Source organism: Gardnerella vaginalis (assembly GCF_001546455.1).
Lineage (GTDB): Bacteria > Actinomycetota > Actinomycetes > Actinomycetales > Bifidobacteriaceae > Bifidobacterium > Bifidobacterium vaginale_B.
In genome coordinates, this window is sequence record NZ_KQ956813.1 from 1 (window position 1) to 57,671 (window position 57,671).

Annotated in this window: 45 protein-coding genes and 1 tRNA gene (1 of these 46 running past the window's edge); 38 read left to right on the top strand and 8 right to left on the bottom strand. The window is 41.6% G+C overall.

Annotated features, from left to right (window positions below; genetic code table 11):
• Positions 1 to 937: hypothetical protein (locus HMPREF3216_RS01545; RefSeq protein WP_230953846.1), on the bottom strand; the 937-nt coding region annotated here is incomplete at its 3' end.
• A 179-nt stretch (positions 938 to 1,116) separates the two neighbouring features.
• A tRNA-Asn gene (locus tag HMPREF3216_RS01550) sits at positions 1,117 to 1,189 on the bottom strand.
• Between the two features lie 297 nt (positions 1,190 to 1,486).
• On the opposite strand from HMPREF3216_RS01550, the gene HMPREF3216_RS01555 reads away from it, so the two are divergent.
• Positions 1,487 to 2,239: a M23 family metallopeptidase gene (locus tag HMPREF3216_RS01555; RefSeq protein ID WP_060786629.1), complete on the top strand. Its 753-nt coding sequence runs from the start codon at positions 1,487 to 1,489 to the stop codon at positions 2,237 to 2,239.
• A gap of 88 nt (positions 2,240 to 2,327) precedes the next feature.
• Positions 2,328 to 4,151 carry an AMP-dependent synthetase/ligase gene (locus tag HMPREF3216_RS01560; RefSeq protein ID WP_155639665.1) on the top strand — a complete coding sequence of 608 codons (1,824 nt, stop codon included), beginning with the start codon at positions 2,328 to 2,330 and terminating at the stop codon, positions 4,149 to 4,151.
• A 66-nt stretch (positions 4,152 to 4,217) separates the two neighbouring features.
• Here HMPREF3216_RS01560 and HMPREF3216_RS01565 read toward each other — a convergent pair whose 3' ends face one another.
• The 3 genes from HMPREF3216_RS01565 to HMPREF3216_RS01575 form a co-directional block, all read right to left on the bottom strand.
• Positions 4,218 to 5,942: a substrate-binding domain-containing protein gene (locus tag HMPREF3216_RS01565; protein ID WP_060786631.1), complete on the bottom strand. Its 1,725-nt coding sequence runs from the start codon at positions 5,940 to 5,942 to the stop codon at positions 4,218 to 4,220.
• A 91-nt stretch (positions 5,943 to 6,033) separates the two neighbouring features.
• On the bottom strand, positions 6,034 to 6,840 hold the full coding sequence (locus tag HMPREF3216_RS01570) for a fructosamine kinase family protein (RefSeq protein ID WP_060786794.1): 807 nt from the start codon (positions 6,838 to 6,840) through the stop codon (positions 6,034 to 6,036).
• Between the two features lie 83 nt (positions 6,841 to 6,923).
• Entirely contained in the window at positions 6,924 to 7,352 is a 429-nt protein-coding gene (locus tag HMPREF3216_RS01575) for a hypothetical protein (protein WP_060786632.1), read from the bottom strand.
• Between the two features lie 205 nt (positions 7,353 to 7,557).
• Here HMPREF3216_RS01575 and leuS point away from each other — a divergent pair, with 205 nt between their 5' ends.
• The 19 genes from leuS (at position 7,558) to pyrE (ending at position 32,763) form a co-directional block, all read left to right on the top strand.
• On the top strand, positions 7,558 to 10,542 hold the full coding sequence (leuS, locus tag HMPREF3216_RS01580) for a leucine--tRNA ligase (protein ID WP_060786633.1): 2,985 nt from the start codon (positions 7,558 to 7,560) through the stop codon (positions 10,540 to 10,542).
• A 139-nt stretch (positions 10,543 to 10,681) separates the two neighbouring features.
• Positions 10,682 to 11,449, top strand: a complete 768-nt coding sequence (locus HMPREF3216_RS01585) for a ComEA family DNA-binding protein (protein WP_060786634.1) — start codon at positions 10,682 to 10,684, stop codon at positions 11,447 to 11,449.
• Positions 11,450 to 11,812: 363 nt separating this feature from the next.
• Positions 11,813 to 13,288, top strand: coding sequence for a ComEC/Rec2 family competence protein (locus HMPREF3216_RS01590; protein ID WP_230953847.1), 1,476 nt, complete (start codon positions 11,813 to 11,815; stop codon positions 13,286 to 13,288).
• Positions 13,289 to 13,428: 140 nt separating this feature from the next.
• A complete protein-coding gene (gene holA / locus HMPREF3216_RS01595; RefSeq protein WP_060786636.1) occupies positions 13,429 to 14,403 on the top strand; it encodes a DNA polymerase III subunit delta in 975 nt (324 codons plus the stop codon).
• A 70-nt stretch (positions 14,404 to 14,473) separates the two neighbouring features.
• The gene (gene tsaE, locus HMPREF3216_RS01600; protein WP_060786795.1) at positions 14,474 to 15,001 is read left to right on the top strand and encodes a tRNA (adenosine(37)-N6)-threonylcarbamoyltransferase complex ATPase subunit type 1 TsaE; all 528 of its coding nucleotides are present in this window, start codon (positions 14,474 to 14,476) and stop codon (positions 14,999 to 15,001) included.
• Positions 15,002 to 15,039: 38 nt separating this feature from the next.
• Complete coding sequence (gene tsaB / locus HMPREF3216_RS01605) at positions 15,040 to 15,834, top strand: tRNA (adenosine(37)-N6)-threonylcarbamoyltransferase complex dimerization subunit type 1 TsaB (protein WP_060786637.1); 795 nt, start codon at positions 15,040 to 15,042, stop codon at positions 15,832 to 15,834.
• Positions 15,835 to 15,854: 20 nt separating this feature from the next.
• Positions 15,855 to 16,472 carry a ribosomal protein S18-alanine N-acetyltransferase gene (rimI, locus tag HMPREF3216_RS01610; protein ID WP_060786638.1) on the top strand — a complete coding sequence of 206 codons (618 nt, stop codon included), beginning with the start codon at positions 15,855 to 15,857 and terminating at the stop codon, positions 16,470 to 16,472.
• The gene (gene tsaD / locus HMPREF3216_RS01615) at positions 16,453 to 17,517 is read left to right on the top strand and encodes a tRNA (adenosine(37)-N6)-threonylcarbamoyltransferase complex transferase subunit TsaD (RefSeq protein WP_060786639.1); all 1,065 of its coding nucleotides are present in this window, start codon (positions 16,453 to 16,455) and stop codon (positions 17,515 to 17,517) included. Before rimI ends, tsaD begins: the two co-directional genes overlap by 20 nt.
• 35 nt (positions 17,518 to 17,552) lie before the next feature.
• Positions 17,553 to 18,653 carry a tRNA (adenine-N1)-methyltransferase gene (locus HMPREF3216_RS01620; RefSeq protein ID WP_060786640.1) on the top strand — a complete coding sequence of 367 codons (1,101 nt, stop codon included), beginning with the start codon at positions 17,553 to 17,555 and terminating at the stop codon, positions 18,651 to 18,653.
• A 22-nt stretch (positions 18,654 to 18,675) separates the two neighbouring features.
• Positions 18,676 to 19,233, top strand: coding sequence for a SixA phosphatase family protein (locus HMPREF3216_RS01625; protein ID WP_060786641.1), 558 nt, complete (start codon positions 18,676 to 18,678; stop codon positions 19,231 to 19,233).
• A gap of 152 nt (positions 19,234 to 19,385) precedes the next feature.
• Positions 19,386 to 21,722 carry a 5-methyltetrahydropteroyltriglutamate--homocysteine S-methyltransferase gene (gene metE, locus HMPREF3216_RS01630; RefSeq protein ID WP_060786642.1) on the top strand — a complete coding sequence of 779 codons (2,337 nt, stop codon included), beginning with the start codon at positions 19,386 to 19,388 and terminating at the stop codon, positions 21,720 to 21,722.
• On the top strand, positions 21,719 to 22,573 hold the full coding sequence (metF, locus tag HMPREF3216_RS01635) for a methylenetetrahydrofolate reductase [NAD(P)H] (RefSeq protein ID WP_060786643.1): 855 nt from the start codon (positions 21,719 to 21,721) through the stop codon (positions 22,571 to 22,573). Before metE ends, metF begins: the two co-directional genes overlap by 4 nt.
• 60 nt (positions 22,574 to 22,633) lie before the next feature.
• On the top strand, positions 22,634 to 25,996 hold the full coding sequence (locus HMPREF3216_RS01640) for a bifunctional [glutamine synthetase] adenylyltransferase/[glutamine synthetase]-adenylyl-L-tyrosine phosphorylase (protein ID WP_419470997.1): 3,363 nt from the start codon (positions 22,634 to 22,636) through the stop codon (positions 25,994 to 25,996).
• Between the two features lie 184 nt (positions 25,997 to 26,180).
• Entirely contained in the window at positions 26,181 to 27,407 is a 1,227-nt protein-coding gene (gene pyrB, locus HMPREF3216_RS01645) for an aspartate carbamoyltransferase (RefSeq protein WP_060786645.1), read from the top strand.
• A gap of 75 nt (positions 27,408 to 27,482) precedes the next feature.
• Positions 27,483 to 28,895: a dihydroorotase gene (locus HMPREF3216_RS01650; RefSeq protein WP_060786646.1), complete on the top strand. Its 1,413-nt coding sequence runs from the start codon at positions 27,483 to 27,485 to the stop codon at positions 28,893 to 28,895.
• Between the two features lie 63 nt (positions 28,896 to 28,958).
• Positions 28,959 to 29,993, top strand: coding sequence for an orotidine-5'-phosphate decarboxylase (gene pyrF / locus HMPREF3216_RS01655; protein ID WP_060786647.1), 1,035 nt, complete (start codon positions 28,959 to 28,961; stop codon positions 29,991 to 29,993).
• 120 nt (positions 29,994 to 30,113) lie between these two features.
• Positions 30,114 to 30,998: a dihydroorotate dehydrogenase electron transfer subunit gene (locus tag HMPREF3216_RS01660; protein ID WP_060786648.1), complete on the top strand. Its 885-nt coding sequence runs from the start codon at positions 30,114 to 30,116 to the stop codon at positions 30,996 to 30,998.
• 10 nt (positions 30,999 to 31,008) lie between these two features.
• Positions 31,009 to 31,992 (top strand): dihydroorotate dehydrogenase, encoded by a 984-nt coding sequence (locus HMPREF3216_RS01665; protein ID WP_060786649.1) that lies wholly within the window; start codon positions 31,009 to 31,011, stop codon positions 31,990 to 31,992.
• Between the two features lie 78 nt (positions 31,993 to 32,070).
• A complete protein-coding gene (gene pyrE, locus HMPREF3216_RS01670; protein WP_060786650.1) occupies positions 32,071 to 32,763 on the top strand; it encodes an orotate phosphoribosyltransferase in 693 nt (230 codons plus the stop codon).
• Positions 32,764 to 32,858: 95 nt separating this feature from the next.
• Here the strand turns inward: pyrE and HMPREF3216_RS01675 are convergent, their stop codons facing one another.
• Positions 32,859 to 35,417: a BspA family leucine-rich repeat surface protein gene (locus HMPREF3216_RS01675; RefSeq protein WP_060786651.1), complete on the bottom strand. Its 2,559-nt coding sequence runs from the start codon at positions 35,415 to 35,417 to the stop codon at positions 32,859 to 32,861.
• 196 nt (positions 35,418 to 35,613) lie between these two features.
• Between HMPREF3216_RS01675 and HMPREF3216_RS01680 the strand changes: the two genes are divergently transcribed.
• The 17 genes from HMPREF3216_RS01680 to HMPREF3216_RS01765 all read left to right on the top strand — a co-directional run bounded on the left by HMPREF3216_RS01680 (position 35,614) and on the right by HMPREF3216_RS01765 (position 55,353).
• Positions 35,614 to 36,594 carry a hypothetical protein gene (locus HMPREF3216_RS01680; protein ID WP_060786652.1) on the top strand — a complete coding sequence of 327 codons (981 nt, stop codon included), beginning with the start codon at positions 35,614 to 35,616 and terminating at the stop codon, positions 36,592 to 36,594.
• Between the two features lie 120 nt (positions 36,595 to 36,714).
• Positions 36,715 to 37,278, top strand: a complete 564-nt coding sequence (gene efp / locus HMPREF3216_RS01685) for an elongation factor P (protein ID WP_004111770.1) — start codon at positions 36,715 to 36,717, stop codon at positions 37,276 to 37,278.
• 29 nt (positions 37,279 to 37,307) lie between these two features.
• Positions 37,308 to 37,802, top strand: coding sequence for a transcription antitermination factor NusB (gene nusB, locus HMPREF3216_RS01690; protein ID WP_060786653.1), 495 nt, complete (start codon positions 37,308 to 37,310; stop codon positions 37,800 to 37,802).
• A 160-nt stretch (positions 37,803 to 37,962) separates the two neighbouring features.
• A complete protein-coding gene (carA, locus tag HMPREF3216_RS01695) occupies positions 37,963 to 39,177 on the top strand; it encodes a glutamine-hydrolyzing carbamoyl-phosphate synthase small subunit (RefSeq protein WP_060786654.1) in 1,215 nt (404 codons plus the stop codon).
• Between the two features lie 29 nt (positions 39,178 to 39,206).
• The gene (gene carB, locus HMPREF3216_RS01700; RefSeq protein WP_060786655.1) at positions 39,207 to 42,602 is read left to right on the top strand and encodes a carbamoyl-phosphate synthase large subunit; all 3,396 of its coding nucleotides are present in this window, start codon (positions 39,207 to 39,209) and stop codon (positions 42,600 to 42,602) included.
• 3 nt (positions 42,603 to 42,605) lie between these two features.
• Complete coding sequence (pyrF, locus tag HMPREF3216_RS01705) at positions 42,606 to 43,505, top strand: orotidine-5'-phosphate decarboxylase (RefSeq protein ID WP_060786656.1); 900 nt, start codon at positions 42,606 to 42,608, stop codon at positions 43,503 to 43,505.
• A gap of 112 nt (positions 43,506 to 43,617) precedes the next feature.
• The gene (gene gmk, locus HMPREF3216_RS01710) at positions 43,618 to 44,232 is read left to right on the top strand and encodes a guanylate kinase (RefSeq protein WP_060786657.1); all 615 of its coding nucleotides are present in this window, start codon (positions 43,618 to 43,620) and stop codon (positions 44,230 to 44,232) included.
• 107 nt (positions 44,233 to 44,339) lie between these two features.
• A complete protein-coding gene (rpoZ, locus tag HMPREF3216_RS01715; RefSeq protein ID WP_060786658.1) occupies positions 44,340 to 44,624 on the top strand; it encodes a DNA-directed RNA polymerase subunit omega in 285 nt (94 codons plus the stop codon).
• 106 nt (positions 44,625 to 44,730) lie between these two features.
• The gene (metK, locus tag HMPREF3216_RS01720; RefSeq protein ID WP_060786659.1) at positions 44,731 to 45,957 is read left to right on the top strand and encodes a methionine adenosyltransferase; all 1,227 of its coding nucleotides are present in this window, start codon (positions 44,731 to 44,733) and stop codon (positions 45,955 to 45,957) included.
• Between the two features lie 16 nt (positions 45,958 to 45,973).
• Positions 45,974 to 48,430 carry a primosomal protein N' family DNA-binding protein gene (locus HMPREF3216_RS01725; RefSeq protein ID WP_060786660.1) on the top strand — a complete coding sequence of 819 codons (2,457 nt, stop codon included), beginning with the start codon at positions 45,974 to 45,976 and terminating at the stop codon, positions 48,428 to 48,430.
• 43 nt (positions 48,431 to 48,473) lie between these two features.
• On the top strand, positions 48,474 to 49,610 hold the full coding sequence (locus HMPREF3216_RS01730; RefSeq protein ID WP_060786661.1) for a shikimate dehydrogenase family protein: 1,137 nt from the start codon (positions 48,474 to 48,476) through the stop codon (positions 49,608 to 49,610).
• Between the two features lie 113 nt (positions 49,611 to 49,723).
• Positions 49,724 to 50,572 (top strand): RNase adapter RapZ, encoded by an 849-nt coding sequence (rapZ, locus tag HMPREF3216_RS01735; RefSeq protein ID WP_230953851.1) that lies wholly within the window; start codon positions 49,724 to 49,726, stop codon positions 50,570 to 50,572.
• Positions 50,573 to 50,757: 185 nt separating this feature from the next.
• Positions 50,758 to 51,696 (top strand): DNA-binding protein WhiA, encoded by a 939-nt coding sequence (whiA, locus tag HMPREF3216_RS01740; protein ID WP_060786662.1) that lies wholly within the window; start codon positions 50,758 to 50,760, stop codon positions 51,694 to 51,696.
• A 291-nt stretch (positions 51,697 to 51,987) separates the two neighbouring features.
• The gene (locus HMPREF3216_RS01750) at positions 51,988 to 53,193 is read left to right on the top strand and encodes a phosphoglycerate kinase (RefSeq protein ID WP_004133082.1); all 1,206 of its coding nucleotides are present in this window, start codon (positions 51,988 to 51,990) and stop codon (positions 53,191 to 53,193) included.
• 116 nt (positions 53,194 to 53,309) lie between these two features.
• Complete coding sequence (tpiA, locus tag HMPREF3216_RS01755; RefSeq protein WP_060786664.1) at positions 53,310 to 54,107, top strand: triose-phosphate isomerase; 798 nt, start codon at positions 53,310 to 53,312, stop codon at positions 54,105 to 54,107.
• Between the two features lie 73 nt (positions 54,108 to 54,180).
• On the top strand, positions 54,181 to 54,429 hold the full coding sequence (gene secG / locus HMPREF3216_RS01760) for a preprotein translocase subunit SecG (RefSeq protein WP_004115170.1): 249 nt from the start codon (positions 54,181 to 54,183) through the stop codon (positions 54,427 to 54,429).
• Positions 54,430 to 54,525: 96 nt separating this feature from the next.
• Complete coding sequence (locus tag HMPREF3216_RS01765) at positions 54,526 to 55,353, top strand: HAD hydrolase family protein (RefSeq protein ID WP_060786665.1); 828 nt, start codon at positions 54,526 to 54,528, stop codon at positions 55,351 to 55,353.
• A 113-nt stretch (positions 55,354 to 55,466) separates the two neighbouring features.
• Here the strand turns inward: HMPREF3216_RS01765 and tal are convergent, their stop codons facing one another.
• Together tal and tkt are read right to left on the bottom strand one after the other, a co-directional pair.
• Positions 55,467 to 56,570, bottom strand: a complete 1,104-nt coding sequence (tal, locus tag HMPREF3216_RS01770) for a transaldolase (RefSeq protein WP_016798447.1) — start codon at positions 56,568 to 56,570, stop codon at positions 55,467 to 55,469.
• A gap of 211 nt (positions 56,571 to 56,781) precedes the next feature.
• Positions 56,782 to 57,671, bottom strand: partial view of a transketolase gene (tkt, locus tag HMPREF3216_RS01775; RefSeq protein WP_060786666.1) — the end only. It continues 1,210 nt past the right edge of the window; only the last 890 of its 2,100 coding nucleotides appear in the window; the start codon falls outside the window, past its right edge — the gene reads right to left on this strand; it ends in the stop codon at positions 56,782 to 56,784.

Genomic DNA, 57,671 nt, shown 5'->3' on the forward strand with positions numbered 1-57,671 from the left:
TACCGCCGTTACCGCCGTTACCGCCGTTACCGACGTTGCCGACGTTGCCTTGACCGCCTGGGTTGCCGTTGCCGCCGTTACCGCCGTTGCCGCCGTTACCGCCGTTGCCTTGGCCGCCGTTGCCTTGGCCGCCTGGGTTGCCGTTTCCACCGTTTTGCTGATTCTGGTTCTTCTTTTTCTCCTCTTCTGCTCTCGCCTTCTCTAGCGCATCCTGAATCATTTTCTTGAGCTTTTTGTTTTGTTCCTCTTCTGCTTTCTTCTTTGCTTCATCGTCTGCTTTCTTCTTAGCAGCAGCGTCCTCTTCTGCTTTCTTCTTAGCAGCAGCGTCCTCTTGAGCCTTCTTCTTTGCTTTTTCTACATCGTCAGGAGGAATGTTAGGAATATTAAGCTTTGGCCTACGGTTTATTCTAGGAGCCTTACGAATAACAGGAGCAGTAATTTTTTGCAGCTGCTTTTGAGCTTCTTCGTCTTTCTTCTTTGCTTCTTGAGAAGCTTCATCGCTTGCAGCTTTGTCTATCATAATAGATGTTATGCTGCGAATGCGTTGAGCGTTATCGGAATACCATTGCGCAGCAGCAATAGCCTGAGCGCTTTGCGAACCTAAAGCTTCTGGAGAATTTGCATTGCAAACAACTGTTTCTGGTATGCGCAGCTTCATAAGCTTGCTCAACAACTTGCCGTTTTCGGAATCTTCTTTAGCAAAAGATACAAGCAGAGAATTTTTAATAAGCTTTTTCCAAGACTGGTTTGCTTTAGTTACTTGTGCAACCTGAACTTCGCACTGCTTGCGAGCCTCTTTTACGCGTGCATTATGCTGAATATTCCAACATACAGCGCCTACGCAAAGAACCAGCGCAAGAACTACAACGCCAGTTATAAGAATTATCATCTTCTTTTTGTTGCCATGGTTAATGGCTTTGGAGATGTTTTCTAACATATTCATCCTCTGTTTTTCAATATTTGCCAAGATTTGCTTTGTGCAAACGACACTTATAGTCTACGCCAAACTAAGTACGTAATGCCTTGGAACTTATAGGTTTTTGAGCGTTTGAGTTAGCTTTAACGCAAAACTTTTGTAAAACAAAAAACCACCAGGATTGCTGGTGGTTTATCTTGCTCCTGCGGCTGGGCTTGAACCAGCGACCATTCGATTAACAGTCGAACGCTCTGCCAACTGAGCTACGCAGGAATATTTTCCATGCTTGGCTTTGTGCCGTGCACAAGACATTTATATTACACGGAATTTGTGGATATGCAAATATGAGTCGATTTGGGCGTGTCGAAAATCGCTAACGCTGAAATATTGGGAAATATTGGGGAAATATCAGGGATTTATAGCCTTTAACCACATTGTTAAAAAAATCTTTACTAAAAAAGAATCGTGTGAAACACTTTTAAAAAAATAATAAATGGAAAGTAAATAAAATCAATAAAACCCTTGAAATACGCCATTTTTTAGGAATTCTAAACAAAAAGGAGAGCAGTAATGTGGAAAATATTTAACATAAAAGTTATTAATAAAAAACACGCAAAAATCAGAAAACAAATTAAAAAAATAAAAACATATGTTTTTAAGCATAAAATACTTTTTGCGTACTCATTAGCGTTTTTTGCGTTGATTGCGTTTGTTTCAATAATCCAGGTTCTAGAAAATTCAAATGTGACTAAAAAGCTTGAATACGAATATGTTCAATTAAATAAGCCAGATTCTTATAAGCAGCCCGCAAATATATGCACGAATAATAATAAAACGCTTATTTTAGCTGCAAGCAAAATCGAAGAGATAAAAGAGCTAGAGTATTGCAAATCTAGGATGATATATCCAGTAAAAGAAGCGAATATTATTAAAGATTTTGATAAAGATTTTGACGGCCCGACTAAGCCTTGGATTGCAGGACACAGAGGTGTTGATTTACAAGCTTTAGAAGGCACAGAGCTCCGCGCTCCAGCAGATGGGGTAATCGCCTTTGCGGGGCTGGTTGCTGGAAAATCTGTTGTAACAATAAGTCATGGTGTTTTAACATCTACTTTTGAGCCAGCGTATACGGATTTACCTGTTGGGTCAATTGTTAAAAAAGGGCAGAATTTTGCCTATGTAACAGTTGGATCGGATCATTGCGATAATCTTTGCGTTCAATGGGGATTAAAACGAAGAAACAAAACATACGCAAACCCTAGAAAGATGGTTCAAAAGCAAAAAATAGTTTTAAAACCAAAAGAAGATTTAAACGTAAAGTAGTAAAATGCGTATCGTATAGTGTATGTAGATTCTTGAATAAATAATAGAGTCATTAATTAAACGAGTATACGCACTTTAAGGAGCAATTATGCAAAAGTATTCTCGCAGTCTTAATGAGAAGATTGATTACGACGCAAATATTTTTTCGCTTCTTGAAAACCGCGTAGAGCGTAATCCTAATGGCTCTTTAATTGAGTATGCTTCGGGTAATGGAAAATGGGGCTCCTACAGCGCTAAAGAGTTTAGAGACTTAGTTATATCGGTTGCAAAAGGGTTTATAGCGCATGGAGTTATGCCAGGGGATTCAATATCTATAATTGCTCATACTTCTTGGCAGTGGACTTTACTAGACATGGCAATAATGTCTATTGGGGCTTTAACTGTTCCAATCTACGAAACAAGCTCGCTAAGCCAAATAGAAAACATTATTAACGATTCCAACGTAAGCATGATTTTTGTTGAAGACCAGGCAATGAAAGAAAACGCTCAGACTGCAAAAAAATCATGCAAAAGCCTTGAAGAGATTTTTGTATTAAATGCAGACGCAATCGAAGCGTTTATTGAATACGGAAAAACCGTTACAGATGCAGAATTCTACGAAAGAGAAAAAGCCGTTAGAGGCAAAGATTTGGCAACAATTGTTTATACTTCTGGATCTACTGGAGAGCCAAAGGGTATTGAGCTTTCGCACGGTAATTTTGTTTTTATAGCAAAATCTGGAATACTTTCTATGCCAGACATAGCATTAAGAAGCAAGAGTGGTACTCCAAAACTATTGTTATTCCTTCCACTAGCGCATGTTTTTGCGCGATACATGCAATTTTTCTGCTTTGCTGGAAACGTTACACTTGGATTATCGAGTAATCTTAAAACAATACTAAGTGATTTTGCTAGCTTTAAACCAACATTTGTGCTTGGTGTTCCTAGAATATTTGAAAAGATTTACAATGCGGCAAGTCAAAAGGCTGGTAGAGGGTTAAAAGGCGTTATATTTGCTTTAAGCGTAAAAGTTGCTAAGCAATGGTCAAAAGCGCAGCAAAGTGGTGCAATGGTTTCGCCAATGATTGCAATAAGCCATGAATTCTTTAAAAAAACCGTATACAAGTCGATTCTGCAAGTTTTTGGAGGAAATGTTGATTACGGCGTTTCGGGCGGAGCGCCTTTAGACACATCAATATCTCACTTCTTTAATGGAATTGGGCTTCCAATCCTCGAAGGCTACGGAATGACGGAAACATGCGCTCCATCAATGGTAAACCCTACAAAAGGGTACAGAATTGGAACAGTGGGGCTTCCTGTTAAAGGTGTGTCTGTAGCAATAGACAACGAGGGAGAACTTTGTATTAAAAGTCCTGCAGTATGCGTTGGATACCATAATCACCCAGAAATAACAGAAAAGCAAATAGTAAACGGCTGGCTTCACACGGGAGATTTTGCATTACTAGAGCCAGATGGATTTGTTAGGATTACAGGCCGAAAGAAAGATTTAATAATAACAGCAGGCGGTAAAAACGTTTCTCCAGGTATTCTAGAAGCGTGTGTTATGACATGCCCAATTGTTTCTCAATGTGTTGTTTTAGGAGATAGAAAGCCGTTTATCTCGGCAATTATTGCACTTGATTTGGCAGAAGTAAACTCTTGGCTTATATCTAGGGGAGCAGGGCCTGTGCGCTCGCTGGATGAAGCTAGAAAGAATTCAATTGTTAAGTCCGAGATTGAACAAAGTGTTGTAAAAGCAAATTCCAAGGTTTCTAGAGCGCAGTCGATTAGAAAGTTTGAGATTGTTCCAGATGCCTTTACTCAAGAAAACGGATTGGTTACCCCAAGTCTTAAAGCAAAGAGAAGCGTTGTTTTAGAGCGTTACAAAGATCTTATTGAAAATAAGATTTATGCTCCAAAATCTAAAAGATAATCGCATTAATCTCTAGCTATAAGGCGTTAGATTAAGGTGCAAAAGTAATGTGCTAGCCTAAGGCGATTAAAGCCCTGCGTCTGCAAGAGTAACGTAGCCTGGGTCTATTAAAAGCGCCTTAAGATTTGTTGCACTAACTGCAAGAATAGTTTCAGTTGCCACTGGCACGTCTTTTTGAGGCCCATTATTGTTTACAAAAATGGTTACATCTTCTAGCTGTGTAATCTTTCCAGAAGTGTTTAACGAATTGCATTGTTCTGCAACATCTACAGAAATCTTTTGAATGTTTTCTATAGAAGTCATCCATTGTTTTCCGTTTACAAGATTAGGCAATGCATCTTTATATGCTCCGTAGCCAGTAATAATAGGCCATTTTGAATCGTTTACAACAGAGATTGCAGATTCGCTTTGACTATTCTGGCTGTTATCTTTGTTGCTATCTTGATTATCTTTATTGTTTTTATTATTTTTACCGCTTTTGCCTGTTTTTTGGTTTGAAGAATTGTTATTTTTTGAATTAGAAGGAGCTGGAACTTTCTTTTTGCTTAAATTACGCTTTCCAATAAAGTTTCCAATAATGTCTGGAAGGGTAAACGAAGGATTAATATCTGCAGAACTTCCTTTGTAACCAAGCTCTTCTAAAGCATTTTCTGCTTGCATAACAACTTGATCTTCTAGAGCAATAATGCCATCTACGTGTTTTGTTGAAGTTGCTTGATTGCTATTTTTTTCAATAAGTCTAAATTCAAGTTCTGCTTTAACAGAATCAGAATTATCCGCATCTATAGCAACGTTTTTCCAATCGTTTTCGGTGGAATTTTTGTTAAGCTTTCCAGAAGGAGAAAACATTAGTCCAGATTCATAATATGGTTTTAAAACCTTCCAGATTCCTTCGAAGGCAAGTCTGGAAAATTCGTCATCAAAATCTGGAGTTTTGTACGAAGAATCTTCTGAATTTATTCCTCGTTTATTTATTCCAATGTGAAAATGAACATTTTGCTTTTGATTATGGCAAGGCAAAAGCACTTCTACACTTTTTGGATTATCTTTAGATGCTTGATTTAGAGCCAATTTTTGTACAAGAGTGTGAGCTTGAATCTCTCCGATTCTTTGAGCCGAAGAAAGGTTAAATAGAATATCTGGCTTAAATCCATTGCTTAATCTAGAAAGCATAATAACGTGCATTCCAGCTTTTTTGGCAAGTTCTAAAGCGTTTGAAAGCCTATTTTCTGCTTCTTCTTGATTCTTTAAATCATCGTTCGATTGATTGGTGTTTGAATCTGGCTGTGTTACATAATCGCCATAATTATTATGTCCGTTTTTATTGCTCCAAGGTGCAACAACAATCGTTGTTTTTGAAAGTTGTTTTTTTACGCTATTTTGAAGGTTTTTAACGTTCGTTTTTGCGTTTTTACTTTTGAGCGATTTAGCAGAGTTATTGGAGTTTAGTGAAGTAATAGTGTTTACAACATAGTCTTGAATATCTTGACTTTGATTGTACAAGCTGTTAGAAGACTTGGTTGTGATTGCGTTGCTAGAAAATCCTCGCTTTTTTAGCGATTTTACTATTTCTGGAACAAGATTATCCCATGTGCTTAATGGCGTTTTTCTACTTAAATTTAGCCCGTCGGAAGGTGTGAAAATTATAACGTTTCCGTGATTTACTTCAGACTTTGCGCTAGGCGACGCGTTTTGTACGCTAGATCCGCATGCGCAAATTGCAAAAAGCATTGTACTTGCTGCCAGAGCAGCAATAACTTTGCGCAAAATATGCTTATGCGTGCGAATCATAGTTAAAGCCTTTCGTAAATTTAGTTCTGTTTTTGCTTATTTGTTAAAAAGTATTTACTAAAAAGTATTTGTTAAATTATCTAATACAAATTCAGCGATTAAGCAAATCTAAGCACATGTCTCTATACTCGCTAACGTAGCCTCCACCAAAGAAAACACAATGGCCAGCAATAGGGTAGAGTTGCCAAATTGTCATGCGATTTTCAAAACCAGATTTTAGTGGATGAACAGACTGGTAGCCGTCTAGAATCTGCTTAAAATAGCTGATTCCAAATAGGTGAAGCATTGATAAATCTTCTTCGCGGTGACCGCCGTGAGCTGCAGGGTCAATTAAAACAGCTTCTGTGTGTTCGCCATCTTCGCTTTTAGTCCAGAGTACGTTCCCGCTCCATAAGTCTCCGTGAACGCGCGCTGGTTTATCTTCAGCGGCTTTTCCAAGTAAATTTGGTAGAGCATCAATAACTTTATTTGTAAGATCTAAATCGCTTTTTGTAAGGCTTCCCCTAGAAATACCAAGGTTTACCATTGGCAAAAGTCTGCCTTCTGCCAAATAGTCAATAACGTTGTTCCAATCGCCGCAATCCATTTTTACTGGGTCACTTAGGGGGCCAAAATAGCATGTTCCATCATAGTCTGCTGGTGGTTCGCCAAAATATTTAGCGCCAAAATCGTGCATATGAGCCAAAGATGCTCCAAATTCAAACGCTGCTAGAGGAGTAGGGCTTGTAGTTTCAATGCGCTCAATGTTTAAATAGTCTTTTCCCCAGTCAAAGACCTTAGCAACTTTAGGCCCGCCGCAAGTATAAGCTTCACTAAGCCAATTAAGACCACGCCCCTCGCATTCAAAGAAGCGGTCTGGCGCATATGACCTGCTTTTTTTGTACACGTTATTACTCATAGCAACCTCTGTGCTTGTATTTATACCAATCACATTATTTTACTTAAGACTTTGCACAATAATCATTTTTGTGTCTGATTTTTTTATTTTTTATTTTTAACTGTGCAAAGATTTTTAACAAACTGATATCCAAAAAGTAATCCTGCTAATGCTAGTGCGGAGCCTAATCCAGTATAAAACACTGCAATAAAGCGTTCTGGAGCAAGATTTGTTGCACGAATAGTAATGCCAAAAGTAATCATAAAAGCCATGATTATAAATGATTTAACGTCAAAGAATTTAAGGAAAAATTGCTTGTTTTCTTTGTATGAGTTAATTCTGGCGGTATGTTTTTTTACGAGTTTTCCAAAAATAAACACTTGAAATATTGCAAAAACAACTAATGATAAAACAAAATTAATAGCAGATAAAAAGTTTGAGTATGCAATAATGCCAATGCGAAGAATATTGAATCCAGCGAATCCCCATACAAGGCATGCAATTAGCAAAAGCGTGTTCTTTGATACTTTCATAACTCAACCTCTTTAAATCGTTATTTTTTAATCAATTCTTGTGTTGAATGCGTAAAATAATTGTACTAATCATTTTTTAGCAAAACGCTAAATAATAGTATTTTGTGAATTATGCATTAAAACTTTCAGAAAATCTTTAAAATATACAAAAAAAGTTGTAAAAAGTGTTGCAAATTGACGATATGAGTCGCTATAGTGCTTGTTTATGGAAGACAACGATCAACAATATTCAACAGCTGACAATAATGCTACAATCGCTGAGCCAGCTTTTCGTTACAATGCGCAACTCGCACAAGATATTGAGCAGCGCTGGCAAAAAACTTGGGACGAGCAAGGCACGTTCTGGGCGGCAAATGTTAAGGGCAATTTAAAGGATGGAGACGGTAAGCTTGCAAATGGCCGCCCTTCTTTCTTTGCAATGGATATGTTCCCGTATCCTTCTGGCAAAGGCTTGCATGTTGGGCATCCTCTTGGATATTTGGCAACAGATGTTGTAAGCCGTTATCACCGCATGAAGGGCGAGAATGTTCTGCATGCTATGGGTTACGACGCTTTTGGACTTCCAGCAGAACAGTATGCTGTGCAAACTGGCCAGCATCCACGCATTACTACCGAGGCGAATATTGCAAATATGCGTAGGCAGTTGCATCGCATGGGCTTGAGTTTTGATGATCGTAGGTCTTTTGCAACTATTGATACAAATTACGTTCGTTGGACACAATGGATTTTCTCAAAGCTTTACGACGCTTGGTACAACCCTGATTTTGTGCGTAAAGATGGCGGCAAAGGTTCTGCTCGACCAATCTGCGAGCTGGTTGATGAGTTTAAGAGCGGCAAACGCGAAATCCCAGGTTTTGCAGGTAAAAAGTGGGAAGATCTTAACAAGGTAGAGCAAGCGGATGTATTAAACGATTTCCGTATTGCATATATTTCTAAGTCTCCTGTAAATTGGTGCCCAGGATTGGGAACTGTGCTTGCAAACGAGGAAGTTACTGCAGAAGGCAAGTCTGAGCGTGGAAACTTCCCAGTATTCCAGCGCAATCTTCGTCAGTGGTCAATGCGAATCACCGCTTACGGTCACCGATTGGTTGAAGATTTAAATACTATTGATTGGCCAGAAAAAGTTAAGCTTATGCAGCGAAACTGGATTGGCGAATCTCACGGTGCTTCTGTTCATTTTGATGTGCCATGTGCAGATGGTAAAACGCGTGATTTGGAAGTATACACAACTCGTCCAGATACGCTTTTTGGCGCTACTTTTGCGGTTGTTTCCGTTGATCACCCAATTCTTGAGCATGTTCCAGAAGCCTGGGATTCTAACGTTCCAGAAAGTTGGAAGGGTGGCTACGCAAGTCTTAAAGAAGGCTTAGCTAAGTATCAAGCTCAAGCTAGAGCAAAGACTGCAAAAGATCGCACAGAAGACGCAGGAGCTAAAACTGGTTTGTTTACTGGTCTTTATGCAATTAACCCTGTAACTGGAGCGAAGCTTCCTCTGTTTACTGCAGACTATGTGCTTATGGATTACGGCACGGGCGCAATTATGGCAGTTCCAGGCGGCGACCAGCGCGATTACGATTTTGCTAAGGCGTTTGGTTTGCCAGTAATCTACACGGTTGAACCACTTGCTGAATCTGGCGAAAAGTTGGCAGATTACGAAGGTAATGCTCCGTTTGTTTCGCATGACGGAATTGTTATTAACTCTTCTGTAGAAAAGACTTACAAGGGTGGCAATGCCTTATCTATCAACGGTTTGCGCGTAGATGAAGCTATTAAAAAAGTTACAACTTGGCTTGAAGCAGCTGGTGTAGGCAAAGGTAGAGTTTCTTACAGACTTCGCGACTGGCTGTTTTCTAGGCAGCGCTACTGGGGAGAGCCTTTCCCAATTGTTTACGATGAGGATGGTGTTGCTCACTTAGTTCCAGATAGTGAGCTTCCGATTGCTTTGCCAGATGTTCCAGACTACCAGCCAAAGACTTATGCTCCAGATGACGCAAATTCCGAGCCAGAAGCGCCATTGAGTAGAAATGAGGATTGGGTTAAAGTTCAGCTTGATCTTGGAGATGGCGTAAAAACCTACTATCGAGATACAAACACTATGCCAAACTGGGCTGGATCTTGCTGGTACTACATGCGCTACTTGGATCCAAACGACGCTGAGCACATGGTTGACAGCGACGAATATGACTACTGGATGGGCACTAACCGTCCAGGTAAAGAGCATGTTTCTGGCGGTGTTGACCTTTATGTTGGTGGTGTAGAGCATGCAGTTTTGCATTTGCTTTACTCCAGGTTCTGGCACAAAGCGCTTTATGACTTGGGTTACGTGGATTCTGCTGAGCCATTCCATCGCCTATTTAACCAGGGCATGATTCAGGCTTATGCGTACACGGACGAGCGTGGACAGTATGTTCCAGCAGACGAAGTTGAAGAAGGCGCTAATAGCGGCGCTGGCGAGCCAACATTTACTTGGCATGGCGAGCCTGTTAATCGCGAGTTTGGCAAGATGGGCAAGAGCCTAAAGAATATTGTGACTCCAGACTACATGTACGAAAACTACGGTGCAGATACATTCCGCCTGTACGAAATGAGCATGGGTCCGCTTTCTGAATCTCGCCCTTGGAATACGCGTAATGTTGTTGGCGGCATGCGATTCTTGCAGCGCTTGTGGCGTAACGTTGTTAACGAGGAAACTGGAGCTTGTGTAGTAACAGAAGATGCGTTGGACGAGAAGACGTTAAAGCTTCTTAACAATACAATTGCAGAAGTGACTGTAGAGATGGAAGCAATGCGACCAAACACTGCAATCGCTAAGCTGATTGTGTTAAACAACCACTTGACTTCTCTGCCACACGTACCTCGCGCTGCAGTTGAGCCGCTGGTTCTTATGCTTTCTCCTATTGCTCCGCATATTTGCGAAGAGATGTGGAGCAAGCTTGGGCATACTAAGTCGATTGCTCATGCAGATTGGCCAGTTGCAGATTCTCGCTACGTTGGCGCAGATACTGTTACGGCTGTTGTGCAAATCAAGGGCAAAGTTCGTGCAAAGCTTGAAGTTGATCCAAATATTGAGGCTAGCGAGCTAGAAAAACTCGCGTTGGAAGCTGTAGCTGATCGCTTGGGTGGTAAAGCTCCGCGCAAGGTGATTGTTAAGGCTCCAAAGATTGTGTCTATTGTGCCAGACGAAAGCTGAAATCTAATGTTTTCTAGGCAAAATAGCCTTTAACCACATTGGTTAATTTTACTTGAAAGATGCTTATCTTCATTTAATAGTGGAGGTAAGCATCTTTTTTATTAATGATTATTTAAACAATAAAAGGGGGTGATTAAAGATGCATAAAACTAGTCGTAGCGTTCTAAGCAGGTTTGAAGCGATTGATGGATTGAGTCATAAAATTAACCAAGAAATTAAAGAGAATGCGTTGGATTTTAATAATCTTGCCACTAATGCCAATAAATCTTCACTAGATTTTAATGATTTTAATAAACGAAACGAAGCGAGAATAAAAAATAGCATAAGACTGGCTATAAAACCTGTTCATATTCTTGCAATAATGCTGATTTTGGTTGTTTGCTTAGCTTGTAGTTTAACAATGCTAATAGGTCAATATGCAACGTATAGCAAGTTTTATGCTTATAACGCTAGTAAAGTCGCAAGCAAAACTGGCAGTAAATCTGTTAGCAAAATCGACGATAAAGTCGAAAATAAATCCTCCAAAATTCAATCTTCTAGCAAGAATTTTAAAGAGAGCAGTGTGAATGGCAAAAATAGCTCTAATGCGATTATTAAAGATAATGAGGGCAATGATTATAAAAAGCGCGATTCTAAAAGTGCTAATTCTAACAAAGATTATGCAGCGAACAGCGAGAACAAAGATTTTGCTAATAATGCTTTAAATAAAAAAACTTGCATAAACATAAACACGGCTGGGGTAGAAGAATTACAAGAAATAAAAGGCGTGGGGCCAAAAATGGCTCAAAGAATATTAGATATGCGTAAAAAAGTTCGTGTTTTTAAACGCGTTGAAGATTTGTTGCAAGTTAATGGGATTGGCCCTAAAACCTTTGCAAAAATTAAACCAATGACTTGTGTTGGCTAAAAATCGCCTATTTATAGGTTTGTTTTATAACTTTGTTCTTTAAGGTTTAAGATGGAAGAATTTTATTGGAATTGTGAAACTGGTAACAAGGATTTTAGACTTGTTCCAATTGCTTTTGCAGTGTGGTTTGGCTGCTTATATGCAAGATTTGTATGCGAAGTAAATCATATTTTAGTGCATACAATAATTGCCACTTTTGCTTTTGCTTTTATATGTTTTTGCTGTGTATTTGCTAATGGCATGTTTAAAGTTAAATGTTTAGAACGATTGAAAATAATCAAATATAAACAAACTTTTTACGCGATTGTATGTGCGTTTTTAGCTTCCTTTATTATTTGCTCAATTACGCAATGTTTAGAAGGGATGGATCCTGTTTTTTCTGTTATTAAAAGCAATGGCGTTAAAAATGAGCAAAATCATAATGTAAATAATGGCGCTAAAAATGGCGATTTTAAAAACGTTAAAGTGGTTATGAAAATAACATCTCCTTTAAGAACGTCTCCTTCTTTTAGAGGAGATTGTGTATCTAGCGTTAGAGTTAAAAGTGTTGAGGCAAAAGATAAAAACAATGCTGTGCAAAAATATGCGAGTTTTGTAGATGCAAAACTTTACGCTTTTAATCCAGTTTGCAAAGCAATAAATTATGGGTATACGATTAGCAGTTTTGCGAGGATTGGTATTTCTAAATTCGGCGCAAATGCTGTAGAAATCCAAATCCCTAAAGTTGGTAAAGAAGATAAATCTGGTAAAAATCAAGTTCAATCGTTAAAAGTGATTGAAAAAGCTGGGTTTTTAGCAAGTGCTTTAAATAATCTTTATAAAGAATTTTACAATGTTACAAGCAATTTGAGCGAGCAAGGTAAAATGCTAGTTCCTGGTCTTACTGTAGGACTTTTAGGTCAAGAGCGTTTAAGTGATGATAGTGAAAATAAAAGTAGTCAAATTGACAGCACGTACGCAAATACAATGAAGCAAAGATTTAAGATTTCGGGAATAATGCATTTAATGGCAGTATCTGGAGGCCACTTTTTGCTTATTGCTGCAATGATTCGTAAAGTTTGCTTATATTTTCTTGCTCCAAAATGGCTATGTGCTGTTCTTGAAACAGTTGGAAATATTTCTTTGGCGCTTATTGTTTACCCGTCGGCGTCTGTTTTGAGAGCGCTTATAATGGGCATTATTTGCTCAATTGCGTTTTTGCTTTCTAGAGCATATCAGTCTGCTAGTGCATTGAGTTTAACTGTTATAGGCGTTCTTTTTGTTTGCCCAAAATACGCATGGGATTATGCTTTTGCTCTTTCGGTTTGTGCAACTTTTGGAATAATCGTTTGCGCAATGCCGTTGAAAAGAATCTTTTTAAGATACATGCCATCTTGTATTGCGAGCGCATTAAGTATTACATTGTGTGCGCAATGTTTTACACTTCCTGTTCAAATATTAATGCAACCTCAAGTGTCTTTTATATCTATTTTAACTAATTTGATTGTTACTCCTTTTGTTGACTTTGCAACGATTTTTGGACTTTTATCTCTTGTTTTTGCGTGTTGGAATTATTCGATTTCGTTGTTTTTTGCTAGTTTTTCTTCGATTGGAACAAACATTATGGCATTTTGCGCTTGGAACCTTGGAGACTTGCAAATTGGCGTTTTTCCTTGGATTGCGGGGCCATTAGGTGCTTGGTTGGCGTGCATTGCTGAATTTAGTGTATTTTTCGCTATTCTTTTTGCAAATAAGTATCTTAAAAATAAAGAGTTTTACAACACGTTTAAGATTTATGCTCAAGCAAAGTCAAATCGTTTTAAGCATCTTATAGACGATTCAGTTAAGCTTTTTGAATAATTTGTCTAATTTTTTATCTAGGAATGTTTTAAGTTTTGCATAGTTTGTACAATTAATAAGGTGTTAAAAAGCTAAAATTAATCCTATTAATAGTAAATTCGATTGGTTAAGTTACAAAACATTGGCATTAAGGGGTACGCATGCAAACGTTAAAAAACTTTGCGCCAGTTACGATTGTGGTTGGCGGGGATGCGTATTTAAATGATTTAAACGCTCGCGATTTAAAAGCGCGCATAATAAGCGCGTATCCAGATGCGGATGTTGTAAATTTAGATGCTTTGATTGCCGATAAATACGCTTTTATAACAGCTACAGGCCCGTCTTTGTTCTCTAGCGGAACGATTGTTGTTATTAGCAATCTTGAGCAGGCAGATGAAGACTTTGTGCAAGCGCTAGTTGATTTTTGTGCTAATAATTCCAAGTCTAATGGCACTGATTGCTGGGTTATTGCCCGCCACGAAGGTGGTGTTAAAGGAAAATCAATAGTTACCAAGCTTGAAAAAGCTGGAGCAAACAAAATAACTGTTCCAGATCTTAAAAAAGACGATGCAAGGCTGAATTTTGTTATAAGTCTTTTTGAAAGACAAAATCGCAGCATAGAGCCTATGGCAGCTGGGCGTATTGTAGAAGTCTTAGGTGGAAAGACCGATCAGTTGGCGGCACTGTGCTCTCAGCTGTGTTTTGATTTTGACAATAATCCAATCACTTTAAAAATAGTTGACCAATATTTAACATCGGATCCTCAAGTTACTGGATTTTTTGTGGCAGATAAAGCTGCACAAGGAAATGCGCCTCAAGCTATTCTTGCGGCAAGAACTGCGATTTTGCAAGGCGTTGATCCTATAGCATTAATTGGCGCACTGGCTGTAAAAATGCGCATAATTACAAAGGCTATAGCAGTTAAAAACGGTCAGATTTCCACTCCTCAAGCAAAAGTGAACCCTTGGGCACTAAAAATGGCTATGAGAGATTTAGGTGGATGGAATGAAAATGGAATTCGTAGGTGTTTTAAGTGTTTAGCATGGGCAGACGAACAGTGTAAAGGTGGAGCAAGCAACGCTGATTATGCTTTAGAAAAATGTATTAGCATGATTGCTTGCCGTGGACGTTATTAAATTAAGACGAAAGTGTGTGATTTTGGAAAATCAGAATAGCAAAAAGCTTGTAATTCCAACGGATTTGTGCATGCAGGAGCTTGGAAAATCCATTGCAAAAATAGTGCGTGAAACAGACGTTATTTTGCTTTCTGGCCCTCTTGGTGCTGGAAAAACAACGTTTGCAAAAGGATTTGGGCAAGGTCTAGGAATAAAAGAGCCGATTGTTTCCCCAACCTTTACTATTGCAAGAGAACTTAAAGGCACGTTTTCTAACGGAAAAGCGGCAAATCTAATTCACGTAGACGCATACAGGCTTGGTGGAAAAGATTACGCTCCAGGCCAAGATACGGTTTCTAGGCTTCTAGACGAGCTTGAATCGCTTGGATTAGATGAGGCTTTGGAAGAACCAGGTGATGGAACTGTTGTGCTTATGGAGTGGGGAGAGCAGATGGCGGGCGTTCTTGCGGATGTTCGTCTTGAAGTTCATATTGATAGGCCGATTGAACAGTCTGGCAAAGATTCTAATTCAAACCAGCTAACAAGCGAAGGGAATCGCGTTGTAACACTTGTTCCAGTTGGAGGAGATTGGTGCGATCGACTAAAAATTCTTGATTAAGAGTAAGCTAAGTTGGTTGGTTAATTTAAGGAACAAAAATGAGCAATACGCTGATTATAGATACGTCATACGGTTCAACAGTTGGAGTTGTAGGCTATAAGCCAATAGTGGAAACGGATTCGCGTACGCATGTTGAAAAGCTGCAAGTAAACATTGATTCTGCAGTAAAAAATGCTGGTCTAGAGCTTAATCAAATAGACGAAATCGTAGTTGGAGTAGGCCCTGCTCCTTTTACAGGTTTACGAGCTGGATTAGTGGCAGCTAAGGCGATTGCTTTTGCAAATAACGCTAAGATTTTAGGTTGCAACAGTTTGATTGCGCAAAGCCTAATGATTCGTTCTGGAGCTTTTGAAGAATCGCTTGAAAATGGCGTTATTTCTAAAGATTTAATAGTCGAAAATAATGAATCCTGCAATACTGAACGCAAATATGTTCTTTCGCTTAATGACGCTAGAAGACGCCAAGTTTATATGAGTTTATACGACGATAGTGGTTGCGAAGTAATAAAAATGGATATTGATTATCCTGCAAATATTGTTGAAAGAGTTAACCAATATTTTGAATCAAATAAAATTTGCGACTACTGTGTTTGTGTTGCGGGTCATGGCGCTAAAAAATATGTTGAAGATTGGAAGAAAATCAAAAGCATACGCTTAATTGCCGAAGTGAGCGCTCTTGATTTAGGCGTAAAAGGATTAGAAATATTTAAGCTTTGCGCAAGTCAAAAAGATGTTATTGAACCGCTTTATTTAAGAAGACCAGATGTATCGGTTCCAAATCCGTTGAAGTACGTTTTGGGTTCTGGGGCTGCTACAAAAGTGGCGGAAAAATAGGATTCAAGTAAAGTACGCATATGATTGTAGACATAACTTGCTCAAAATATCCAGCTTGTGCATCAAATAGTAAAAGCTGCGCTATAGAGAAAATTGATTATTCAAAATGCGAAGCAATAGTTTCTCAAATTGCAAAAATCGAAGCAGACTTGTTTGGACCAGGCTGTTGGAACAAGAACATGATTTTGCAGGAATTGCAAGCGCCAATGCGTGCATATTATGCAGATATTGATTTAAACACAAATACGGTAGTAGGGTATGCAGGATTTTGGTTTGATGGCGATGATGCGCAAATAATGACAATAGGCGTTGCAAAAGAATATCAAAAGCAAGGAATTGCAAGCAATCTTCTAAAGACAATGATTGAAAATGCAAAATCAATAGGCGCAAAACGAATGCTTTTAGAAGTTAGGGTAAACAACAATCCTGCGCTAAAACTGTATGAAAAATTCGGTTTTACAAAAATGGGATTACGAAAAAGATACTACATGCCAGAAGGAATAGACGCATATACAATGTGCGCGCAAATAGAAGACTTAGAAGGCATAGAAGGCATAGAAAACTTAGAAGAATCTAGCGAAGCTTATAACAGTAACAGTGCTAAAAGTGAGGATAACAATGAGCGAAACAATGAATAAAACAAGCGAGCCAATAGTTTTAGGCATTGAATCAACTTGCGACGAAACAGCAGCAGCAATCGTTAAGGGAAGAACATTAGTTTCTAACGTTGTAGCATCCTCAATGCAAGAACACGCGCGCTACGGTGGTGTTATACCAGAAATCGCCTCGCGCGCACACGCAGAAGCATTCGTGCCAGTGGTTTCAAAAGCGTTAGCAGATGCAAATATGGATTTAAGCGATATTGACGCTATAGCAGTGAGCGCAGGTCCAGGCTTAGCGGGTTGCTTAGCTGTTGGCGTATCTGGAGCTAAAGCACTAGCAAGTGCTGCAAAAAAGCCGATTTATGGAATAAATCACGTTATTGGCCACATTGCTGTAACGCAATTGCAATTTGGCGATGTGCCTAAAGACGTTTTAGCGCTTATAGTTTCTGGAGGTCACACTTCTCTTTTACACGTTAACAACATTGCGCGCAGCATAGACGTTGTTGGAACAACATTAGACGATGCTGCTGGCGAATGCTTTGACAAAGTAGCTAGATTGCTGGGATTCCCTTACCCAGGAGGTCCGCATATTGATAGGCATGGGCGCCTTGGAGATCCAAATACGTTGAAAGTTCCACAAGGACTTACGCAAGGCAGATCTGGCAAAGAGCACCCTTACGACTTTAGTTTTTCGGGAGTAAAAACAGCTGTTGCGCGTTGGGTAGAAGCTCGCCAAGCACAAGGCTTAGAAGTACCAGTTGACGATGTTTGCGCATCTTTAGCAAACTCGGTTGCAGATGTTCTTTCGCGCAAAGCCATGATGGGCTGCGAACAGTATGGTTCTAAAACGCTGCTGATTGGTGGCGGATTCTCTGCAAACTCGCAACTTAGAGAGCATCTTTTAGAGCAAGGCAAAGAGCATGGAATCGAAGTTCGTTTGCCGGAATTGAAGCTTTGCACAGATAATGGAGCAATGGTGGCAATGCTTGGTGTGAATTTGGTGGAAGCAGGCGTTCGTCCATCTGCTCCAGATTTTGCAATCGATTCAGCAATGCCACTTACAACCGTTAGCTTATAATATAAAAGTCATATTAAAAACAAGCGAGGTGTTTTGTGTACGAAAGCTATACGCGTAGAGGAGCTTTGCAAGTTGGTGAAAAAATCCAATTCACCGATAGAAAAGGCAAGCGAATCACAGCGCAGCTTACTAAAGGCGGAGTTACACAAACCGAGCATGGCATTATTTTGCACGATGATGTTATTGGCAAAACTCAAGGCATTGTAGTAACAACAGTTAGCACAAAACGAGATTTTGAGCAGAGCAATAAGCCAGTTGATGCATCTAAAGAATCAAACAAGCCATGGATGGCAGCGCGCGCAATAGGCGGATGGGATTATGTAGTTATGCGTCCGCGATTGACGGATTACGTTTTATCCATGCCAAGAGGCGCTCAAATCATGTATCCAAAAGATATTGCACAAGTGATTTCTTTAGGAGATATTCGCTCTGGAATGCGCGTTTTAGAGTCGGGAGCAGGCTCTGGGGCAATGAGCTTAAGTCTTTTAGATGCGGTTGGGCAAAGTGGTGAGCTTACAACAATAGAGCTTAGGCCTGATTTTGCCAGAATTGCGCAGCTAAACGCAACGATTTACTATGGTGAAAAACCAAAATGGTGGAATCTTTTAACTGGAGATTTTGATTCAGTGGCAAAATCTCTTCCAGAAGGCTATTTTGACCGCATTATGTTAGATATGCTTGATCCTTGGAACAGGCTTGAACAAGCTTATAGAGTTATTGCTCCAGGTGGCGTATTGGTTGCGTACGTAACAACTACAACGCAAATGTCTAGAATGGCACAAAGTTTGCGTGCTTCGGGAGTTTGGACGGAGCCAGAGATTCAAGAAACGTTAGAAAGAACTTGGAAAGCTCAAGATTTAGCAGTTAGACCAGATCATGCAATGATAGGTCATACTGGTTTTTTGGTTATTTCGCGCGCAATGGCACAAGGATTTAATGCGCTAAAAAAGCGCGAGCGTGCTACAAAAGATACTGTTAGCGATATTGATGCTTTAACACCCGAAGAGCGCGCAGAACAGTTAGAAGACTTATCTCTTAGAGATATATCCGATAGAAAACTTAGAAAAGTTTTAAAAGATTTAGACTCGCAAATAGCACAGTTACCTAACCAAAATCCAAAGTCCAACAAGGCTTAACCGAAGACTGTAGGAGATTAAAATGGCGGCGTCAATCAAGAAAATTGCTAAAAAAGTAAAGCACGCAAAATATGTGTTGTTACTAATGCGCCACGCAAAAGCACATCCGCCAACAATGGGAGACGATTGGGGAAGAGACCTTAGCGATAAAGGCTTAAAACAAGCAAAAATAATGGCAAAAGGCTTGCAATCTTTAAAGCTTGTTCCAAATTATATTGTTTGTTCAAGCGCGAATCGCAGCGAACAAACAATGCAAAAAATGCTTAAAAAATTTGGAGATTCGCCAATAGTTGCATCAAGAAAAAGCTTATATGATGGCGGAATGCAATCCGTAATGGATGAGCTTTGTGCTATTAGGAGTGAATCTAGAATAACAATGATTATAGGCCATGAGCCAACAATGTCGATGGCTGCACAATGGCTTTCTTCCGCCGATTCAGACCCAGATGTTTTAGGAACAATGCGACTTGGACTTTCCAATGCTTCGATTGTTGTTCTAGTATCTGAAACGCCTTTTACAACCTGCGGACTTCGAGGAGCAAAAGCCCTGGGCGTTATAAGTCCAAAAGATTTTGAGTAAAATACGCGGAAATCTGTATAAAATCTGCATAAAATCCGCATAAAATACGCATATAAATTCAGGTTATAACGACACCCCCAAATAGTTGATGACCCCATTAGGCCAAATGTTTGCTAGGCTGAATCAGGTTATTGATTTTTTTTGGAGGATATATGCATACCGTTCTAACGTCCGTACAGGGTTTCCCAAGGATTGGCGCCAATCGCGAGCTTAAAAAAGTTATTGAACGCTATTGGAAAAAAGACGCAACGCTAGAAGAAGTAAGACAAGTTGCAAAAGACTTGCGCAAAAAGCATTGGAAGATTCAGGCAGAAGCTGGAATAGAACTCATACCAAGCAATGATTTTAGCTACTACGATCAAATGTTAGATACGGCAATCCTGCTTGGCGCAGTGCCAGAAAGGTACAAAAAGCTAGAGTTTGAAAATGCAGAAGATACACTGTTTGCAATAGCGCGCGGATATCAAGGGAGCTTTGGAGACGTTACGGCTCTTCCAATGAAGAAGTGGTTTACAACCAACTATCACTACATTGTTCCAGAAGTTGAAAATCCACAAGATTTGCGTTTAGTTGGTACAAAGCCATTTGACGAGTTTAATGAAGCAAAAGATCTTGGAATTGAAACAAAGCCAGTGTTGATTGGCCCATACACCTTCTTAAAGCTTGCTCGCAATCCACAGGCTCAGGAATTAGAGCCAAACAAAGAAACGATTGAAGCATTAGCAGAAGCATATTGCAATATTGTAAAACGATTTGCAAGTCTTGGAGCAAAGTGGTTGCAATTTGACGAACCATACTTGTGCTTAGATAAAGAAGATGGCGATTTAAAGATTTTTAGCGATTTATATAAGCCGATTCTAGAAAGCAGGCTTGAAAACGCTGAAAACGCAAGCAGCGTTAAGATTTTGCTTAATACATACTTTGGCAATATTCTAGACTCCTATAAAACTGTAAACGATTTAGCGTTTGACGCAATTGGCTTGGATTTTGTAGAAGGCAAAGAGGAAAACCTTGAAGCTTTGCAAGAATATGGAGTAAACGAGAAAACCACTATTTTTGCAGGAATTGTTAATGGTAGAAACATTTGGAAAAATGATTACGCACAAAGTCTTGGCTTATTAGACGCTTTGCAAAAAAATGTTACTAATCGCATAGCTGTTTCTACTGCATGCTCTCTTTTGCACGTTCCATTTAGCACGAATGGAGAAGAGCTTGGTGAAGACGTATTAAAGCATTTTGCGTTTGCTGTAGAAAAATTGAAGGAAGTAAGCGAAATTGCTAAACTTTGCGTTTTGAATGATGATGAGCTTAAAAATAGCGAGGAATTAGCGCAAAATCAAGCATTATTCGACGGATCTAGAGTAAAGACAGACGAAAGTGTTAAAGCGCGAATCTCAAGCCTTAAGCCAGAAGATTTTGAGCGAAAGCCAGCTCGCGCTGAGCGTCAAAAATTGCAAAAAGAAGCATTGGGATTGCCTGATTTGCCTACAACAACTATCGGATCCTTCCCTCAAACAAAAGAGATAAGGTCGATTCGAGCGCTTTTTAGAAAAGGCGAAATTAGTAAAGAAGAATACAACGCATTTATTGGCAAGCAAATAGACGAGTGCATAGAACACCAGGAGAGCATTGGCCTAGACGTTCTTGTGCATGGCGAATTTGAGCGAAACGACATGGTGGAATACTTTGGCCAGCATTTGCACGGATTTAAGTTTACCAAGAATGCTTGGGTGCAGTCTTATGGAACTCGCTGCGTAAAGCCTCCAATTGTTTGGAGTGATGTTTCTAGAGCACAGCCAATCACGGTAGAGTGGAGCGCGTATGCCCAAAGCCGCACAAATCATGTTATGAAAGGCATGCTAACGGGGCCTGTAACAATTCTTAACTGGTCTTGGCCTCGCGAAGATATTACCCACGAGCAGCAAACGCAGCAGCTGGCTCTTGCTATACGAGATGAAGTTTTAGACTTAGAGCGTGCTGGAATTCGCGTAATTCAAATCGATGAGGCTGCTTTGCGTGAAAAGTTGCCGCTTAGGCGTTCGGATTGGCATAAGAAGTATTTGGACTGGGCTATTGCGGCTTTCCGTCTTGTACATTCTGCTGTGGCTGCTACTACGCAGATTCACACACATATGTGCTATTCGGAGTTTAACGACATTATTCAAGATATTGACGCAATGGACGCAGACGTAATATCGTTTGAGGCTTCGCGTGGAGATTTAGTTGTTTTGGACGCTATTCATGACGCAAACTTTGAAACAGAAGCTGGCCCTGGTGTTTACGACATTCACTCTCCTCGTGTTCCTAGCGAAGAGGAGATTGTTAACAGAATTCACGAGATTTTGCGCAAAATGCCAGCCAATAAACTGTGGATTAACCCAGATTGCGGCTTGAAAACACGAGGCAATGCAGAAACATGGGTTAGCTTGCAAAATCTGGTTTCTGCAGCCAAAAAGGTTAGAAGCGAATTGGGTGGCGGTTTGAAATGACCTATAAACCAAAGTTTTCACTAGAAGTGTTTCCACCTAAAAGAACATCTCCAATAGGTACGATTTACGACACTTTAGATGGCTTAAGGGGATTGGATCCAGATTTTATATCTGTAACTTATGGAACTGGAAAATCTTCGGATCGAACTGCTACTGCTAGAATTGCCAACACAATTCAATCGGAATACGGTATTAAAGCTGTTGCACATTTAACAGCAAGATACCTAAATTATGATGATGTTGACGAAGCATTAGAGTTGTTCGACAAGGCAGGTGTTAGTGGCATTTTGGCTTTGCGTGGAGACGTTATTGAAGGTCAGGATGCTGCTGGCGTGTTTAACCATGCCAGCGATTTAGTTGCTTATATTCGCACGCAGCGCCCTGATTTGCCTATTTTTGGCGCATGCTACCCCGAAAAGCACCCCGAATCTGCTACTTTGCAAGAAGACATCGATAATCTAAAGAAAAAAGTTGATGCAGGAGTCACTCATTTGATTTCGCAACTTTTTTACAATAACGATGACTTCTTGCGATTTAGGGATTTAGCTAGAAAATCTGGAATTAACGTTCCGATTGAAGCTGGAGTAATGCCTGTTGTAAACGCAAATCAGGTTAAGAGAATGACAAAAATGTGTTCTTCTGCAATAACCGAGCCTGTTTTAGCAATGATGGAACGCTGGGGAAGCAACCCAGAAGTTTTGCAAGACGCTGGAAGCATATTTGCGTCTCAGCAGATTAACGATTTAGTTGCGCAAGGAGTAGACGGAATACACTTGTATACAATGAATCGTCCTGGTGTTACTAGAAGCATTTGGTCAAACGTTAAGCCGCTTTTTACCAAAATTGTGTAATTTGTGCGTGTGGTGCTGTGCAAAATCTTATTGGACGGCACCACAATGTACAGTGGCGTTATGAGCAATCAAACGGGCAATAGTGGCGCTGTGAGTGGAAACTTGATTGGTAGGTTTTCTGGCGCTTTAGCTGGCGATTCTACACAAAGTGAAAATCAAGATTCTAGTGACGATAAAAACTGCGATTTATCGTATAGAAGTTTAGTTAAAGCTGGATTTGCGCGCCCAGAATCTGCTCGTAAAACTATAGAAGATGTTTGCAAAAATTGTGAAGACGACTCGCTAAATGCTCTAAAAATTTTAGAAAGCATAAAAAGAGTAGAAGATCCAGATTATGCAATTTTGGCTTTTAAAGACATTTGCCAAGACCAGCAAAAAGTTGTTCAAAAAATTGCTCAAAGCTCTAATAATTCGCTAATAACAAGCCCGCTTGCGTCTTTAATGCAGGTTATTGGAGCGTCTAAAGCATTTGCAATGCTAATGCGAACGCATCCTTGCTTAATAAACGCGGCAGCAAACGATCCAAATCATCTATTGCACATGACTTTAGAAGAGCGTGTTTTAGATTTGTTAGAGGCTATTCAAGCTTATAGGGCAACTGTTGTTAGTGCTAAAGATGCCGATATTAAAGTAGCTGAATCTAAGGGGAATGATACAGCTAGTGGGAAGGCTACAGCTAATGAGGAAGATGCTGTAGAAAATGCTGATAAAAGCGGTGACTCGTGCAGTGTTCCTATAAGCTCAATGGGATTTGCGCAGGCAGTTTATGCTCTTAGAGAAAGATATCGTCAGCATGTTGCTGCGATTATGGCATACGATTTAGCGAGCGCAGATCCTGTAGAATTGCAGCCAGATATAAGTCGCAAGCTGTCCGATGCGGCTGATGCTGCTTTAGAGGCAGCGCTTGCTATTGCGCGCGGGCAGGTTTCGGGATCGTGTTGCTGCAGATTTGCAATAATCGCAATGGGAAAATTGGGAGCGCAAGAAATAAACTACGTTTCCGATATTGATCTAATTTACGTTGCTGAGCCATCTAAAGGTGTTAGTCAAGATGAGGCTATTAGAACAGCCTGCTCGATTGCAATGGTTCTACAAAAAGTTTGCCAATCTATTGTTATTGGTTGCACGGAGCCGCCATTGTGGCAGATTGATACTGCACTTAGGCCAGAAGGCAAAGATGGCCCGCTTGTTAGGCGGTTAGAATCTCATAGAGAATACTACGAAAAGTGGGCAAGTAGCTGGGAGTTTCAGGCACTTTTAAAATCAAGACCAGCGGCTGGAGATGTGCAACTTGGAAACGAATACAGAAAAATGGCGGATTCTTTTATTTGGAAGGCGTCTGGCCGCGAACATTTTGTTGCAGATTGCCAGCATATGCGTCAGCGTGTAGAATCCTTGATTCCAGCATCGCAGCGAGACCTGGATATGAAGCTTGGGCGAGGTGGCTTGCGCGATGTTGAATTTACTGTGCAAATGCTGCAACTTGTGCATGGAAGTGAAGACCAGTCTCTTCGAGTTAAAGATACGCTTAGTGCGCTTAATGCTTTGTCTGCTGGAGGATACGTTTCTAGATCGCAAGCTGCAATTTTGGCAGAACATTACCGTTTTGAGCGTGTACTAGAACACCGCCAGCAAATGTGGAATATGCAGCGAACACATTTATTCCCCGATTTAGGCGCTCATGGCAATGGTGGTTTAGACCGCGCAAGAAGTATTAGTGCAGAAGAACTTAACGATAATAGTCAAATAAGGCGTCTTGCTAGAGCCGTTAGGCTTACGCCAGAAGAGCTTGTTGCGCGATTTGACAAAGCGCGCAGGGAAATTAGGCACTTGCATAAAGATATTTACTACCGTCCAATGCTGCCTATTAATGCACAAACAGATGCGGATCCTATTGTTCTTTCTGCAAATGCTGCTAGAGCGCGTTTTGCGTCAATCGGTTTTGCAGACTCAAAGGCTGCACAAATGCATGTTGAGGCACTTACCGAAGGGCTTTCGCGTGCGGCTAAAATTCACAGGATTCTTCTTCCAGCAGTCTTAAAATGGCTTGGAGAGGGCCAAAACCCAGATATGGGTTTGCTTGCTTTTAGGCGACTTTCCGAACGTTTTGGTGGAAAAAACACGTATTTGGGATTTTTACGTGATTCTCCTAGTGCAGCTCGTAGGCTTTGCCACGTTTTGTCTGATTCGCGTTATTTAGGCGACGCAATGATGCAATCAATGCAGTCGATTACGTGGCTTGGAGACGATTCTGCGCTTTCTGCACGAGATAGAGAAAGCTTAGATATGCAAACGCACGCAATGGTTGCAAGATATTCAAGCAGTATTGCGGATTTTGCTCAGTCTCTGCGCGCTTTAAGACGGCAAGAAATCGAGCGAGTAGCTCTTGCTTGGATGTGTGGGCTTATTGATGATGATACTTCGATGCAAGCAATGAGTGATGTGTTTGATGCCGTGCTCGATGCTGCTTTGCAGTGGTCTATGAAAGATTCTGCTCACAAAATGGGCTTAGGTAGCAGTAAAGCTTCGATTGCAATTATTGCTTTGGGTCGTTACGGGGGCAGAGAAGTGAACTTCTGTTCGGACGCAGACATGATGGTTGTTTATAAGCCTACAGAAGATGATTGCAGTAGCGAAGTTGCCTCTGATTCTAGTTCTGATTTGTCTCATCGTTTTGCGCAGACAACCGTAGATGTATTGCGAAATATTTTGCAAGGTCCTCTTACTTTAGAGCCAAAAATCATGGTTGATCTAGATTTGCGCCCAGAAGGCAAAGATGGACCTCTTGTGCGCTCGCTAGAATCTTGCGAGCATTATTACAAAAAGTGGGCTAGTACGTGGGAGAATCAAGCGCTTTTACGTGCGCGTTTTGCTGCAGGATCCAAAGAGTTGGCGGATGCTTTGCTAAGTGGAGTGGTAAACGATTTGCGTTATTCGGCAGAGCCGCTTAGTGAATCGCAATTGGCGGAAATTCGTAAGCTTAAAGCTCGTATGGAAGCAGAGCGTTTGCCAAGAGGTGTTAGTAGAGATAGGCATTTAAAGCTTGGCCGCGGCGGTTTAAGCGATGTTGAGTGGACTGTTCAGCTTTTGCAATTGCAATATGCTGGAAAATACGAGTCTTTGCGTACAGTTGGCACAATGCAAGCGTTGAAAGCGCTTAAAGAATCACATTTGATTGATTTAGAAGATGCAAATGTGCTGGAACGCTGCTGGCATATGTGTTCTGCGGTGCGAAATGCAAACTTCTTGTGGTCTGGTTCCTTAGAGCGCGCGGATATTATTCCAACGGACTCGTATTCTTTGGGTGGAATCGCCACTTATCTTGGCTACGATCCAAACCAGGGTAGGGTATTTGAAAACGATTTAATGGCGGTTATGCGTCAATGCCGAGATGTAATGTCTCGTATTTTCTATGGCCGATGAATAAAATGATTTTTAATTTGATTTACTAATTTTTTGTTCAATTTTTGCATCTTATTGCTGCATTTTGTGGTAACAAATATACGCCACTCCGAATCGCATATTCGTCAATGATAATCAGTAAAATCGTGGAGGTCGCGCACAATCGCGGCCGTTTGCCAACTAGCGAAAGGTAAGCGGTTTTATTATGACGAACGCATTTTCTGATTCTTCCAATCAAGTTTTTTCTCGTTGCGCAATTGCTCAATCGTTAGCAGGCAAAAGCGTGGTTACTTTAGATGATATTTCCACGGCACAGATACGAATGCTTTTAGATAAAGCGCGATACATTGATTCGCACAGAAAAGAAGTGGCCCACACTTGCGATGGCAGAGTGTTGGCCACTCTTTTTTATGAGCCGAGTACGCGCACGCGATTAAGCTTTGAAACAGCAATGCTTCGCTTAGGCGGCAAGGTGATTGGTTTTGCAGGCGCTCAGCTTTCTAGCGCAAGCAAGGGAGAAACAGTTAGCGACACGTTAAGAGTGGTGTCAAACTATGTAGACGTTGTAGCAATGCGTCACCCTAAGGAAGGCGCCGCTTTTGTAGCAACGCAAGCTGTGAGCACGCCAGTAATTAATGCTGGAGACGGCGGCCACATGCATCCTACACAAACCCTTGCAGATTTGGCAACTATTCTTGCGCGATTTGGCAGGCTTAACAATTTAACAGTTGGGCTTTGCGGAGACTTAACGTACGGCCGCACAGTTCACTCGCTTATTGAAACTTTGTGCCGTTTTGGAAACGTTCATTTTGTGCTGATTAGTCCAGACGAGCTTAAAACTCCGCAATATGTTATTGATCGCATAAATGCAACCGAATCGTGCTCTTACGAGGAAACTCGCGACTTAATGGAAGTGATTGGCAGCTTGGACGTGCTTTACATGACTCGCGTGCAAGAAGAGCGTTTTACAGACAGAGATCAATATTTGCGACTTAGAGATACTTACATTTTGACGGAAGAAAAATTGCAGAAAGCAAAGCCTAATACGGCTGTTCTTCACCCACTTCCTAGAATTAATGAGATTGCGGTTGACGTTGACGCGGATCCTCGTGCGGCATACTTTGAGCAGGTTAAAAATGGTATGCTTATGCGAATGGCGTTAGAAAGCTCGGTTCTTGGAGATGAGCTTTTGGGCTATGAGCCAACAGATTTTGTGAACGTTCCTAAAGACGAATCGCAAGCTTACGATGCCAGTGGAATTTCGCTGGCTAATCCTCGTGTTCATAAAGAAGATAAGAATGCGCCTAAAGATCTTAAATGCCCTAATATTCGTTGCATAACAAATAGCGAATTAACATTAGTCAAAAAGTTCTATAAGGATGATTCTGGCTCAAATGTGTATCGCTGCTTGTATTGTGACGAAGCGGCATAAGCTGATTAGAATTTGGCATAAAATAATCTAAAATAATTTAAAATAACTTAAAACCTTGAGCGAACTAGGAGTAACATGAATAACTCTCGAACCTTAACTTTGCAAAATATTGCAGTTTGGGATACTAGCGAGCGCATCGATTTAATCGTAGATGGTGTGCGTCAAGATGCTTTAATAGAGCCAAATGCGCGGATTGATGGCGAAATTGATGCAAGCGATTGGATTGTTGCTCCTGGTTTTGCCGATCCACACGTGCATTTTAGGGATCCTGGGCAAACAGATAAGGAGACGATGACAACTGGCGGCAATGCGGCTGCTGCAGGTGGCTACACGCAGGTTTTGATTATGCCAAATACGATTCCTGCAGTTGACGGCGAGCCTTGGAATGATGCTCCTTTTGATGTAGAAAATGTGATTGATTACTTGCAAAGATACGGTTGTATCTACGGCGTAAAACTGCCAGTTCGCTACGATTTAAGCGTTTGCGCATCTGTTGGCAGAAGTGGACTTGAGCCTAGCAATGTTAATCTGTGGAAAAAGTATGTTCCTGGAGTCGAAGATAGTCAAAAAACGTCTCCAATGAAGAAGCATCCTGTAACTGCTATTAGCGACGATGGTGCTGCGGTTCCAGAGCCGATTTTGCAAGACGTTCTAAAAATCGCAAAGCAAACGGGCTTGCCTTTTGTTGAACATTGCGAGCATCATGATTCTGGTTCTGTAAACGAAGGGCCAGTGGCTAAAATTTTAGGCGTTGGCGGAATTCCTGCTTCTACGGAACTTGCGATTGTTAAGCGAGATATTGATGCTGCAAGAGTTAGCGGCGTTCATGTTCACTTCCAGCATGTGAGTACTGCGGCTGCGTTTGAGGCAATTCGCAAAGCAAAGAAGGAAGGTTTGCCCATTACTTGCGAAACAGCTCCGCACTATGTTGCTCTTTGTGATGAAGATGTTTTAAAGTATGGCGCTAATGCAAAGATGAATCCTCCGCTTAGATCTAAAGCAGATAGGCAGGCGACTCTTGCTGCAATCGCAGATGGAACTATAGACATGATTGCAACGGATCATGCTCCGCACACAGCTGCAGATAAGGCTGGCGATTTTGCGAGCGCACCTAATGGCATTATTGGCCTAGAATGTGCTTATGCGGTTTGTAGAAAAGTTCTTGTGGATGCAGGTTATACAGACGATAAGCATTTAATTGAACTCATGTCTGTTAATCCTAGACAATTAATGAGTAGGCGTTCTACAGATATTTCGGCTTTGCTAAATGTGTCTTCAAAATGCGCGCTTCGTCGCACGTTGCGATTAAGCAACACGGAACACCCAGAAAACGTTGACTTAGTGCTGATTAACATGAGTGAAAAGTGGAGTGTAGATTCGAACTTGTTCCATTCGAAAGCTAGAAATACGCCATTTGACGGCTGGCAATTAAAGGGCAGGCCAGTGGCAACTATTATTGGATCGCAAATTGCGTTTTCTAGAATGTAGTTGCGCATTTAATCAAGCATATTCGTAAGTTGTAGTTGTAAAAATATAGAAAATGGGAGCAAAATGGACGAGTTAGTAGAAGCGATTGCAGCCAAGCAAAATCCTACGGTTGTTGGCTTAGACCCAAAGCTTGGTATTTTGCCTGCACAAATTTTAAGCGGCTTAGCGGATGAAGTTTTGCAAGAGGTGGAAAGTGAAGAGGCTTTGCCAACTTTGCTTGCTGCCGCCTATTTTGAGTTTAATCGTGCAATTATTGATGCGATTTGCGATATTGTTCCAGCTGTTAAGCCACAAATTGCAATGTACGAGGCGCTTGGCCCTGCTGGAATCGACACATACACAATGACTTGCGATTACGCTAAATCCAAAGGTTTAATCGTTATTGGAGATGCAAAGCGTGGAGATATTGGCTCTACTGCAGGCCAATACGCGGCACATTTGCGAGGTTTTGCTAATCTTGACTCGTATTTTAAAGATGATTCTTATAATTTTGACGAGTCTTTGGTTAATCTTCTTAAAACTGCTAGCGCCAAGGATTTTTGGCATGAGGATTCGCTTACCGTAAATCCATATATGGGTTCGGATGGCGTTGAGCCTTTTATAAACGAAGCAATTGCGCGCAATAAAAGCATTTTTGTGCTTTTGCGCACATCTAATCCTTCTAGCAAAGAGTTGCAAGAGCTTGTTGTGGAAGACAATAGGCCACTTTACGAGCATGTTGCTGAGTTGATTGAAAACTGGGGTGCTTCAAACGTTGGAAATCACGGATATTCTAGAGTTGGGGCAGTGGTCGGAGCAACGCATCCGCAAGAAGGCCAGCATTTGCGCGAAATTATGCCACATACTTTCTTTTTGGTCCCAGGCTACGGAGCGCAAGGCGGAACAGCTCAAGATGTTGCTGGAATGTTTGATAAAGATGGAAGTGGTGCTATAGTAAACTCTTCTCGCGGGATTATTGGCTCTTGGAAGAATTGTGAATCGTATAAAAAGCATGAATCTTCGATTTCTTTAGATGACATTCTAGATATTGTTGCAGATTCTTCTGCTCGCGCGGCTATTAATATGCGAGATGATTTACGTCAGGCGGTTTATAGGTGAATATAGCTAAATAAATGTGAATATAATCTATAAATAATAACAAGTTACAAATTACAAGCGAAAATACATAAATAAAGCTAAACAAATAAAGTTACACACTAAACAAGATAGGGCAAATACATGAGAGATGGCATGTTTATTCAAACTCAAAAATCTTCCAGAAGCGTTACAACTACGCTGAGTGAAAGCTCTTTTGACTATTCGAATGAGGAGTCCAGCAAGCCCAAATATAGCCGTCTTTTAGGAAGGCGCCCAATAGAAGTGCTTGATAATCAAAAGCTTGACGAAGGTGTGTACCGCTTAGTTTTACGCGATGATGCTATTGCTAAAACGGCAACTCCTGCGCAATTTGTTAACTTGTATTCCCCAGATTCTACAACTATGCTTCCTCGGCCATTTGGCGTTGCAAGCGTTGATGGAGATACATTTACTCTTATTTTTGCTGTGATTGGTAAGGGCACTGCCGAGTTTGCGCAGCTTAAAGCAGGAGATACTGTAGACGCTTTAGGACCATTAGGATTGGGCTTTGATATTTCTAAGCCGGCTCACTATGTTCTTGTAAGCGGAGGATTAGGTGTTCCTCCTTTGATTTGCGCGGCGCAGGCTATTTCAAAGAATAAGAATTGCAAGGTTACGGCAGTTCTTGGATACAGAGATAATCATTTTGCTGACTCATTTATGAAGGAATACGTTGATAACGTTTATAGCATTAGCAATACGCAAGGTACGGTTATTACTTTGCTTAATGAGCTAGAGCAAGAAAATCATTTTGATTTTAATGGCGATTTGCCTACTGTTATTCTTTCTTGCGGGCCAATGCCAATGATGAAAGCTGTAGCTCATTGGGCACATGAGCGTAATGTTAAATGTCAGCTAAGCTTAGAAGCCAGAATGGGTTGCGGATATGGCACTTGTGTTGCTTGTGTTGTAGACACATTAGAAGGAAGACTTAAGGTTTGCAACGAAGGCCCAGTATTTGACTCACAGAGATTGGGATGGGAATAAAGGAAAGAATATGAGCAACGAAACAAATAACGCTTTAGAAAACGCGAAAAATAATGCGCAAAATCTTGGATTTGACACAAGCCACGTTTGGAAGCATTCAACTAAAGTTGCAGGCGTTGAGTGGAAAAATATGGTTGGAACAGCGTCTGGAACGTTCCAGCTTGCAGCTTGCGCGCACTTTTACGATGTAAGCCAGCTTGGAGCAATTTGCACTAAGGGAGTTTCTCCAGTTCCATGGCAAGGAAATCCTGCTCCGCGCACTGCGGAATCGCCTTCTGGAATGGTAAATGCTGTTGGCTTGCAAAATCCTGGAGTTGACCACTATTTAGTAGACGAGCTTCCAAAGTTAAAAAAGCTGGGAGCGCTTGTGATTACTAACGTTGCAGGCCACAGTGACGATGATTATGCTCAAGTTGTTGAAAAGCTTGCGGATTCCTCGGCAGACATGCTGGAGATTAATGTTAGCTGCCCGAATGTAACTCATGGTGGCATGAGTGTGGGAACAGACCCTGTGGCTCTTCATCGCTTAATTAAGCGACTTCGCGCAATGACAAACAAGCCAATGATTGTAAAAATGACGCCAAATGTTACAGATATTGTATCGATTTGCAAGGCTGCTGTTGACGCTGGAGCGGATGCTTTAAGTATGATTAATACGCTGGTTGGTTTGCGTATTGATATTAAAACGGGCGAGCCGATTATTGCAAACCGAACGGGCGGTGTTTCTGGCCCTGCAATCTTCCCAATTGGGCTTGGATTTGTTTGGCGAGTTCGTCAAGCTATGCCAGATATTCCAATCATTGGTATTGGAGGCATTGATTCTGGAGAGAAAGCTTTGGAATACTTGTATGCTGGCGCTAATGCTGTAGAAGTAGGGGCTGCGGCTCTTGTGGATCCTACTGCTCCAATTCGCATTGCGCGCGAGTTGGATGATTTGCTTGATTCTAGGCCAAAGCTTGCGTCTTTGCTTAAAGAAGGCAAAACTTGGCGCTAATAACTTGGCGCTAATAAGTAAAAATAAGTAAATAGGATTTGCTAATAAGGTTTTACTAAATTTAATAAGGAGAATATTATGGCACAATTACACGAGGATTTTACAAAGTTTTTGCTTGATTCAGGCGCACTTAAATTTGGTGATTTTACGCTTAAGTCTGGTCGCCAATCGCCTTACTTTATTAACGCTGGAGCTTTTGATGACGGCAGTAAAATCGCTTCTCTTGGCGATTATTACGCTCAAAGAATTGTTGCTGCAATCAAAGATGGTGTTCTTTCTAGCAATATCGATACGGTTTTTGGTCCTGCATATAAAGGCATTCCTTTGGCTGTTTCTACGTCTATTGCTTTAACTAATAATTACAATATGCCAGTTGGTTTTACTTTTGACAGAAAAGAAAGAAAAGACCATGGCGATGGCGGAATGATGGTTGGAAAGCCGCTAAAAGACGGTATGAAAGTGCTGCTAGTTGACGACGTTATGACTGCTGGAACCGCAGTTCGAGAAGTCTTGCCAAAGCTTAAAGCAGAAGCAGATGTGGAAGTTGTTGGCTTGATTTTGGCAGTGGATAGAATGGAGCGCACTAAAGATAGTGAGCTTTCTGCAGTAAAAGCAGTAGAGCAAGAGTTTGGATTCCCAGTGCTTCCAATTGCAAACGTTCGTGAGATTTTTGATGCTGCTAAGAGCATTAGTAATGCAAACGGCGAAGCTGTAATGAATCAGCAGTTGGCAGATCGCGCTGCTAAATATCTTCTTCAATATGGCGCTTAAGTATGGCGCTTAATAAAAAATCTTAAAATTTTCCGCAAAATGTTGCAAAACACGGTGTGTAGTACAACATTTTGCGGAAAATTATTGCAAATGTTTTAGTTTTTCTTTAAAACAAAGGTTGCAATTCCAGCAATTGCAACAACAAATACAGCTAATGCACCAATCATTAGTACATTCGTATTCTTATTTGAAGAAGCTGGTTTTGCACTAGAGCTGTTATTTTTTAGTGCGCTCTTCTTTTTGTTTACGCTTTTGCTTGAATCTTCATCTTTAGAATTGTCTTCCTTAGAATAATTTTCTTTAGAATCATTGCTTTGCAAATCTTTGGAATCAGCCTTATTGCTGCTTGAGTTGCTGCTTGGCTCGGTTTGCTTCTTATTTTCTGCAGTTTTATTGGCGATTTCTGCTTTGTAAGAAGTATCCTGATTTTCTTGTTGCGATTGAGCTGATTCTTCAGTCTTAGCTTCTACAGTCTTAGCTTCTGCAACTTTAGAAGGCTCTGCAGCATATGCCTTTGCAGCGTATGTTTTTGCAGCAGCACTAGCTTGATAATAACTGCTATAACTGTAGTCATTTTGATTGAACGCAGCTAATAATCTATATAACCTGAGCAAACTGTAACCAGAATCAGAATCCAAATTAGATTCAGAATCCGAATTAGAGTCCAAAGATTCATCTGCACTAGGCTCAACAACGTTTGAACTTTCCGTTTGAGTGCTTTGAGTTTTAACAGTTGTTTTAACAGTCAAATTAAAATCTTTATTTAAATCAAGACCTGTTAAATCTGAGTTAAAAGCAGATTCACCATTGTTCCAAGCTGTAACTATTTCATCTTGTAAGCCAAGTAGTGTAGCTAATTTTTTGTTTGCATTTTCTTTATCTAGATTTCGGAAGTCAACTATTTTGCTGTCTTTATCTTGGCAATTAACAATTGCATCAACAAAATTATTCTTTCCATTTGTATTAACCAAGCAACTAATACTAGCCTCGCCGTGCTTTATTGCAGCCATAAAGTATCCGCGTAAGAATCTTCTCGGGGCATTACTTTCGCTTGGGTTTGCGTTATTTTTTATTAATTCTTCTGCACTATTTGAGAATCCATCTTTTTTGATACGAAGATTTCCATCTTGTGCGCTTGCTTCTTTCCAAATATCAGTAAGTGCAGAAAGATTTGTTTGCGTAAGGTCAACTCCAGATGGAATAGTAATATCATCGATTTTGCTGCCGCCAAACATGTTCCTAACGCCGTTATTTGATGAACCAGTTTGACCATTAAGAGCCTGCGTTAAATCCCACTTAGAAATATCTAGCGAAGTTACCGAAGAGTTTGCAAACATATCGTTCATATCTGTTGCGCTAGAAGTGTTCCATTTTTCGATTCCTGGTATTTGCGTTAAATTAGTAGTATTTGAAAATGCTTTTCCCATATTCCAAACATTTTTTGTATCCCAATTTTCTAAGCCAGTTATCTTTTTAACGCCACTGTTTTCAAAAAGGCCAACAATGTTTCCAACGTAGGAAGTTTTCCATTTTCCAAGATTAGCTTCTTTAAGTGAGGTTGTTCCAGTAAACATTCTGCCAATGTCGTTAGTGTTGCTAATATCCCAATTTTCAAGCGCTTTAATGTCTTCTAGCTTGTTGGCGTTCATAAACATTCTTCCCATTGAAGCAAGATGGTCGTTTGTAAACACTTCTAGGCCTTCGGTAGTTGTTAATCCGCTTTCTGCAAACATTCCAGTTGCTTCATCGCAGTAGGTGTTGTCCCAAGTAATTCCCTTAACGTTTGAAAGATTCTTTGCTTGGTAGAACATGTTGCTCATATGATGAACATTGCGAGTTTTAAAGTTTCTAATGCCGTCTGCAGATTCAATTGCGCCGCCTTCAAACATGCTAGTCATGTCTGTAACGTTGCTAGTGTTCCACTTTTCGTCTAATCCGTGAACTGTGCGCAAATTTTTTGTGTTTCTAAACATTAGTTGCATGTTTTCAACGTTGCTAACATCCCAGTTAGATATTGGATTTATGCTGCTTATTCCGCTATCTTCAAACAGGCTGCTCATATCTGTTACGCGGCTTGTATCCCAGTCTTTAGTTCCATTAATATTTTTTAACTTAGGATTTGAAGAAAACATTCCAGACATATCTTCTACATTAGAAGTGTCAAATAAATCCAAATTATTTATTGTTTCTAGATTTGCAAAGTTTGAAAACAGTTTGCTAGCACCGTTTCCTAGTTGGATTTTTCCAGCATTTTCAGTTTGATCGCCTGATTGAACAATATTTATGACTTTGACTTTAGATGTATCAAGATTTACGCCATCTGGATTGTTATTATTAGACGAAATAATCTTTTCAATTGAGTTAGATGCAAAATCTGTTCCGTTAATTTTTGATATTTCAAGAGTATTGGTGGATTCGTCAAACTTCCACTTTAGCCCAGTAGGAGTTGGGTCAAAGAATCCCCGATATTTTGCTTCATGCCAAGTGTTTAGTGTATCGTCTTTGTTTTCTTTGTTTTCTGGATTAGTCGCAACAGATTCCTTTTGCTGCGTTGACCCTGTGTTTAATTCTTCGCTAGCAATGGCTTGCTGAGTTGGTATTAATGAGCAAATCATTGCTGCACATGCGCAAGATGCGAATATATGTTTCTTCATGGTTTTCCTCTGGGTTAATCATGTGTATGTTCGTTCTTGTTCGAACGTGTTCAGCATATCAACGCATATGAACAAAGAAAAGAAGTTATGTTAATTTATGTTCTTTTTTTGTAAATATAATTATAAATTGATGTTTTGTAATTATGCTTTTATATGTAACTAAAAAATATCAAAAGTTTGTAATAATCTTCATAATATGGAAGACAATGATGATAGATATCAAACGACTAGCGATTTGGATTCTTTTAGCAATCCTACGCAATACGAGCAAGAAAATATTTTTGGATCGTCTGACAATGATTTAAATAGCTCGTTGCTAAGTGATAAAAAAGCTATTGTTGCTATTATCTGCGCATCTCTTATATCAATTGGGGTTATTGTTGGATTATGGTTCTTTTTATTTGCAAACAACGCTAAACCTAAGCTGAGCATAAGTGAGCCATCTAAAAATTGTGTGCAATTGCGCAAAAAAGTAATCTCCGCCAAAGAAAGTCTTAAAAAAGTTATATCTAGCCAAATTGTTAAAAACGCTTCCAACATAAAATCTTCCGACTTTGACGACGATTTTGACATTGCCAAAGATGCGGTAGACGATTTTGAGTCTTCGCTAAATTACGCAAATGACGACTTAAATGAAGATATTCCACAATGCCCAGTTGGTGCGGATTCTTACGATTCTCCAACTGTTGAAAATAAGCTTTCAGACAAATTGGATTCCTTGCGTAAAGATTCTAAATCTGTTAAGCAATCTGCCGAACATTTGATAAAAACTAGTAGAACTGCTTTTAGTGATCAATTGTTGAATCTTGTTAAAAAAGCTAGAGAGCTTGTAGAGAAAGCTAAAAAGTCGCCTATTTTAGCTGTTGCTTCTCAAAGTCTAGAAAATGCTATTAATGATGCTGGTAATGCTCTTGCTAAAAGCAGCAATAATTATAAAGAGTTAAAGCAGTCTTATCAAAAAATAAAAGCTGTTATAGGCCAGTGCGAAGAAAAAATTAAGAAAATAGCTGATAGTCTTTTAAATAGAGATGCAAATAAGAACGAGAATATAGATACAAGTAGAGATGGCAATGGATACCCATTAGATGCGCCTCATAATCAAGATGAAGATGGTGGATATGAGCCTATGGGCAGGGGAGAAAACCCAGAGTCTTCGCAACAAAACAATCAACAGTAATTGACTAATTGCATTAAATAAGCATCTATATTTTAATTAGTTGACGCTTTGTGGCATAATAGGCAAGGTTTATTTCTTAGCTGCATTGCAGCTTTAATTAGCGAAAGAAACGGATAACTCGTGGCACAGACTACCAATGATATTAAGAATGGATCGGTTTTGAACCTTGACGGTCAGCTTTGGACCGTTGTTAAGTTCCAGCACGTAAAGCCAGGCAAGGGTCCTGCTTTCGTTCGTACCACCATTAAAAACGTGCTCTCGGGCAAGATTGTCGACAAGACTTTTAACGCCGGCATGAAGATGGAGTTCGAGACCGTTGATAACCGCACTTTGCAGTATTCCTACGAAGACGGCGATAACTTCGTGTTTATGGATATGACCACCTACGATCAGGTGTATATTCCTAAGGTTTTGGTTGGCGAACAGAGCAAGTATCTTCTTGAAGGAACTGACTGCATTGTTAGCTTCCATGATGGCACTCCTTTGAGCGTAGAACTTCCAGCTTCCGTAATTTTGACCATTACTCACACTGAGCCAGGCTTGCAGGGCAACCGCTCTAATGCTGGTACTAAGCCTGCAACAGTTGAAACTGGTGCTGAAATTCAGGTTCCACTCTTTGTTGGCGAAGGCGAAAAAGTTAAGGTCGATACTCGTGACGGCTCTTACCTTGGTCGCGAAAACTAATAGAAACTTATAAAAAGAAGGACGTTACTATGGCACGCTCCACTGCTCGAAAGAGGGCATTGAACACCCTTTATGAGGCAGACGAGAAAAGTCAGAATATTCTTTCTTTACTCGACGAACGTTTGAAAGAGCCAGGCGCGCAAACTCCTCTTCCAGATTATGCAGTTGACATTATTCGCGGAGTAGGTGAGCGTAGAAACAGAATTGATAAAACCTTAAATCGCTATTCAACTGGTTGGAAAGTTGGAAGAATGGCGGTTATTGATCGCAATATTTTGCGCATTGCTGTTTGGGAGATTCTTCTAAACGATGAAGTGCCAGATAAAGTTGCGATTGATGAGGCGCTTGCTCTTTCTAAAACATATAGTGACGATGAAGCAATCACCTTTATTCATGGTCTTTTGAGCGCAATTGTTTTAGACAAAGACGCTTGCTTGGCTAAGTTTAATGGTGAATCTGGGGAATCTGACGATTCTAGTGAATCTAGTGAATCGCAAGAAAGTGATTCTTCTAGTTCTAACTAAAACTTAGATTCGGCTTCAGTTCTACAAAGTAGTCGCAAAATGCGTTAATCCGCTTGCTTAAAAAGTAGGCGGATTTTTGTTTTGCAATCTATCGGCGCGTCGCCGTCCGCCAATCTGAGTAGACTTGCCACGAATAACCTAAAGCCATAAGGGGGTTAAGGTGGGCTATAACGACACCTTCGCCGGATTCGGCACTGATGATGCAGTATTAGTATTGGAAGACGGGCAGGTTTACGTTGGTAAACCATTTGGCGCAAAAGGTTCTACACGCGCTGAAATCGTGTTTTCTACTGGAATGACTGGTTACCAAGAAACACTTACCGATCCAAGTTATGATCAACAAATAGTGGTTCAAACGTTCCCACACATAGGAAACACTGGAATAAACAACGAAGACCCAGAATCTTCAAAAATATGGGTTGCGGGGTACGTGGTAAAAGCTCCAAGCCCTAATGTTAGCAATTGGAGAGCCACTGGTTCATTGGAAGATGATTTAGAAAAACAAGGTATTGTAGGAATCAGTGGTATTGATACAAGAATGCTGGTACGACATTTACGCTCAGTTGGCGTTATGCGTGCTGGCATTTTTTCTAATGATGCACTTATAGATAAAACCACTGGCGCAATTCGTACGGTTGCATCTTTTGTAAATGAGATTAAACAGACTCCTCAAATGCAAGGCTTGCGACTAACCGACGAAGTTAGCACAAAAGAGACGTATACGATTGAGCCTTGTGGAGATTATGAAGGCAAAGAGCCGCTTTACACCGTCGTAGCAGTGGACTTTGGTATAAAAGCAATGACTCCTCATCGCTTGGCTCAGCGTGGCTGCCGAGTACACGTTGTAAGCTCCTCAATAAGCTTTGAGTCGCTTCAAGCGCTTAACGCAGATGGCGTGTTCTTCTCGAATGGCCCTGGAGACCCTGCTCAGGCAAATCGCGAAGTGGAATTATTGCGCAATGTGCTAGACGCTGGCTACCCGTTCTTTGGAATATGCTTTGGAAACCAGTTGCTTGGCCGAGCGCTTGGCTTTGGAACGTACAAGCTTAAGTTTGGTCACCGTGGCGTAAATCAGCCTGTAAAAGACGTGACCACTGGAAAAGTGGAAGTTACGGCTCACAATCATGGTTTTGCTGTAGATGCTCCTATTGGCGAGACTGTTGAATCGCCCTACGAAAATGGCCATTTTGGTCGCGTAATAGTGTCTCACGTAGATCTTAACGACAATGTTGTAGAAGGATTGCAATGCCTTGATATTCCAGCTTTCTCTGTGCAATATCACCCAGAAGCAGCCGCAGGGCCTCACGATGCATCGTACTTGTTTGACCGCTTTGTAGAACTTATGCAAAATCACAAGAATAAGAGCGAAAAATAGTAGGTATAAAGGGATAAAAGGAATTTATAATGCCAAAACGTGCTGATATTAAGTCTGTAATGGTGATTGGTTCTGGCCCAATTGTAATTGGTCAGGCTGCAGAATTCGATTATTCGGGAACGCAGGCTTGCCGAGTGCTTCACGAAGAGGGAATCCGCGTAATCCTTGTAAACTCTAATCCAGCTACGATTATGACGGATCCAGAACTTGCGGATGCAACATACATTGAGCCAATAGACACAGCAATCTTAGAGCGCATTATTGCTAAAGAGAAGCCAGATGCGCTTCTTCCAACATTGGGCGGCCAGACGGCATTAAATGCTGCAATGGATTTAGGCAAAGCAGGAATACTAAAAAAGTACAATGTGGAGCTTATTGGCGCATCTCTTGAAGCAATTGACCGTGGCGAAGATCGCGAGCTTTTTAAGAAAGTCGTAGAAAAAGCTGGAGCGGAAAGCGCAAAATCTTTTATTGCTCACTCAATCGAAGAAGTAGATAAAATCGTTGAATCGCTTGGATACCCAGTAGTAGTACGCCCAAGCTTTACAATGGGCGGCCTCGGCTCTGGAATTGCGCATAATCAAGAAGAATTGCACCGCATTGCGGGAGCTGGAATCCATTATTCTCCAACAGACGAAGTGCTTATTGAAGAAGGCATTGAAGGCTGGAAGGAATTTGAGCTGGAGCTTATGCGAGACTCCAAAGACAACGTTGTTGTTGTTTGCCCAATCGAAAATGTTGACCCTGTAGGCGTTCACACGGGCGACTCGATTACAGTTGCACCTTGCTTTACGCTAACAGATCGCGAGTATCAAAAGATGCGCGATATTGGCATTGCGATTATTCGAGGCGTAGGCGTTGATACAGGCGGATGCAATATTCAGTTTGCAATCAACCCTAAGACTGGTCGCATAATCGTAATCGAAATGAATCCTAGAGTTTCGCGATCTTCGGCTCTGGCATCTAAAGCAACTGGATTCCCGATTGCAAAAATCGCAACAAAACTTGCGCTCGGCTACACTTTGGATGAAATTCAAAACGATATTACGCGTTCAACTCCTGCAAGCTTTGAGCCAACAATCGACTACGTTGTAACAAAGATTCCACGTTTTGCATTTGAAAAATTCCCTGGAGCAGATACTACGCTTACAACGTCTATGAAGTCAGTTGGCGAAGCTATGGCTTTGGCTGGAAACTTCCAGGAGTCTCTTGGAAAAGCAATGCGCTCAATCGACAAGCGCCACGCGTGCTTTAACTGGGATGGCGAGCGCCCGAGCAAAGAAGAAGTTAATAGACTTCTTGAAGAAATGCATACGCCAACAGAGCATCGCTACTTGCAAATTCAGCGAGCTCTTTGGGGTGGAGCAACTCCAGAGCAGATTTTTGCGGCAACAAAGATTGACCCGTGGTTTGTTGAGCAGCTTTCGTTAATTAACAAAACGGCATTAGAGGTTCGTGAAGCAGAAAATTTGACACCAAAAGTCTTGAAGAGCGCTAAGCTTGCAGGCCTTTCGGATGTTCAGATTGCGCATTTGCGTAACCTTGGCGACGAAGGCGAGAACATGGTTCGCGAGCTTCGTTGGGCGTATGGATTGCATCCTGTTTACAAAACGGTTGACACTTGCGCTGCAGAGTTCGATGCTGTAACGCCTTACTACTATTCTTGCTACGCTCAAGAAAGTGAACTTAAGCCGCGCAATCGCGAAGCTGTGATTATTCTTGGATCTGGTCCAAACAGAATTGGCCAGGGTATTGAGTTTGACTACACGTGCGTGCACGCTGTGCAGGAATTGGGCAAGGATTACGACACCATTATGGTTAATTGCAATCCTGAAACGGTTTCTACAGACTACGATATGTCGGATCGTCTTTACTTTGAGCCTCTTACTTTCGAAGACGTGCTTGAGATTTATCAAGCAGAAAAGAAGCTTGGCCCAGTTAAAGGTGTGATTGTGCAGCTTGGTGGTCAAACTCCACTTTCGCTTGCGGCTCGTCTTAAAGCTGCTGGAGTTCCAATTTTGGGTACTACGCCTGAGGCCATTGATTTGGCGGAAAATCGTGAGCTTTTTGGCGAGGTTCTTCGCCAAGAAGGCATGAACGCTCCGCGATACGGCACGGCTTTAAGCCTTGAAGAAGCTAAAGATGCTGCTCACGCAATCGGTTACCCTGTTCTTGTGCGACCAAGCTACGTGCTTGGTGGGCGAGGAATGGAAATCGTGTATGACGATGCTCAGCTTGCAAAATACGTGGATCGCGCTTTGCAAGAAGCTCGAGCAGATACCGTTGTGTCTGGCCGCTTGCCTTCGCCTCTTTTGATTGATAAGTTCCTGCAAGACGCTATTGAGATTGACGTTGATGCTCTTTACGACGGCAATGAGCTTTATATTGGCGGCATTATGGAGCATGTTGAAGAGGCTGGTGTGCACTCTGGCGATGCTGCTTGCACGCTTCCTCCAAGCACGCTTTCCGACGATCAAATTCGCCGTCTTAGGGAGGGCACGCTTTCGATTGCTCAAGGCTGCTCGGTTCGCGGTCTTATTAACGTGCAATACGCTTTTATGGCAAACACTTTGTATGTAATTGAGGCAAATCCTAGAGCGTCTAGAACTGTTCCGTTTGCTTCTAAAGCTACAGGTGTTGCTCTTGCTAAAGCTGCTGCTCGAATTATGGCTGGAGAGACAATTGCACAGCAGCGAAAGCGCGGGCTGCTTCTTCCAAAGGGAGATGGTGGAGATATTCACCCAGGCCAGCAAGTTGCGATTAAGGCTTCTGTACTTCCATTTAAGCGTTTCCGCACGCCTGTTGGTCGCACAGTTGACATTTTGCTTGGCCCAGAAATGCGCTCTACTGGAGAAGTTATGGGCTTTGACCGTGACTTCCCGCATGCTTTTGCCAAGAGTCAGCTTGCTGCATACAAGGGCGGTTTGCCTACAAGCGGCAACGTGTTTGTGTCGGTAAGCGATGCGGATAAAAGGCAATTGCCTCTTCTTGCAGTGCGTCTTGTGGAGCTTGGATTTACAATTTGGGCTACAGAAGGTACAGCATCTGTGCTTCGCCGCTACGGCATTGATTCCGTGATTGTTGACAAGCTTTCAAGCCAAGGCGACACGGCGAAGGATGTACGAAATGCTGAGACTGCTCACGAAAGAATCGGCAAAAACGTGGTTGAGCTGATTGAAAATGGTAAGATTGACATGGTGTTAAACACGCCGAATTCCAGAGGGTCGCGTACGGATGGTTATGCTATTCGTGCAGCTGCTGTTGCAGCAGACCTTCCGCAGTTCACTACGATTACGGAGTTTGCACCAGTTCTTATGGCTATAGAAGCCGTTAAGAACAACGATTACCAGGTGATGAGCATTCAGGAGCATGCCAAGCAACTGTTTGCAATCGAAAAGGCAGAAAACGAAGAAAGTCGGGCTTAATACATGACCGAAAGCATACGAGAGCAGGAACTGCAGGCGCAAAGATCTGATTTTGGATTGCGTCTAAAAAACGCTATGGCAAAGTATGGGCCATTATGCGTTGGCATAGATCCACACCGCAAAATGCTGCTTAATTGGGGATACAATATGGACGCTCAAGGAGCAGAATTGTTCTCCATGCGTATGCTTCAAGCCATGAATGGCAGGGCTGCTGCCGTAAAATTCCAATCAAGCATGTTCGAGCGCTACGGGTCTAAGGGATTTGCGGCGCTCGAGCGAGTGCTTTATGCTGCAAGGCAAATGGACGTAATCACTATTGTTGATTGCGGTCACGGCGGGTTGTCTACAACAATTTCTGCTCTAGCAGACGCTTATTTTAAGCCTGGAGCACCTCTTCTTACAGATGCAATTACACTTCTTCCGTATTACGGCGCTAGGTCTATGGGCGGGCTTATTAATGAAGCTCTTAATAATGGCAAGGGCGTATTTATTGCTTCTTTAACGTCTAATCGAGAAGGCGCAAGCTTGCAAACAGCAATTCGCCAAACGGGTTCCTATCGAGGCACAACTGTTGCTCACGGTATTGCTCAAACTGCGCAAACTTTTAACAACAATACAAAAGGCATGGGTTCTGTTGGATTGATTGTTGGAGCAACTATTGGCGATTGGATGAATGGCGGTGGAATAGACTTAACAAGTTTTACTGGCCCTATTCTTTCGCCAGGCTACGGCTGGCAAGGTGCGGAGGCTAACGACTTAAAAACCGTTTTTGCAGGCACTCACGGAAACGTTTTGGTAACAGTTTCTAGATCCATTGCTTCGCATGGACCAGATATTGGAGCATTATCTGCTGCAACCGAACGAATTGCGTGGGATATTCGTCAAGCTTTGATGGATTCTTAAACTGTTAAAACTGTTTATGGGTATCTTATAATGCTTTTATAAAGTTTTTTCGATGTTAAAGTATTGTTAGAGCTTTAATAAAAATTGTAAGAACGATTTAAGTGAGTCAGATATGATTAGTACAGACGAGAATCAGGGTGTAACCGCCAAAAAAAGGCGATTAATTGTTCTTACCGGCCCTACTGCTGCTGGAAAAGGAACAGTCGAGGGGTTTTTGCGCGAAAAACACCCTAATATCTGGCTTTCTGTTTCTGCAACTACTCGTAAGCCTCGCTATGACGAGTTTAATGGCATTCATTATTGGTTTATTGACGAAGAAGAGTTTGCTAGAAGGCAAAAGAACGGTGAATTCTTAGAGACGGCTCTTGTTCATGGAATGGCTCATTATGGCACTCTTCTTAAGCCTGTTTTAGATCACCTTGCGCAGAATGTTCCAACTCTTCTAGAGATTGATCTTCAGGGAGCTAGACGAGTAAAGCAGGAATCTTCTAGACTCGGCCTAGAAGTGGTATATGTATTTATTGCGCCTCCTAGCTTCGAGGAGCTTAAGCGTCGTCTTATTGGCAGGGGAACAGAAACACCACAGCAGCAAGCTAAGCGATTGCAAACCGCAAAAGTAGAAATGGCTGCTGCAAGTGAGTTTGATTTTGTTATTGTTAATGATGATGCTCAAAGAGCAGCGGATGAACTTTGGAAGATAATCGCTAAAGAATACGATTTAGATTAATTTAGATTAATTTCGGTTAATTTAGATTTGCGTTTTAAATATCCGCGCAATGGCTTATAATAGGCTTTTTGGAAACTATTGTGGCACCATAGAATATGGAGAACATTATGGCATTGGGCACTAAGCCAACACCTACTGGACTTGCAAATCCGCCTATTGATGATTTAATGCAGCATGCGGATTCCAAGTATGCGCTTGCCTTGTTTGCCGCAAAACGAGCACGGCAGATTAATTCTTATTTCACACAGCTTAACGAGGGATTGTTGCAAAACGTTGGTCCTCTTGTTGAGTACAGAAACCAAGAAAAGCCTCTTTCTATTGCATTCCGTGAGATTAACAAAGGTTTGTTGGTAGAAAATCTTGGTGAAGATGATGTGAACGAAGGAAACTAAGTTTTCTTTCTGTTTGATTGCAGCCGTATTATCCGTGCGCTTACGATTGCGTGTTGGGTATGCGGCTGCGATTGTTTTAATGCACTTGATTTATTAAAGGGGAATTATGGAAGAGTCTAAACTTATTTCTGCAGAATCAGTTACGGAAGGTCATCCAGATAAGCTTTGCGATCAGATTGCAGATGCAATTTTAGACGATATGCTTCGTCAAGATTCTCATGCACATGTTGCGGTGGAAGTATGTGCCTGCGTAGGTCAATTTGTTGTTTTTGGTGAGGTTAGGGGAGAAGTCTACACAGATATTCCTGGAATCGTAAGAAAAGTTGTGCGCGAAGTTGGTTACAACAGTTCTTCGGTTGGCCTAGATGCTGATTCTTGCGGTGTAATGGTTTCGCTAACTGAGCAAAGCGCAGAGATAAATCAGGGTGTTTCTAGATTAGATTTAGAATCCGAAAGCTTAGCGTCTAAAGAAGAACGCTATAAGAGCCAAGGAGCAGGCGACCAAGGCGTTATGTTTGGCTACGCTAGCGACGAGACAGACACTTATATGCCTCTTCCAATCTATCTTGCTCATCAGCTTGCTCAGCGATTGGCGTATGTTAGAAAATCTGGGATTGTGCCAAATCTTAGGCCAGATGGTAAAACGCAGGTAACAATCGAATATAACGAAAATCTAGAGCCTACTCGATTAGATACCGTTTTGATTTCCACTCAGCACAATCCAAGCGTAAGCGTTGATTGGCTTAGAGAACAGCTTGTTAAAAATGTTGTAGAGCCTGTTCTTAGTAAAGTCTTAGAAAATCGCGTTGATTATAGCGATTATAGAATGCTTGTAAATCCTACCGGGTCGTTTGTTTTAGGTGGGCCTGCTGCAGATTCTGGTTTAACTGGCAGAAAGATTATTGTAGACACTTATGGCGGAGCTGCTCATCATGGCGGTGGAGCGTTTTCTGGAAAAGACCCAAGCAAGGTAGATAGATCTGCAGCATACGCTGCGCGCTGGGTTGCTAAAAATCTTGTCGCTGCAGGTTTGGCTCATAAAGTAGAAGTGCAGGTCGCATACGCGATTGGAATGGCGGATCCTGTTAGCATAAACGTAGAAACATTTGGAACCGAAGCCAATGGAATCACACGTTCGGATATTTCTAAAATCGTTCGCAAAGTCTTTGATTTGCGCCCAGCTGCAATTATAGACGAGCTTGATTTGCTTCGCCCAATCTACTCAAAAACTTCTGCATATGGTCATTTTGGTAGAACCGATGTTGAGTTTCCTTGGGAAGAGTTGAATCGCGTTGAACAGATTAAAAATGAGGTAAAATCGTTAAAAAACTGATTGAAAAGGTGTGTTAATGCTTGATCAGCCAACACTTCAGCCATCTTTAGATGGATTAGCGCAAAAGCCGCGTAGAAAAAAGAAAGCTGGCATAACGCCAACTCCAGCGGATAATTGTGCTATTGCACATGTTGTGTTAGACGTTCAAGCATTGCATCTAGGTAAAACATTCGACTACATTGTTAGCCAATCGCAAGACGAAGACGCAAAGCCTGGTGTTATGGTTCGCGTAAAGTTTGGGGCAAGACGCGTTAATGGAATCATTTGGAGTAGAAGCGATTCAAGCGAAACGCCAAAATCTTCCCTAAAATTTATTGAAAAGATTATCTCGGGCGAAAAAGTTGCGTCTAAATCTTTTATGCAAGATATTTCATCAATTGCAGAAGCTTATGGCGGAACTAGGGCGAATATTATTCGTCTGGCATTGCCAAAAAGAATTGCTGGCGTAGATAAAGAGAATTTTTTAGACGATATTCACATGTCTAAAAGGGAAAAATGGACTAATGATTTTTGTAAAAGTCTAAAATCTACAGATGACTACAAAGCTATGCAATATAGCGGATCGGAAAATCTTACAAAAACAACCGATGACCGTATGCTTGCGTCTTACAAAAACGCGGATTTATTAAAGCAAGCGCTAGAAAACGTTCAAAAACCTTATTATTTACATTCTAAAGATGATTTTACGCTAAATACAACGAATAATTGCAAAGCTTTTCTTGTAGATGCTTTACCAGGCGCGTTTCGCTGGGCTCAAGATTTAGCGTGGATTATTGCAACCGCTATAAGCGCAGGTCGTCAAGTTGCTGTTGTTTTGCCTACTATTCGAGAAGTAAGCGATGTTATGCGCTCGCTTATGGCTTATGGTCTTAAACCTTATAAAAAGTCACAAAATTCTAATGGCGCTTTAAGTGGTGATGTAGCTAGGCTTTGTGCTTATGATTCTCCAGCAGATAGGTATAGAGCGTGGAGAGCTATAGAAAAGGGCATTGTTCCGTGCGTTTTAGGAACAAGATCTGCAATGTATGCGCCAGTTGAGCGGCAAGCGCTTTTTGTGATTGTAGAAGATAGCGCATATCAGTATGCAGACGGCATGATGCCTTATGCGCAAGCTAGAGGCGTTATGCGTTTGCGTGCAAAAAATCATGGTGGCGTATTTGTTTCAATGTCTTTTGCAAGAAGCGTTATTAGTCAAAGCGAAGTTGAAAACAAAAAATTAGCGCCTACTGTTAGCGGATCTTTGGTAGAAGTTACGCCTTTTAAGTCTGTTGTTCAAAATGCAAGTCCGTGGGTTCGTCTTTTGAATTCAGATAATTTAACTAAAATAAACGACCCAAGTGTTGGCTCTAGAATTCCATACACAGCTTTAGCTGCCATAAGACGAGCATTAGACGCTAAAATGCCTGTTTTGCTTGCCACTTGCCAAGACAGCGCTATTCAAAAAGCTGCGTGTAAAAAGTGCCATTGCATTGCACGCTGTAGTCGTTGCACTGGCCCGCTTGACTTACCTTTAGATGGTTCAGCTCCTAAATGCGCTTGGTGTGGAAGCGTTGCAATAGGCTGGAAATGCCCAAATTGCTCGAGTGCTTCTGGAGCAATTGAAGCTGTTCGAATAGGCGTTAATTTTACAGCTAAAGAAGTGTTTAAGCATTTTAACAATGTTCCGATTATTGTTTCTTCCGCAAAGCAAAAAAGTGGTGTTGTTGAGTGGATTGAGCAAAAGCCAATGATTGTTATTAGCGCTCTTGGCTCGCAACCGCGTGTTTTAAGCAATTCTAAAGATTCTTGCGGGGAATATGGTCTGGTTGTAATTTTAGATGCTTGGGCAAGCCTTTACAGCACGGGATTGGATGCTCGAATAGACACTTTAAACGCATGGATGAAAGCGGCTGCTATGTGCGCTCCAAAAAACAGAGGTGGAAGCGTGCTTATTTTGGGAGAAACTTACGATGTTCTTGCTAAATCGCTAGACGAGTGGGATTCTTCTATTCTTTCAAAGCAAGAGCTTAAAGAAAGATCGGATGCACTTTTGCCTCCTTGCGTTTGCGTTGCAAGAATATGGGGTTTTAGGAAGGCTGTTGTAGATACTCTTAATGCTATTGGAGCAATGGGTGATTATGCGGGTGAAGATATTGCAAAAGTCGAAAGCAAAAATGGCGATTTATTGGGCGAAAGTCTTCCAATGTTAAAAGTCGAAATTAAATCTAGTGAAGCTGTGGTTTCTAGCGATTCTAGCGAATCCGAATATCTTCCACCTTTGCTTGGCATTGTTCCAATCAAGCCTCCATCAACATTGCACGAGCAGAATTCACAGCGTTTTGAAGAACTAAACGATAGAGTTAAAGCAGTTGTAAGAGTGCCACTAGAATACAGAGGTGAATTAGTTAATCGTTTAAAAAAAGAATGTGCAAAGCATTTTGCAATGAGAAAAAGCGGTGAACTAAAATTTAGCGTAGATCCTAAGGATTTGTAAAATCGCATAAACTTATAAAAGACTTATAAATAAAGAGGTTAAAATGGTTGAAAAATGCTACAATTGCGCGGTTTTGGGCAATCCCATATCGCACTCTTTGTCTCCAGTTTTGCACAACGCTGCCTACAAGGCGTTGGGCTTAAATAATTGGCATTATAGTAAAGAAAAAGTTAGCGAAGAAGACTTAAAAGATTTTATTGCGAATCTTGACGATTCTTGGAAAGGCTTAAGCCTTACAATGCCTCTTAAAAAAACGATTATGAGTCTAGGCGTAGCTTGCGATTATTGGGCAAAAACGCTTGGCGTTGCAAATACTGCTGTGTTTAGTAAAAAGCCATGCTTAGAAAACCCTGAGTCGATTGAGCTTTGCAACACAGATGTAAATGGAATTGTAGTGGCGTTAATACGCTCTTTAAAATCTAAAATATCAAATGCTAAAAGTGCGGTTATTATTGGCAGTGGAAACACTGCGTCTTCTGCAATGGCAGCTTTAATAGAAATTGCGCAAGGCTCAAAATTGAGCAAAGTTAGTGTTATTGCAAGATTACACAGCGATGGTAAAACCGTTAAAGGCGTTAGCAGGTTTAACGATTTAGTAGATAGATATAACTCGGATTTTCCAAATAGCAGAAGAATAGAGCCAGAGAATTTAGAGCTTAAAAATAAAAGCGACTACAAGCCTGTTTGCGGTATAGAATTCCCTGCGATTAATCTTTTGAGTATTGACAATTCACAAGATATAGAAAAATGTGATAAATCTCACATTCTAGAATCTATTCCTTCATTGGATGCAATTGAAGCAATTGCAAACGCAGATATTGTTATAAGCACTGTTCCAGCTCATGTAGCAGACGGATTGGCGCTCGCTTTGTGTGAATATTGCCAAGAAAAGTCAATAAACCATTTAGGAGCTTTGCTAGACGTTGTTTACAGCCCTCGGCCAAGCCAGATGCTTAAAGTCTGGAGAAAATACGGCATTGGCATTGGCGGGGAAGAAATGCTTTTGTATCAGGCATTAGATCAAGTAAAACTCATGACTTTTGAGTATAGACATTCAAGTGATTATTCAAGTGATGATTCGAGTGAAGATTTATGCTTAAGCAAACAGCAATCTGACAAGGCTACAGATTACGATTACATATGTAGTTGCATGAAAAAAGCATTGCAGGAGGCATTATGAGCTCTGAGAATGATCTAGAAAAGATGGAATCTCATAATTCCGTTTTTAATTTGCACTCAAAAAATGCTTCATCAATTAATCAAGATACACAAGTTTCAAGTGATTTTGAAGTAATGCTTATTACAGGTATGAGCGGTGCTGGCAGGTCTCATGCTGCAAATGCTTTGGAAGATATGGGTTGGTACGTTATTGATAATCTTCCTCCAAAGCTGCTGATTCCGCTTGTAGATATGATGACATCTTCTGGCTCTAAAGTGCATAAGCTTGCAGCAGTGATTGATGTTCGTTCTAGAGGGTATTTTGACGACCTCTTTGTTGTTTTAGGTCATATAGATGATTTAGGCGTAAAAACTAGAATACTATTTTTAGATGCATCTGATTCTGTGCTTATTAAGCGATATGAGTCTGTACGAAGGCCTCATCCTTTGCAGCGTGGCGGAAGACTTATTGATGGCATTTTAGAAGAGCGCGAGCTTTTAAGTCATCTAAAGGATTGTGCAGATATTATTATAGATACTTCTACTCTTAGCATTCATCAGCTTTCAACAAAACTTTACGAAGGCTTGCTTGGAAAAGGCTCTTCTACTGTATCTGTTCACATTTTTAGCTTTGGATTTAAGTACGGAATGCCTATGGATGCCGACTTTGTGGCAGATATGCGATTTTTGCCAAATCCATTTTGGGTGCCAGAACTTAGAGATTTAACCGGCAAAGATAAAGCAGTTAGCGATTATGTTCTTAAAAATCCAGCTGCAATAGAATTCCTGGATTCCTACGAAAAAGCTCTTCTTACAGCAATCGATGGTTTTGCAAAAGAAGATAAGCATTATGTAACAATTGCAGTTGGATGCACGGGTGGTCAACATAGATCTGTTGCTATTAGCATAGAGCTTGCAAGACGATTGAGATTAAGAGGATTGCAGGTTACTGTTTCTGCTAGAGAGATGAGACCTAGAACATAAAATCCATGACTTAATATAATTTCTCTTATAGGCTTATGTAATATAAGAGAAGCGTTAAAAGGTAAAATGTCCAAGTCATTGGGTATCACAGAAAGCCGAGCATGTAGATGTTTTTAGCATCATGCAATGGCATCGTGCAAGAATCCCAACGCATACTTTAAGAAGAACAAAATAGGAGGTTTCCCTTGGCTCTTCTTGACGACGTAAAGAACGAACTCGTCGCAAATAATAGTGACCAACCAGCGGTTGTTATGGCTCAAGCGGCTGCGATGATGCGTTTTGCTGGCGGTTTAAGGCCAGTTAATAATCAAGCTGTAATTAGAGCGCAGTTTGACTCTCAAAACGCAGCACAGTGGCTTGTAGATACACTTGGGACTTATTTTCAAAGAGAAGCAAAGATTTCTCAAATTTCTCGCCAAACGCCTACTGGTGTTGTTACTCGTTATGAGGTTCTTGTTGATCGAGGAGCCGCAGCTTTGGCGCTGCAATCTGGTTTGCTAGATCGTCGTATGCATATTGTTGCAGGCTTAGCTCCAGAGATTGTTGGAGGAAGCATTGCCCAAATCAAAGCTGCATGGAGGGGAGCGTTTATAGCTCATGGTGCTATATCGGATCCTGGAAAGGCAAGTTATCTAGAGATTGTTTGCCCAACGCACGAAGCTGCAACCGCTTTACAGACTATGGCCGCTCGTTTGGGTGTTGGTGCAAAGGCTCGCAAGGTTAAAAGCTCTGAGCGCGTTACTTTGCGTGATTCAGACGCTATTGAGCGTATGCTTAATCTGATTGGTGCTCCTAGGTCTTCTAGAGAGTGGACAGGCAAGCGTTCAGACGGTGAAGCGCGCGGTAAGGCAAATCGTTTAGCAAACTTCGACGATGCAAATATGCGTAGAAGCGCTAAGGCTGCTGCAGAAGCTTGCGAAAAGGTTCGTCACGCTTTCGACGTTCTTGGAGAAGATATTCCAGAAAATCTTTTGATGGCTGGCAAGTTGCGACTTAAGCACAGCGACGCAAGCTTAGAAGAGCTTGGCCACTTGGCAGATCCTCCAATCACAAAGGATGCTGTTGCAGGGCGAATTCGTAGACTTTTGCAACTTTGCGCTAAAGTAGAAAAATCTAGAATGTGAATTAACTTTAGAATTAACTTTAGTAGCGTTTAGCTTTAATCGTAAATGCCGTATACACAAAGTATGCGGCATTTTTGTATCGTGCGATTTTTTGTTGATTTTTTGTTGATTTTGTTATTGATTTTGTTGTCGATTTTTTTGAGCATCTTTCTGTTGATTTTGTGCGTGCTTGTTGCGCATATGCGTTATAATTGTTGGTGGAATTTATAGACGTTTTAGCTTTGCTTTCGTCTTTTTTCTTGTTAAATTCGCCATCATGATTGGTTGAATCATGGTTTGGAAAGGATACCAATGAAGACACTTAAAGATTTGGGAGATTTGAGCGGCAAGCGCGTACTAGTTCGTGCTGATTTTAATGTTCCTCTCAAGGGCACGACTATCACAGATGACGGTCGTATTAAGGCTGCTTTGCCAACGATTAAAGCTTTGCGCGAGCAGGGCGCCAAGGTTATTTTAATGGCACATCTTGGTCGTCCAAAGGGTCAAGTTGTTCCAGAGCTTTCTTTGGCTCCAGTGGCGGCTCGTTTAGGTGAACTTCTTGGTGTAAATGTTGCTTTGGCTGCAGATACATATGGCGAAGATGCTCAAGCTAAGGTTGCTGCCATGAATAATGGCGACGTTGTTTTGCTTGAAAACGTACGCTTTAACGCTGAAGAGACCAGCAAGGATGCTTCCGAGCGCGCAGCTTATGCTAAGAAGATTGCTGCTCTTGGAGAAGTTTTTGTTTCCGACGGCTTCGGTGTTGTTCACCGTGCTCAGGGCTCTAACTACGATGTTGCTGCAGATCTTCCAGCTGCTGCTGGCTTGCTTGTTGAGAAGGAAGTTAAGGCACTTTCTCGCGCAACCGAAAATCCAGAGCGTCCTTTGACTGTTGTTCTTGGTGGCTCTAAGGTTTCCGATAAGCTCGGCGTTATTGAAAACTTGCTTTCTAAGGCAGATCGTCTTGTTATTGGCGGCGGAATGGTGTTCACATTCCTTAAGGCTTTGGGTCACGAAGTTGGTACTTCTTTGCTTGAGGAAGATCAGCTCGAGAAGGTTAAGGGCTACATTGAAACCGCTAAGAAGAATGGCGTTGAGCTTGTTCTTCCAACCGATATTGTTGTTAACGCTGGCTTCCCAGCGGGAGATACTCCTGTTGCTCCAGAAGTTGTTCCAGCGGATGCTATTCCAGCAGACAAGATGGGCTTAGATATTGGCCCTGATTCTCAGAAGCTGTTCCACGATAAGATTGTTGATTCCAAGACTGTTGTGTGGAATGGCCCTATGGGCGTATTTGAGGTTCCAGAGTTTGCTGCTGGCACTCGTGCTGTGGCTCAGGGCTTGGTTGACGCCACTAAGAACGGCACTTTCACTATTGTTGGCGGTGGTGATTCCGCTTCTGCAGTTCGTAATCTTGGATTTGCGGAAGATGGCTTCTCTCACATCTCCACTGGTGGTGGTGCTTCTCTCGAGTTCTTGGAAGGTAAGACTCTTCCAGGCTTGAGCGTGCTTGAGTAAATATCTTTAAAGTAATATTGTGCCGGCTTTCGATTTTATAAATTTATTTTGTAAATCGAAGTCGGCATAATTCTAGTTTTTATCTTTATTCTTAATTTTAATTCTTAAGGGTGATTATGGGCGTGAATAGAAAACCGCTAGTTGCAGGCAATTGGAAGATGAATTTCAATCACCTCGAAGCCACTCATTTTATTCAAAAATTCTGGTGGCAGCTTTGCGATTCTCACTTTGATTGCAAAAAATGCGATATTGCGCTTATGCCATCGTTTACGTCCTTAAGAAGCGTACAAGTTTTAGTTGAATCCAGCAATATTCCTATTCTTTACGGAGCTCAAGCGGTTTCTGTTACAACTCAAGGCGCGTTTACTGGAGATGTTTCGGCAGATATGCTAGCAAGCCTTGGCTGCTCAATGGTGATTGTTGGTCATTCCGAGCGTCGAAAGTATCACCCAGAAGATGATGCGAATATTGTTGACCAAGTGCGTGCTGTTCTTGCAGCTGGAATGCAGCCGATTTTATGCGTTGGAGAGAGCTTCGAGGAGCGCAAGCAGGGTATAGAGCTTGATTTTGCGGTTGGGCAAGTTCACGACGTTACTCGCGACTTAGATTCTAAGCAGGCAGAGCGTTTGATTATTGCGTATGAACCAGTTTGGGCTATTGGAACTGGCATGGTTGCTACAGCGCAATCTGCTCAAGAGGCAGCTTTTGCTATTAGGGACGATTTGCGCAGTACTTTTGACAATAATGTTGCAAATTCCGTGCGTATTCTTTACGGAGGCTCTGTAACGTCTTCTAATGCGTCAAGCTTAATTAGCGAGCCAGATGTAGATGGATTCCTTATTGGAGGCGCGTCTTTAGACGTTGATGAGCTTGCTTCTATTGTTAAACTTGCGTCTTATAAAAATCGCGAATAATTTAGCCTGATTTAACGCATAGGTCAATGGCTTTTATTATGCTTTACAGAGTACTAAAAACAGGAGGTTACTTGTGTCCGCTGTGAAAATTGTTTTGCAAGTGTTGCTTGTGCTCACCAGCATTTTGTTAACATTGTTGATTTTGATGCACAAGGGCAAGGGCGGCGGCCTTTCCGACATGTTCGGCGGCGGTTTAACGAAGAACGCTGGTAGCTCTGGTGTTGCAGAAAAGAACTTGAATCGTTGGACTGTTATCATAGCTTTGATTTGGGTGGCTGTTATTGTTGCCTTGAATCTTATGACTAAGTTCTCACTTATCTAAGTATTCTTTTAAGCGCGTAGTCGAAAGATTGCGCGCTTTTATTTTATTAAAACGCATTGTGTTGATTGCATACGCATTGTAAAAATTTGGGAATTTATGCTTCGTTTTTCTCCATCGCTTGTTATTGCCGATCTTGATGGCACTATGCTTCATGATTCACAAACTTTTGAAGGCAGATATTTAAGCCAAGAAACTGTTAGCGCTGCTAAGCGTTTGAGCGAACGCGGAATACCGCTTGCGATTATTACGGCTCGCCCTGTTGGTAGTGCTTTTGATTTTATCCACGATTTGCAAGCTCAAGTTTGCGCATATCTTAATGGTGCTCTTATTGATTTTGATTGCGCACATAGTACTATTAGCAATCTTACTTCGCAAAGAAGCCTTGATACTCTTGTGCGCTTTGGCTTTGATTCTAAGCTTGCGTCTAGCGTGTGTTTGCGCTTGCTTAACGAGATTCCTACGCTTCGTATTGGCATTGTTATGAACGATGTTCGTTACACTAATTTTGATGTTCGTATGCTTTGGAGCAAGCAGGATTTTATTATTACAGATTTCTCCAATGTTCCAAGTGGCATTGCAGACAAAATTATTATTGTTCCTCGAGATAGTGAAAAGGAAAAACTTCAGAGCATTCTTCCAAGCGACTTTTCGCTACACATTAGCGAAGACGTGTTGTGGATGCTTACGAATCCTCTTGCAAACAAAGGTCATGCTTTGAACGTTATTTGCGATCGTTTGGGTGTAAAGCCTATTCGCACAGTTGTTTTTGGCGACGATATTATAGATATAGACATGTTCCGCGCAGGGGGATACGGTGTAGCGGTAGCGAATAGTAATCCTCGGTTGCTTGCGATTGCAGATGAGGTTTGTGACTCCAACAACAACGATGGCGTTGCTGCCTGGCTTAAAAACGAATTGCTCTAGCAGTTTATTCAATCATCAAAATCGGACGCAAACATAAAACAAAAACCGCACATGTGTGGAAATTAATCCACGTTCATGTGCGGCTTATGTCTATTTATTACTGATTAATCAAATCAGGCGTTTACGCGATCGATGCCAGACTGTACGTCTGCAATCACGGAATCCCAAGACTTGATGAAGGCGGCAACACCGTCAGCCTCAAGCTTGTCGGTAACGTCCTTGATGTTGATGCCAAGCTCAGCAAGCTTGTTCATAACAGCATGGCTCTCTTCGTAAGTGCCCTTAATGGAAGCAGCACCGTTGCCGTGATCAGCAAGAGCGTTCAAAGTCTTCTCTGGCATGGTGTTAACAACATGCTCAGCAACCAACTCGTCAACGTACTTGCAATCGGAGTAAGCTGCGTTCTTGGTGCCAGTAGAAGCCCAAAGTGGACGCTGCTTCTTAGCACCCTTGGCCTCAAGCTCAGCCCAACGTGGGTCGGCAGCGAACTTCTTCTCGAAGAGTTCGTAAGCCAAGCGAGCGTTAGCAACAGCAGCCTTGCCTTCAAGAGCCTTAGCTTCAGCAGAACCGTTAGCTTCGAGGAGCTTGTCAACAGCGCTATCAACGCGGGAGACGAAGAAGGAAGCTACGGAACCAATGTGCTTCAAGTCGTGGCCGTTAGCAGCAGCCTGAGCAATACCTTCGATGAAGGCGTCGATAACCTGCTCGTAGCGCTCGAGGGAGAAGATCAAGGTTACGTTCACGGAGATACCCTTAGCGAGGGTAGCGGTGATAGCTGGAAGACCTTCCAAAGTTGCAGGAATCTTGATCATAACGTTTGGACGATCAACCTTTGCCCAAAGCTCTTCCGCCTGCTTCTCGGTGTTAGCAGTATCGTGAGCCAAGCGTGGATCAACTTCGATGGAAACGCGGCCGTCAACGAAATCGGTCTTTTCTGCAATCTCACGGAAGATATCGGTTGCGTTACGAACGTCGGTGGTGGTCAACTCGCGAATAGCGGTCTCAACGTCAACCTTGCCGAGTTCCTTAAGCTGTGCGTCGTATGGGCCAACCTGGCTCAAAGCCTTCTGGAAGATAGATGGGTTGGTAGTAACACCAACAACATTCTTGTTAGCAATAAGATCCTGCAAAGAGCCAGACTCAATGCGGGTACGGGACAAATCGTCCAACCAAATAGAAACGCCGGAATCGCTAGTGCGCTGCGTTGCTTCAGTCATGTTATCTCCTTAACACTGTGCTCCACCAATTGGAACACGTTGGTAGTGTTGGCGTTTTACAGGAAACAGCGGTTGATGCTAAACCAACTGTAGCTTAGCATCAACACGCCTTTGCTGTTTCCAGTGAAGTGTTAAACACTTCGAGTTTTATGATTCATATCTTTTTGTGATTACAAAAAGATATTTGAACCAAGTTTTTTTTTATTATTACTTAGGCGCGAGCTTCTTCGATAGATGCCTTAGCGGCTTCTACTACATGCTCAGCAGTAATGCCCAAGTCGATCATGTTCTGACCGCCGTCACCCTGCAAGCCGTACTGTTCAATAGAAACAGCCTTGCCGCAATCGCCAAGATACTTGTACCAAGGCAATGCCAAGCCAGCTTCGATGGAAACGCGAGCCTTAACAGACTTTGGAAGGATTGCTTCCTTGTACTCTTCGTCTTGCTCTTCGAACCATTCGAGAGATGGCATAGAAAGAACACGAGCCTTAATGCCTTCGCCAGCCAAAGTCTTGGCAGCAGCAACAGCCCACTGAACTTCGGAGCCAGTAGCCATAATGATTACGTCTGGAGTGCCTTCGCAATCAACCAAAACGTAAGCGCCATGCTTTACGCCTTCGCGAGCCTTCTTAGCAGTTTCTGCAAGAGTTGGAACGCCCTGGCGAGTCAAAATCATAGCGGTTGGGTAGTTGTTCTTCTTCTCGAAGAAGTAGCGGTAAGCTTCAGCAGTCTCGTACTCATCTGCAGGGCGCACAACCTCAAGCTGAGGAATAGCGCGGAAAGCAGCCAAGTGTTCGATTGGCTGGTGAGTTGGACCATCTTCACCCAAGGCTACGGAATCGTGAGTCCAAACGTAGAGGTTTGGAATCTCCATCAAAGCAGCCAAGCGAACTGCTGGGCGCTCGTAGTCGGAGAACTGGAAGAAGGTGCCGTTGAATGGGCGAGTGTTAGAACCAAGCAAAATACCGTTGGTAATTGCACCCATTGCAAACTCACGCACACCAAAGTGAAGCTGGCGGCCATACTCGGAAACGTTTGGCCAAGTGCGGGTTGCATCCTCGGATGGACCGAAGGAGTCAGCGCCCTTAATGTTGGTGTTGT

Coding starts and splice junctions, on each gene's coding strand:
- pyrE (WP_060786650.1), top strand. CDS start 32,071: ATGGCACAATTACACGAGGATTTTACAAAGTTTTTGCTTGATTCAGGC.
- gmk (WP_060786657.1), top strand. CDS start 43,618: ATGATTAGTACAGACGAGAATCAGGGTGTAACCGCCAAAAAAAGGCGA.
- HMPREF3216_RS01570 (WP_060786794.1), bottom strand. CDS start 6,840: ATGAGTAATAACGTGTACAAAAAAAGCAGGTCATATGCGCCAGACCGC.
- holA (WP_060786636.1), top strand. CDS start 13,429: ATGCAAACGTTAAAAAACTTTGCGCCAGTTACGATTGTGGTTGGCGGG.
- pyrB (WP_060786645.1), top strand. CDS start 26,181: ATGACGAACGCATTTTCTGATTCTTCCAATCAAGTTTTTTCTCGTTGC.
- HMPREF3216_RS01560 (WP_155639665.1), top strand. CDS start 2,328: ATGCAAAAGTATTCTCGCAGTCTTAATGAGAAGATTGATTACGACGCA.
- tpiA (WP_060786664.1), top strand. CDS start 53,310: ATGGGCGTGAATAGAAAACCGCTAGTTGCAGGCAATTGGAAGATGAAT.
- carB (WP_060786655.1), top strand. CDS start 39,207: ATGCCAAAACGTGCTGATATTAAGTCTGTAATGGTGATTGGTTCTGGC.
- tsaD (WP_060786639.1), top strand. CDS start 16,453: ATGAGCGAAACAATGAATAAAACAAGCGAGCCAATAGTTTTAGGCATT.
- metF (WP_060786643.1), top strand. CDS start 21,719: ATGACCTATAAACCAAAGTTTTCACTAGAAGTGTTTCCACCTAAAAGA.
- HMPREF3216_RS01730 (WP_060786661.1), top strand. CDS start 48,474: ATGGTTGAAAAATGCTACAATTGCGCGGTTTTGGGCAATCCCATATCG.
- HMPREF3216_RS01640 (WP_419470997.1), top strand. CDS start 22,634: ATGAGCAATCAAACGGGCAATAGTGGCGCTGTGAGTGGAAACTTGATT.
- HMPREF3216_RS01765 (WP_060786665.1), top strand. CDS start 54,526: ATGCTTCGTTTTTCTCCATCGCTTGTTATTGCCGATCTTGATGGCACT.
- HMPREF3216_RS01660 (WP_060786648.1), top strand. CDS start 30,114: ATGAGAGATGGCATGTTTATTCAAACTCAAAAATCTTCCAGAAGCGTT.
- HMPREF3216_RS01565 (WP_060786631.1), bottom strand. CDS start 5,942: ATGATTCGCACGCATAAGCATATTTTGCGCAAAGTTATTGCTGCTCTG.
- metK (WP_060786659.1), top strand. CDS start 44,731: ATGGAAGAGTCTAAACTTATTTCTGCAGAATCAGTTACGGAAGGTCAT.
- HMPREF3216_RS01585 (WP_060786634.1), top strand. CDS start 10,682: ATGCATAAAACTAGTCGTAGCGTTCTAAGCAGGTTTGAAGCGATTGAT.
- HMPREF3216_RS01665 (WP_060786649.1), top strand. CDS start 31,009: ATGAGCAACGAAACAAATAACGCTTTAGAAAACGCGAAAAATAATGCG.
- nusB (WP_060786653.1), top strand. CDS start 37,308: ATGGCACGCTCCACTGCTCGAAAGAGGGCATTGAACACCCTTTATGAG.
- pyrF (WP_060786656.1), top strand. CDS start 42,606: ATGACCGAAAGCATACGAGAGCAGGAACTGCAGGCGCAAAGATCTGAT.
- HMPREF3216_RS01575 (WP_060786632.1), bottom strand. CDS start 7,352: ATGAAAGTATCAAAGAACACGCTTTTGCTAATTGCATGCCTTGTATGG.
- HMPREF3216_RS01625 (WP_060786641.1), top strand. CDS start 18,676: ATGGCGGCGTCAATCAAGAAAATTGCTAAAAAAGTAAAGCACGCAAAA.
- rapZ (WP_230953851.1), top strand. CDS start 49,724: ATGCTTATTACAGGTATGAGCGGTGCTGGCAGGTCTCATGCTGCAAAT.
- HMPREF3216_RS01555 (WP_060786629.1), top strand. CDS start 1,487: ATGTGGAAAATATTTAACATAAAAGTTATTAATAAAAAACACGCAAAA.
- tal (WP_016798447.1), bottom strand. CDS start 56,570: ATGACTGAAGCAACGCAGCGCACTAGCGATTCCGGCGTTTCTATTTGG.
- HMPREF3216_RS01725 (WP_060786660.1), top strand. CDS start 45,974: ATGCTTGATCAGCCAACACTTCAGCCATCTTTAGATGGATTAGCGCAA.
- metE (WP_060786642.1), top strand. CDS start 19,386: ATGCATACCGTTCTAACGTCCGTACAGGGTTTCCCAAGGATTGGCGCC.
- pyrF (WP_060786647.1), top strand. CDS start 28,959: ATGGACGAGTTAGTAGAAGCGATTGCAGCCAAGCAAAATCCTACGGTT.
- leuS (WP_060786633.1), top strand. CDS start 7,558: ATGGAAGACAACGATCAACAATATTCAACAGCTGACAATAATGCTACA.
- HMPREF3216_RS01675 (WP_060786651.1), bottom strand. CDS start 35,417: ATGAAGAAACATATATTCGCATCTTGCGCATGTGCAGCAATGATTTGC.
- tsaB (WP_060786637.1), top strand. CDS start 15,040: ATGAGCAATACGCTGATTATAGATACGTCATACGGTTCAACAGTTGGA.
- HMPREF3216_RS01750 (WP_004133082.1), top strand. CDS start 51,988: ATGAAGACACTTAAAGATTTGGGAGATTTGAGCGGCAAGCGCGTACTA.
- rpoZ (WP_060786658.1), top strand. CDS start 44,340: ATGGCATTGGGCACTAAGCCAACACCTACTGGACTTGCAAATCCGCCT.
- HMPREF3216_RS01650 (WP_060786646.1), top strand. CDS start 27,483: ATGAATAACTCTCGAACCTTAACTTTGCAAAATATTGCAGTTTGGGAT.
- rimI (WP_060786638.1), top strand. CDS start 15,855: ATGATTGTAGACATAACTTGCTCAAAATATCCAGCTTGTGCATCAAAT.
- tsaE (WP_060786795.1), top strand. CDS start 14,474: ATGCAGGAGCTTGGAAAATCCATTGCAAAAATAGTGCGTGAAACAGAC.
- HMPREF3216_RS01680 (WP_060786652.1), top strand. CDS start 35,614: ATGGAAGACAATGATGATAGATATCAAACGACTAGCGATTTGGATTCT.
- HMPREF3216_RS01590 (WP_230953847.1), top strand. CDS start 11,813: ATGGATCCTGTTTTTTCTGTTATTAAAAGCAATGGCGTTAAAAATGAG.